This window comes from Citrobacter sp. Cpo061, from assembly GCF_030332845.1.
GTDB classification, from domain to species: domain Bacteria; phylum Pseudomonadota; class Gammaproteobacteria; order Enterobacterales; family Enterobacteriaceae; genus Citrobacter; species Citrobacter portucalensis.
Genome location: NZ_JAOWHB010000043.1, coordinates 115,344 through 170,622, shown reverse-complemented (window position 1 = coordinate 170,622; position 55,279 = coordinate 115,344). Strand labels below are relative to the sequence as shown.

At 53.7% G+C, this 55,279-nt stretch carries 60 protein-coding genes and 1 pseudogene (2 of these 61 only partly in view); 25 read left to right on the top strand and 36 right to left on the bottom strand.

Annotated elements, in window-relative coordinates:
• The 4 genes from OGX97_RS13480 to OGX97_RS13465 all read left to right on the top strand — a co-directional run.
• Positions 1-235, top strand: the end of a protein-coding gene (locus OGX97_RS13480) for an NAD(P)/FAD-dependent oxidoreductase (protein ID WP_235126232.1). 959 nt of this gene lie to the left of the window's left edge; only the last 235 of its 1,194 coding nucleotides appear in the window; its start codon lies beyond the left edge, outside the window; its stop codon occupies positions 233-235.
• A 403-nt stretch (positions 236-638) separates the two neighbouring features.
• On the top strand, positions 639-1,706 hold the full coding sequence (locus OGX97_RS13475; protein WP_003827499.1) for an HlyD family secretion protein: 1,068 nt from the start codon (positions 639-641) through the stop codon (positions 1,704-1,706).
• The gene (gene rbbA, locus OGX97_RS13470) at positions 1,703-4,450 is read left to right on the top strand and encodes a ribosome-associated ATPase/putative transporter RbbA (RefSeq protein WP_279850869.1); all 2,748 of its coding nucleotides are present in this window, start codon (positions 1,703-1,705) and stop codon (positions 4,448-4,450) included. The genes OGX97_RS13475 and rbbA overlap by 4 nt, the downstream gene beginning before the upstream one ends.
• A complete protein-coding gene (locus OGX97_RS13465) occupies positions 4,450-5,574 on the top strand; it encodes an ABC transporter permease (protein WP_020996068.1) in 1,125 nt (374 codons plus the stop codon). Before rbbA ends, OGX97_RS13465 begins: the two co-directional genes overlap by 1 nt.
• 104 nt (positions 5,575-5,678) lie before the next feature.
• On the opposite strand, the gene nikR is transcribed toward OGX97_RS13465, so the two are convergent.
• Both nikR and OGX97_RS13450 read right to left on the bottom strand, forming a co-directional pair.
• Positions 5,679-6,080 carry a nickel-responsive transcriptional regulator NikR gene (gene nikR, locus OGX97_RS13460; RefSeq protein WP_003827507.1) on the bottom strand — a complete coding sequence of 134 codons (402 nt, stop codon included), beginning with the start codon at positions 6,078-6,080 and terminating at the stop codon, positions 5,679-5,681.
• 91 nt (positions 6,081-6,171) lie between these two features.
• On the bottom strand, positions 6,172-7,032 hold the full coding sequence (locus OGX97_RS13450) for a LysR family transcriptional regulator (RefSeq protein ID WP_235126237.1): 861 nt from the start codon (positions 7,030-7,032) through the stop codon (positions 6,172-6,174).
• Between the two features lie 99 nt (positions 7,033-7,131).
• On the opposite strand from OGX97_RS13450, the gene OGX97_RS13445 reads away from it, so the two are divergent.
• On the top strand, positions 7,132-7,638 hold the full coding sequence (locus OGX97_RS13445; protein ID WP_235126239.1) for a phenolic acid decarboxylase: 507 nt from the start codon (positions 7,132-7,134) through the stop codon (positions 7,636-7,638).
• Here the strand turns inward: OGX97_RS13445 and acpT are convergent.
• The 20 genes from acpT to OGX97_RS13345 form a co-directional block, all read right to left on the bottom strand.
• Entirely contained in the window at positions 7,630-8,220 is a 591-nt protein-coding gene (acpT, locus tag OGX97_RS13440; RefSeq protein WP_235126248.1) for a 4'-phosphopantetheinyl transferase AcpT, read from the bottom strand. The two genes, OGX97_RS13445 and acpT, sit on opposite strands and share 9 nt — an antisense overlap.
• Before the next feature lies 1 nt (position 8,221).
• The gene (locus tag OGX97_RS13435) at positions 8,222-9,451 is read right to left on the bottom strand and encodes a beta-ketoacyl-ACP synthase (protein ID WP_003827516.1); all 1,230 of its coding nucleotides are present in this window, start codon (positions 9,449-9,451) and stop codon (positions 8,222-8,224) included.
• Positions 9,448-10,179 carry a 3-ketoacyl-ACP reductase FabG2 gene (locus OGX97_RS13430; protein ID WP_191215333.1) on the bottom strand — a complete coding sequence of 244 codons (732 nt, stop codon included), beginning with the start codon at positions 10,177-10,179 and terminating at the stop codon, positions 9,448-9,450. The genes OGX97_RS13435 and OGX97_RS13430 overlap by 4 nt, the downstream gene beginning before the upstream one ends.
• Entirely contained in the window at positions 10,176-10,652 is a 477-nt protein-coding gene (locus tag OGX97_RS13425) for an ApeP family dehydratase (protein ID WP_235126250.1), read from the bottom strand. Before OGX97_RS13425 ends, OGX97_RS13430 begins: the two co-directional genes overlap by 4 nt.
• The gene (locus OGX97_RS13420) at positions 10,649-11,818 is read right to left on the bottom strand and encodes a beta-ketoacyl-[acyl-carrier-protein] synthase family protein (RefSeq protein ID WP_235126252.1); all 1,170 of its coding nucleotides are present in this window, start codon (positions 11,816-11,818) and stop codon (positions 10,649-10,651) included. Before OGX97_RS13420 ends, OGX97_RS13425 begins: the two co-directional genes overlap by 4 nt.
• A 1-nt stretch (position 11,819) precedes the next feature.
• The gene (locus tag OGX97_RS13415; protein ID WP_191215335.1) at positions 11,820-12,404 is read right to left on the bottom strand and encodes a DUF3261 domain-containing protein; all 585 of its coding nucleotides are present in this window, start codon (positions 12,402-12,404) and stop codon (positions 11,820-11,822) included.
• Positions 12,401-14,719, bottom strand: a complete 2,319-nt coding sequence (locus tag OGX97_RS13410; RefSeq protein ID WP_235126261.1) for an MMPL family transporter — start codon at positions 14,717-14,719, stop codon at positions 12,401-12,403. Before OGX97_RS13410 ends, OGX97_RS13415 begins: the two co-directional genes overlap by 4 nt.
• Positions 14,688-15,293 (bottom strand): LolA family protein, encoded by a 606-nt coding sequence (locus tag OGX97_RS13405; protein ID WP_235126263.1) that lies wholly within the window; start codon positions 15,291-15,293, stop codon positions 14,688-14,690. Before OGX97_RS13405 ends, OGX97_RS13410 begins: the two co-directional genes overlap by 32 nt.
• Positions 15,290-15,712 carry an acyl-CoA thioesterase gene (locus OGX97_RS13400; protein ID WP_008786381.1) on the bottom strand — a complete coding sequence of 141 codons (423 nt, stop codon included), beginning with the start codon at positions 15,710-15,712 and terminating at the stop codon, positions 15,290-15,292. Before OGX97_RS13400 ends, OGX97_RS13405 begins: the two co-directional genes overlap by 4 nt.
• A gap of 3 nt (positions 15,713-15,715) precedes the next feature.
• Positions 15,716-17,407 (bottom strand): glycosyltransferase family 2 protein, encoded by a 1,692-nt coding sequence (locus tag OGX97_RS13395; RefSeq protein ID WP_032945278.1) that lies wholly within the window; start codon positions 17,405-17,407, stop codon positions 15,716-15,718.
• Positions 17,398-17,751, bottom strand: a complete 354-nt coding sequence (locus OGX97_RS13390) for an ApeI family dehydratase (protein ID WP_235126265.1) — start codon at positions 17,749-17,751, stop codon at positions 17,398-17,400. The genes OGX97_RS13395 and OGX97_RS13390 overlap by 10 nt, the downstream gene beginning before the upstream one ends.
• Positions 17,738-19,099: an AMP-binding protein gene (locus OGX97_RS13385; RefSeq protein WP_235126267.1), complete on the bottom strand. Its 1,362-nt coding sequence runs from the start codon at positions 19,097-19,099 to the stop codon at positions 17,738-17,740. Before OGX97_RS13385 ends, OGX97_RS13390 begins: the two co-directional genes overlap by 14 nt.
• On the bottom strand, positions 19,096-19,677 hold the full coding sequence (locus OGX97_RS13380) for a hypothetical protein (protein ID WP_003827535.1): 582 nt from the start codon (positions 19,675-19,677) through the stop codon (positions 19,096-19,098). Before OGX97_RS13380 ends, OGX97_RS13385 begins: the two co-directional genes overlap by 4 nt.
• Positions 19,678-19,683: 6 nt before the next feature.
• Complete coding sequence (locus OGX97_RS13375; protein WP_003827536.1) at positions 19,684-19,935, bottom strand: acyl carrier protein; 252 nt, start codon at positions 19,933-19,935, stop codon at positions 19,684-19,686.
• A gap of 12 nt (positions 19,936-19,947) precedes the next feature.
• Positions 19,948-20,205 (bottom strand): phosphopantetheine-binding protein, encoded by a 258-nt coding sequence (locus OGX97_RS13370; protein WP_003827537.1) that lies wholly within the window; start codon positions 20,203-20,205, stop codon positions 19,948-19,950.
• Positions 20,186-21,001, bottom strand: coding sequence for a lysophospholipid acyltransferase family protein (locus tag OGX97_RS13365; protein ID WP_020996071.1), 816 nt, complete (start codon positions 20,999-21,001; stop codon positions 20,186-20,188). Before OGX97_RS13365 ends, OGX97_RS13370 begins: the two co-directional genes overlap by 20 nt.
• The gene (locus OGX97_RS13360) at positions 21,001-21,720 is read right to left on the bottom strand and encodes a beta-ketoacyl synthase chain length factor (RefSeq protein ID WP_020996072.1); all 720 of its coding nucleotides are present in this window, start codon (positions 21,718-21,720) and stop codon (positions 21,001-21,003) included. The genes OGX97_RS13365 and OGX97_RS13360 overlap by 1 nt, the downstream gene beginning before the upstream one ends.
• Positions 21,721-21,760: 40 nt before the next feature.
• Positions 21,761-22,822, bottom strand: coding sequence for a class I SAM-dependent methyltransferase (locus OGX97_RS13355; protein WP_003827540.1), 1,062 nt, complete (start codon positions 22,820-22,822; stop codon positions 21,761-21,763).
• A 68-nt stretch (positions 22,823-22,890) separates the two neighbouring features.
• The gene (locus tag OGX97_RS13350) at positions 22,891-23,268 is read right to left on the bottom strand and encodes a hypothetical protein (protein WP_122973818.1); all 378 of its coding nucleotides are present in this window, start codon (positions 23,266-23,268) and stop codon (positions 22,891-22,893) included.
• Between the two features lie 471 nt (positions 23,269-23,739).
• Positions 23,740-24,786, bottom strand: coding sequence for an AI-2E family transporter (locus tag OGX97_RS13345; RefSeq protein WP_128316716.1), 1,047 nt, complete (start codon positions 24,784-24,786; stop codon positions 23,740-23,742).
• A 133-nt stretch (positions 24,787-24,919) separates the two neighbouring features.
• Here OGX97_RS13345 and OGX97_RS13340 point away from each other — a divergent pair, with 133 nt between their 5' ends.
• Complete coding sequence (locus OGX97_RS13340) at positions 24,920-26,137, top strand: MFS transporter (RefSeq protein WP_057067177.1); 1,218 nt, start codon at positions 24,920-24,922, stop codon at positions 26,135-26,137.
• A gap of 3 nt (positions 26,138-26,140) precedes the next feature.
• Here the strand turns inward: OGX97_RS13340 and OGX97_RS13335 are convergent, their stop codons facing one another.
• Together OGX97_RS13335 and OGX97_RS13330 are read right to left on the bottom strand one after the other, a co-directional pair.
• Positions 26,141-26,698: a DcrB family lipoprotein gene (locus OGX97_RS13335; protein WP_003827547.1), complete on the bottom strand. Its 558-nt coding sequence runs from the start codon at positions 26,696-26,698 to the stop codon at positions 26,141-26,143.
• Between the two features lie 72 nt (positions 26,699-26,770).
• A complete protein-coding gene (locus OGX97_RS13330; protein WP_003827549.1) occupies positions 26,771-27,436 on the bottom strand; it encodes a 7-cyano-7-deazaguanine/7-aminomethyl-7-deazaguanine transporter in 666 nt (221 codons plus the stop codon).
• Between the two features lie 168 nt (positions 27,437-27,604).
• Between OGX97_RS13330 and tusA the strand changes: the two genes are divergently transcribed.
• On the top strand, positions 27,605-27,850 hold the full coding sequence (gene tusA, locus OGX97_RS13325) for a sulfurtransferase TusA (protein ID WP_003827551.1): 246 nt from the start codon (positions 27,605-27,607) through the stop codon (positions 27,848-27,850).
• 98 nt (positions 27,851-27,948) lie between these two features.
• Here the strand turns inward: tusA and zntA are convergent, their stop codons facing one another.
• A complete protein-coding gene (gene zntA / locus OGX97_RS13320; protein WP_235126275.1) occupies positions 27,949-30,147 on the bottom strand; it encodes a Zn(II)/Cd(II)/Pb(II) translocating P-type ATPase ZntA in 2,199 nt (732 codons plus the stop codon).
• A gap of 74 nt (positions 30,148-30,221) precedes the next feature.
• A complete protein-coding gene (locus tag OGX97_RS13315) occupies positions 30,222-30,848 on the bottom strand; it encodes a lysoplasmalogenase (RefSeq protein WP_003827558.1) in 627 nt (208 codons plus the stop codon).
• Positions 30,849-30,989: 141 nt separating this feature from the next.
• On the opposite strand from OGX97_RS13315, the gene OGX97_RS13310 reads away from it, so the two are divergent.
• Positions 30,990-31,349: a DUF2500 domain-containing protein gene (locus tag OGX97_RS13310; RefSeq protein WP_048236961.1), complete on the top strand. Its 360-nt coding sequence runs from the start codon at positions 30,990-30,992 to the stop codon at positions 31,347-31,349.
• 99 nt (positions 31,350-31,448) lie between these two features.
• Here OGX97_RS13310 and OGX97_RS13305 read toward each other — a convergent pair whose 3' ends face one another.
• Positions 31,449-31,724, bottom strand: a complete 276-nt coding sequence (locus OGX97_RS13305; protein WP_003023415.1) for a DUF1145 family protein — start codon at positions 31,722-31,724, stop codon at positions 31,449-31,451.
• Complete coding sequence (gene rsmD / locus OGX97_RS13300; protein WP_003827565.1) at positions 31,714-32,310, bottom strand: 16S rRNA (guanine(966)-N(2))-methyltransferase; 597 nt, start codon at positions 32,308-32,310, stop codon at positions 31,714-31,716. Before rsmD ends, OGX97_RS13305 begins: the two co-directional genes overlap by 11 nt.
• A gap of 151 nt (positions 32,311-32,461) precedes the next feature.
• Here rsmD and ftsY point away from each other — a divergent pair, with 151 nt between their 5' ends.
• The 5 genes from ftsY to livJ all read left to right on the top strand — a co-directional run bounded on the left by ftsY (position 32,462) and on the right by livJ (position 38,259).
• A complete protein-coding gene (ftsY, locus tag OGX97_RS13295) occupies positions 32,462-33,988 on the top strand; it encodes a signal recognition particle-docking protein FtsY (RefSeq protein ID WP_008786366.1) in 1,527 nt (508 codons plus the stop codon).
• Positions 33,989-33,990: 2 nt separating this feature from the next.
• The gene (gene ftsE, locus OGX97_RS13290) at positions 33,991-34,659 is read left to right on the top strand and encodes a cell division ATP-binding protein FtsE (protein ID WP_003023420.1); all 669 of its coding nucleotides are present in this window, start codon (positions 33,991-33,993) and stop codon (positions 34,657-34,659) included.
• A complete protein-coding gene (gene ftsX / locus OGX97_RS13285; RefSeq protein WP_003837835.1) occupies positions 34,652-35,710 on the top strand; it encodes a permease-like cell division protein FtsX in 1,059 nt (352 codons plus the stop codon). The genes ftsE and ftsX overlap by 8 nt, the downstream gene beginning before the upstream one ends.
• Before the next feature lie 270 nt (positions 35,711-35,980).
• Positions 35,981-36,835, top strand: a complete 855-nt coding sequence (gene rpoH, locus OGX97_RS13280) for an RNA polymerase sigma factor RpoH (protein ID WP_003023425.1) — start codon at positions 35,981-35,983, stop codon at positions 36,833-36,835.
• A 320-nt stretch (positions 36,836-37,155) separates the two neighbouring features.
• Positions 37,156-38,259, top strand: coding sequence for a branched chain amino acid ABC transporter substrate-binding protein LivJ (gene livJ / locus OGX97_RS13275; RefSeq protein ID WP_139153507.1), 1,104 nt, complete (start codon positions 37,156-37,158; stop codon positions 38,257-38,259).
• An 83-nt stretch (positions 38,260-38,342) separates the two neighbouring features.
• Here the strand turns inward: livJ and OGX97_RS23295 are convergent.
• Positions 38,343-38,470: pseudogene (locus OGX97_RS23295) on the bottom strand (hypothetical protein).
• Positions 38,455-38,838 (bottom strand): aspartate 1-decarboxylase autocleavage activator PanM, encoded by a 384-nt coding sequence (gene panM / locus OGX97_RS13270; RefSeq protein ID WP_003827573.1) that lies wholly within the window; start codon positions 38,836-38,838, stop codon positions 38,455-38,457. Before panM ends, OGX97_RS23295 begins: the two are co-directional and overlap by 16 nt.
• Positions 38,839-39,261: 423 nt before the next feature.
• Here panM and livK point away from each other — a divergent pair, with 423 nt between their 5' ends.
• The 11 genes from livK (at position 39,262) to ugpQ (ending at position 49,728) form a co-directional block, all read left to right on the top strand.
• Positions 39,262-40,371 (top strand): high-affinity branched-chain amino acid ABC transporter substrate-binding protein LivK, encoded by a 1,110-nt coding sequence (livK, locus tag OGX97_RS13265; protein ID WP_003023433.1) that lies wholly within the window; start codon positions 39,262-39,264, stop codon positions 40,369-40,371.
• A 61-nt stretch (positions 40,372-40,432) separates the two neighbouring features.
• Positions 40,433-41,359: a high-affinity branched-chain amino acid ABC transporter permease LivH gene (livH, locus tag OGX97_RS13260; RefSeq protein WP_003827575.1), complete on the top strand. Its 927-nt coding sequence runs from the start codon at positions 40,433-40,435 to the stop codon at positions 41,357-41,359.
• A complete protein-coding gene (gene livM / locus OGX97_RS13255; RefSeq protein WP_048215381.1) occupies positions 41,356-42,633 on the top strand; it encodes a branched chain amino acid ABC transporter permease LivM in 1,278 nt (425 codons plus the stop codon). The genes livH and livM overlap by 4 nt, the downstream gene beginning before the upstream one ends.
• Positions 42,630-43,397: a high-affinity branched-chain amino acid ABC transporter ATP-binding protein LivG gene (gene livG / locus OGX97_RS13250; RefSeq protein ID WP_235126294.1), complete on the top strand. Its 768-nt coding sequence runs from the start codon at positions 42,630-42,632 to the stop codon at positions 43,395-43,397. The genes livM and livG overlap by 4 nt, the downstream gene beginning before the upstream one ends.
• Before the next feature lie 17 nt (positions 43,398-43,414).
• Positions 43,415-44,128 (top strand): high-affinity branched-chain amino acid ABC transporter ATP-binding protein LivF, encoded by a 714-nt coding sequence (gene livF / locus OGX97_RS13245; protein ID WP_003827581.1) that lies wholly within the window; start codon positions 43,415-43,417, stop codon positions 44,126-44,128.
• A gap of 101 nt (positions 44,129-44,229) precedes the next feature.
• The gene (locus tag OGX97_RS13240; protein ID WP_048215382.1) at positions 44,230-44,511 is read left to right on the top strand and encodes a hypothetical protein; all 282 of its coding nucleotides are present in this window, start codon (positions 44,230-44,232) and stop codon (positions 44,509-44,511) included.
• A 247-nt stretch (positions 44,512-44,758) separates the two neighbouring features.
• Positions 44,759-46,075, top strand: a complete 1,317-nt coding sequence (gene ugpB / locus OGX97_RS13235; RefSeq protein WP_003827583.1) for a sn-glycerol-3-phosphate ABC transporter substrate-binding protein UgpB — start codon at positions 44,759-44,761, stop codon at positions 46,073-46,075.
• A 110-nt stretch (positions 46,076-46,185) separates the two neighbouring features.
• On the top strand, positions 46,186-47,073 hold the full coding sequence (gene ugpA, locus OGX97_RS13230) for a sn-glycerol-3-phosphate ABC transporter permease UgpA (RefSeq protein WP_048215384.1): 888 nt from the start codon (positions 46,186-46,188) through the stop codon (positions 47,071-47,073).
• Positions 47,070-47,915 (top strand): sn-glycerol-3-phosphate ABC transporter permease UgpE, encoded by an 846-nt coding sequence (ugpE, locus tag OGX97_RS13225; RefSeq protein WP_003023450.1) that lies wholly within the window; start codon positions 47,070-47,072, stop codon positions 47,913-47,915. Before ugpA ends, ugpE begins: the two co-directional genes overlap by 4 nt.
• Before the next feature lie 2 nt (positions 47,916-47,917).
• Positions 47,918-48,988 (top strand): sn-glycerol-3-phosphate import ATP-binding protein UgpC, encoded by a 1,071-nt coding sequence (locus tag OGX97_RS13220; protein ID WP_008786359.1) that lies wholly within the window; start codon positions 47,918-47,920, stop codon positions 48,986-48,988.
• Positions 48,985-49,728: a glycerophosphodiester phosphodiesterase gene (gene ugpQ, locus OGX97_RS13215; protein ID WP_057067171.1), complete on the top strand. Its 744-nt coding sequence runs from the start codon at positions 48,985-48,987 to the stop codon at positions 49,726-49,728. Before OGX97_RS13220 ends, ugpQ begins: the two co-directional genes overlap by 4 nt.
• Here ugpQ and OGX97_RS13210 read toward each other — a convergent pair.
• Positions 49,725-50,165 carry a DUF2756 family protein gene (locus OGX97_RS13210; RefSeq protein WP_057067170.1) on the bottom strand — a complete coding sequence of 147 codons (441 nt, stop codon included), beginning with the start codon at positions 50,163-50,165 and terminating at the stop codon, positions 49,725-49,727. The two genes, ugpQ and OGX97_RS13210, sit on opposite strands and share 4 nt — an antisense overlap.
• Before the next feature lie 118 nt (positions 50,166-50,283).
• Between OGX97_RS13210 and ggt the strand changes: the two genes are divergently transcribed.
• Entirely contained in the window at positions 50,284-52,029 is a 1,746-nt protein-coding gene (gene ggt / locus OGX97_RS13205; RefSeq protein WP_235126303.1) for a gamma-glutamyltransferase, read from the top strand.
• Positions 52,030-52,101: 72 nt separating this feature from the next.
• On the opposite strand, the gene OGX97_RS13200 is transcribed toward ggt, so the two are convergent.
• The 5 genes from OGX97_RS13200 to yhhY all read right to left on the bottom strand — a co-directional run.
• The gene (locus tag OGX97_RS13200; RefSeq protein ID WP_234691894.1) at positions 52,102-52,353 is read right to left on the bottom strand and encodes a MarR family transcriptional regulator; all 252 of its coding nucleotides are present in this window, start codon (positions 52,351-52,353) and stop codon (positions 52,102-52,104) included.
• A gap of 22 nt (positions 52,354-52,375) precedes the next feature.
• Positions 52,376-52,654, bottom strand: a complete 279-nt coding sequence (locus OGX97_RS13195; protein WP_057067167.1) for a YrhB domain-containing protein — start codon at positions 52,652-52,654, stop codon at positions 52,376-52,378.
• Complete coding sequence (gene tssD, locus OGX97_RS13190) at positions 52,654-53,814, bottom strand: type VI secretion system tube protein TssD (RefSeq protein ID WP_235126310.1); 1,161 nt, start codon at positions 53,812-53,814, stop codon at positions 52,654-52,656. The genes OGX97_RS13195 and tssD overlap by 1 nt, the downstream gene beginning before the upstream one ends.
• Before the next feature lie 268 nt (positions 53,815-54,082).
• On the bottom strand, positions 54,083-54,967 hold the full coding sequence (locus OGX97_RS13185; RefSeq protein WP_048236954.1) for a hypothetical protein: 885 nt from the start codon (positions 54,965-54,967) through the stop codon (positions 54,083-54,085).
• Between the two features lie 46 nt (positions 54,968-55,013).
• Positions 55,014-55,279, bottom strand: partial view of an N-acetyltransferase gene (gene yhhY, locus OGX97_RS13180; protein WP_008786353.1) — the 3' portion only. 223 nt of this gene lie beyond the right edge of the window; 266 of the gene's 489 nt are visible here — the last part of the coding sequence; the start codon falls outside the window, past its right edge; it ends in the stop codon at positions 55,014-55,016.

Genomic DNA, 55,279 nt, shown 5'->3' with positions numbered 1-55,279 from the left:
GCTGACCGAGTGGCGGGTGCAGCCGAACGGTACGGAAGGGTATCGTACCGCTGAAGTCACGTTGGGCGGCGTCGATACCAACGAGCTGTCATCGCGCACGATGGAAGCCCGCAAAGTGCCAGGGCTCTACTTTATCGGCGAAGTGATGGACGTCACCGGCTGGTTGGGAGGCTATAACTTCCAGTGGGCATGGTCGAGTGCCTGGGCATGTGCGCAGGATTTGGTATCTGAATAAGCGAAGACGATACGTTGAGCGTGGACCCGCTGCGTTTTACATAAAGCTCACTTGTGAAATTTGCCCGGTAAATGGATTGCCGGGCACGGTTTTTTGCCTGCAACATACCTGCTACAACCGAATAGACATATTGAATCCAGGTGTTAGTATTCAATAGACAGCAGTAATGAGTATGCGTGTTTCATTTCCGGCCAGGAACGCTGATGATGACAACATTACTACCCGATATCACAGCATTTTCATCATTCACTTCCTTCGCGGCGCAGGTTGCTTACATGCCTGTCTGCTCTCTGGCCATTGTTTCTCATTCCTTCTTATCCCGGATGGAATCCCCCGCTGAATAGCTGTTCAGTGGGCTTTGTGACACGCATCGTTTGATAACAGGGATTACGGCGGGTCGAATATGGATAAGTTTAAACGTCATATGATGTGGTGGGTGGCGGGCATCCTGGTCGTGGTGGCCGCGATAGCATGGTGGATGCTTCGTCCTGCGGGAATACCGGAGGGGTTTGCAGCCAGCAACGGCAGAATTGAAGCCACTGAAGTGGATATTGCCACCAAAATTGCCGGGCGAATTGACACGATCCTCGTGTCGGAAGGGCAGTTTGTTCGTCAGGGCGAAGTGCTGGCGAAAATGGATACCCGCGTGCTGCAGGAGCAGCGGCTGGAAGCGGTAGCCCAAATCAAAGAGGCCGAAAGTGCGGTGGCGGCGGCGCGGGCGCTGTTAGAGCAGCGGCAAAGTGAAATGCGCGCCGCGCAGTCGGTGGTAAAACAGCGTGAGGCGGAACTGCAGTCGGTCTCTAAACGCCACGTCCGCTCCCGTTCGCTATCTCAGCGTGGGGCTGTGTCTGAGCAACAGCTGGATGACGACAGGGCTGCGGCAGAAAGCGCACGCGCTGCACTGGAATCCGCAAAGGCGCAGGTCTCTGCGGCAAAAGCCGCAATTGAAGCCGCCCGCACCAGTATCATTCAGGCGCAAACCCGCGTAGAAGCCGCGCAGGCTACCGAACGTCGTATTGCGGCTGATATTGATGACAGCGAGCTGAAAGCCCCGCGGGATGGTCGCGTACAGTACCGCGTAGCTGAACCTGGCGAGGTGCTTTCCGCGGGCGGTCGCGTGCTGAATATGGTCGATCTCAGCGATGTCTACATGACGTTCTTCTTGCCAACCGAACAGGCTGGTTTACTGAAGATTGGCGGAGAAGCGCGTCTGGTGCTGGATGCTGCGCCGGATCTGCGTATTCCGGCGACCATCAGCTTTGTGGCTAGCGTCGCGCAGTTCACGCCGAAAACGGTCGAAACCAGCGATGAACGGCTGAAACTGATGTTTCGCGTCAAAGCGCGTATCCCGCCAGAGCTGTTGCAGCAGCATCTGGAGTACGTGAAAACCGGTCTGCCGGGCATGGCGTGGGTGCGTGTTGATGAAAGTCGCGCCTGGCCTGACGACCTGGTGGTGAGGTTGCCGCAATGACGCATCTGGCGCTGGTTCCCGTTCCTCCCGTGGCGCACCTTGACGGCGTGAGTCAGCATTACGGGAAAACGGTAGCGCTGAACAATATCACGCTGGATATCCCTGCCCGCTGTATGGTGGGGTTGATTGGCCCGGATGGTGTCGGAAAATCGAGCCTGCTGTCGCTCATCTCCGGCGCTCGGGTCATTGAACACGGCAACGTGATGGTGCTGGGCGGCGATATGCGCGACCCAAAACATCGCCGGGATGTCTGCCCGCGCATTGCCTGGATGCCGCAGGGGCTGGGGAAAAACCTGTATCACACGCTGTCGGTATATGAGAACGTCGATTTCTTTGCCCGCCTGTTTGGGCATGACAAAGCGGAGCGTGAGGCGCGGATTACCGAGCTGCTGAATAGCACCGGACTGGCACCGTTTCGCGACCGTCCTGCCGGGAAACTCTCGGGCGGGATGAAGCAAAAGCTGGGGCTGTGCTGCGCGTTAATCCACGACCCGGAACTGTTAATTCTCGATGAACCCACCACCGGGGTCGACCCGCTGTCCCGCGCCCAGTTCTGGGATCTGATTAACAGCATTCGCCAGCGGCAGACCAACATGAGCGTGCTGGTTGCGACCGCTTATATGGAAGAAGCCGAGCGCTTTGACTGGCTGGTGGCGATGAACGCCGGGGAGGTGTTAGCTACCGGGAGCGCGCAGCAGCTACGTGAGCAAACCAACAGCAACACGCTGGAGCAGGCGTTTATCGCGCTGTTACCTGAAGCCCAGCGCCAGGCGCATAAACCGGTAGTGATCCCGCCGTATCACGCTGAGCAGGAAGAGATTGCCATCGAGGCGAAAAACCTGACCATGCGCTTCGGTAAATTTGTGGCGGTGGACCACGTTAACTTCCGCATTCCGCGCGGGGAAATCTTCGGTTTTCTCGGCTCCAACGGCTGCGGTAAATCCACCACCATGAAAATGCTCACCGGACTGCTGCCCGCAAGCGAAGGCGAGGCGTGGCTGTTTGGGCAAGCGGTTGACCCGAAAAATATCGATACCCGCCGCCGGGTAGGCTATATGTCGCAGGCATTTTCGCTCTACAACGAGCTGACCGTCCGGCAAAACCTCGAACTACATGCGCGGCTGTTCCATATCCCCGAAGCAGAAATCCCTGGGCGGGTGCAGGAGATGAGTGAGCGCTTTTCGCTGACCGATGTCGAAGATGCGCTGCCCGGTGCGCTGCCGTTGGGGATCCGTCAACGCCTGTCGCTGGCGGTGGCGGTGATCCATCGCCCGGAGATGCTCATTCTTGATGAACCGACCTCCGGGGTCGATCCGGTAGCGAGGGATATGTTCTGGCAACTGATGGTTGATCTGTCGCGCCAGGACAAAGTGACCATTTTTATCTCCACCCACTTTATGAACGAAGCGGAGCGCTGCGACCGCATGTCGCTGATGCACGCCGGAAAAGTACTGGCCAGCGGTACGCCGCAGGAGCTGGTGAAACAGCGTGGAGCTGCCAGTCTGGAAGAGGCGTTTATCTCCTGGTTGCAGGAAGCGGCAGGCCCGGCGCCGGAAGCTCAGTTAGCGCCAGCCAATGTCCAGACAGTGCATGAAAACAGTAAGCCGCCGCGGCAAGGCTTTAGCCTGCGGCGCTTGTTCAGCTACAGCCGTCGTGAAGCGCTGGAGCTGCGACGTGACCCGGTACGTTCAACGCTGGCGCTGATGGGCACAGTGATCCTGATGCTTATCATGGGCTACGGCATCAGCATGGATGTGGAAAACCTGCGTTTTTCGGTGCTCGATCGCGACCAGACCGTCAGCAGCCAGGCGTGGACGCTGAATCTGGCGGGATCGCGCTATTTTATCGAGCAACCGCCGCTCACCAGTTATGACGAGCTGGACAAACGGATGCGTTCAGGTGAAGTTGCGGTAGCAATTGAAATTCCGCCAAATTTTGGCCGCGATATCGCGCGTGGAACGCCGGTGAAGATTGGCGTCTGGGTCGATGGCGCAATGCCAAGCCGCGCTGAAACGGTCAGGGGTTACGTGCAGGCGATGCACCAGACCTGGCTGCAGGATGTGATGGCGCGCCAGCCAAATGCCAGCGGGCAAAACGGGCTGATGACCATTGAAACTCGCTATCGTTACAACCCGGATGTGAAGAGTCTACCGGCGATTGTTCCGGCAGTGATCCCACTGCTGTTGATGATGATCCCTTCCATGCTCAGCGCCCTCAGCGTGGTGCGTGAGAAAGAGCTGGGGTCGATTATCAATCTGTACGTTACGCCCACGACCCGCAGCGAGTTTTTACTCGGCAAACAGTTGCCGTACATCGTGCTGGGCATGCTGAACTTCCTGCTGTTGTGCGCGCTGTCGGTGTTTGTATTCGGCGTTCCGCATAAGGGGAGCTTTGTGACCCTGACGCTGGCTGTGCTGCTGTACGTCACCATTGCCACCGGGCTGGGGCTGTTAATCTCCACGTTTATGAAAAGCCAGATCGCGGCCATTTTTGGTACGGCGATTATTACGCTGATCCCGGCGACGCAGTTTTCCGGAATGATCGACCCAGTTGCCTCGCTGGAAGGGCCGGGTCGGTGGATTGGTGAAATTTATCCGACCAGCCATTTTCTGACCATCACGCGCGGAACGTTCTCTAAAGCGTTGGATCTGACCGATCTCTGGCAGCTGTTTATTCCGCTGGCGGTAGCCATTCCGGTGGTGATTGGTCTGAGCGTATTACTGCTGAAAAAACAGGAGGGGTGATGCGCCGATTACGCAATATTTATAACCTCGGCATCAAAGAGTTGCGCAGCCTGTTGGGTGACAAAGCGATGCTGACGCTGATCGTCTTCGCCTTCACGATTTCGGTTTATTCTTCCGCGACCGTCCTGCCGGGTTCGCTGCATCTGGCACCGATTGCTATTGCCGATATGGACCAGTCGCAGTTGTCGAATCGGATTGTGAACAGCTTTTATCGCCCGTGGTTTTTACCGCCGGAGATGATCACTGCCGATGAAATGGATGCCGGGCTGGACGCCGGGCGCTATACCTTCGCCGTAAACATTCCGCCTGATTTTCAGCGTGATGTGCTGGCCGGACGACAACCGGATATACAGGTTAACGTCGATGCCACGCGGATGAGCCAGGCGTTTACCGGCAACAGCTATATCCAGAATATCATCAGCGGCGAGGTGAACAGCTTTGTGGCGCGTTACCGCGATAACAATGAGCCGCCGGTGGCGCTGGAAATGCGCATGCGCTTTAACCCTAATCTGGAACCCGCCCGCTTTGGTGCGGTGATGGCGATTATCAACAACATCACCATGTTGGCGATTGTGCTGACCGGTTCGGCGCTGATCCGCGAACGCGAGCACGGGACCATTGAACATCTGCTGGTGATGCCGGTGACGCCGTTTGAGATCATGATGGCAAAAATCTGGTCGATGGGGCTGGTGGTGCTGGTGGTTTCCGGTCTGTCGCTGATGCTGATGGTAAAAGGCGTGCTCGGGGTGCCGATTGAAGGTTCGATACCGTTGTTTATGCTGGGCGTGGCGCTGAGCCTGTTCGCCACCACCTCGATCGGCATTTTTATGGGCACGCTGGCGCGCTCCATGCCGCAGTTGGGGCTGCTGATGATTCTGGTGCTGCTGCCGTTACAGATGCTCTCAGGTGGCTCCACACCGCGTGAAAGCATGCCGCAGGCGGTGCAGGACATTATGCTGACCATGCCGACTACCCATTTCGTCAGTCTCGCGCAGGCGATACTTTATCGCGGCGCCGGGTTTAGCATTGTCTGGCCGCAGTTTCTGACGCTGCTGGCGATTGGCAGCGCGTTCTTCCTGATAGCACTGCTGCGTTTCAGAAAGACGATTGGTACGATGGCGTAATCATTATTGCCGGGGGCGCTTCGCTTGCCTGGCCTACAAACGGTAACGGACGTAGGCCGGATAAGGCGTAGCCGCCATCCGGCATCCCGCAACGAAACAGGCAATTACTCTTCTTTCGGCAGGCACTGTAAATGGCCGTGGCGCACGCCGCGCTGGGAAATCACGTCATCGGCAAAATGCTGCACATCGCCCATGTCGCCTTTTAGCACGGCGATTTCCAGACAGTCGTCGTGGTTGATGTGCACGTGCAGCGTGGCGACCGATAAATCGTGGTGGTGGTGTTGGGTAGAAACAATACGGCTGGCCAGATCACGCTTCTCATGCTCATAAACATACGAGAGCACCGCGAAGCCCTGAGTGCCGTGTTCAAGGGTAGTTTCCTGCGCCAGCGCGCCACGCAGAATATCGCGGATCGCTTCGGAACGGTTGTTGTAGCCACGGCGCTGACTCAGGCCGTCGAGCGTTTCCAGTAAATCGTCATCGAGGGTAATGGTGACTCGTTGCATCTGCAGTTAACCTTTCATGTGGCGCGTTGGCGCACAGGGAGTAAGGGGAATAGCGTATTTTGTAACACACGTCCGGCATCCGGGGAAAAGGTTAATGCTCTCGCAATAAACGCAGCAGAGTACTGACCTGTTCATCCAGCGGGGCAAGCGTATCTTTAACGATCAGATGCAAAGGCGTGGCGCGGCGAGCACCATGGCTTAACGGCAGTGGGCGTAAAAGCCCCTGATCAAGCTGCGTCTGAATACGTTCCTCAGGCAGCCAGCCGTAACCGACCTGATACATCACCGCATCAATCGCGGCATCAATGGTCGAGAAGGTCCAGGCATCGCGCACCGGTTGTTGTGGGTTGTCGCGATCGGCAATGCGAATCAGCGGCCAGGCGCGTAATGCGTCTTCATTCAGCGGCGCATCCAGCATGCAGAGTGGGTGATCGCGGTGGGCCACGGCCACGAAGTCAATATTCATCAGCCATTCGCCGCGTCCGGTGACATCCTGACGCCGGGTCAGGACCATTACGTCCGCATCGGCATGTGCTGCCAGTCGAGCATCGCCATTCTCCAGGACTTCGGTCAGACGCACCTGCGTTTGCGGCCAGGCCTGCTGAAACTGTTTGAGAATGGCAAACAGGCGTTTGCGTGGGAAGATGCTATCTACCATCAAATCCAGCCGCGTTCGCGTACCGTTTTGTAACGTTGCGGCCCGGGTTTCCACCCATAAAAAGGCCTTCAGTAGCGGTTTGACCTGATTGAGCAATAGCCCTCCGGCCGGGGTCAGGACAGCCCTGCGCCCTTCCGGGGTCAGCAGCGTTACGCCAAGTCGCTCCTGTAACAGTGCCAGATTGTAGCTTACCGAAGACTGGCTACGGTTGGTCTCTTCCGCCGCTTTAGCGAAGCTTCCCAGCTCCACCACTTTCTCCAATAGGGCCCACTGCTCGAGGGTTGTTTTGTGCATAACTCATCTAATAATTGAATGAATTTGATGCAAACATAGCGTTATTCATCCAATTTTTGAAGCGTTAAGATCCTCGCATCAAGTAAGAGGAGAACGAATATGAGTGCGTTTGATAAACATGATTTAAGCGGATTTGTCGGCAAACATCTGGTCTATACCTACGATAATGGCTGGAATTACGAGATCTACGTGAAAAACGACACTACGCTGGATTACCGCATTCACAGCGGTATTGTGGGGAATCGTTGGGTGAAAGATCAGCGGGCCTATATTGTGCGGGTGGGGGAGAGCGTTTATAAAATTTCGTGGACCGAACCGACCGGGACCGACGTCAGCCTGATCGTAAATCTGGGTGACAAACTCTTTCACGGCACCATCTTTTTCCCTCGCTGGGTGATCAATAATCCGGAAAAAACGGTCTGCTTCCAGAATGACCATATTCCGCTGATGGTGTCGTACCGCGATGCCGGCCCGGCGTATCCCACCGAGGTGATTGATGAGTTCGCGACCATCACTTTCGTACGTGACTGCGGCGCGAACAATGATGACGTTATTGCCTGTGCGGCGAGCGAGCTGCCGAAAAACTTCCCGGAAAATTTACGCTAAGGCTTCCAGTCGCTGCACGGCGTCTGCTGTCAGGGTAAACGGCGTGGGGGTGCACACCGCCAGGCTCAGGGTATCGAGCTGGCACTGGCTGACTGAGAGTGAGGAAGTTAGCGCGGTACTGTCGACGCTGACGATTTGCCAGGCACTGCCGCCGCGCTGCTTCACGATAGCTTCTTTACGCGTCCAGATGCGCCAGAACGCCGCCAACTGTTGTTCCGGGCGTTCGGCCTCGACTTCGGCATGTTCACCAAGACTGAATACCGTATTTGCCAGCGTTTGCCAGTTATCGCGCGGGCGAACGACTTCTATATCGCAGCCGACTTCCCCTTCGTCGCTGAGCAGCAGGGCGATATCATCACCGCTGTGGCTGAGATTGAACCACAGCGGCGTGTCAGCAGAAAAGGTCGGTTTTCCTTGCTCGCCATAGATGATGTCCGGCAATGGCGAAAGGGTATGGGAAAGCAGCACGCGACCGGCCAGCCAGCGCGCACGGCGAGCACCTTGCGGCGCTTGCTCACTCAGTGCGGCAGGCAATGCACCTGCGCTTAAAACAGAAACTTTCCCAAGAACGATCCGGTACATATCACGGCCAACGTTTAATGATGATAGAAGTATTTATGCCGCCAAACGCAAAGTTGTTGCTCTGCAAAAACTCGCAATCAATCTTGCGGGCTTCACCCATAATGTAATCCAGCGCGCCACAATTGGCATCTGGCTGGCTCAAATTTAGCGTAGGCGCAAACCAGCCTTCACGCATCATTTGCAGACTCATCCAGGCCTCTAGTGCGCCACAAGCGCCAAGGGTATGTCCAAAATAGCTTTTAAGCGAGGATAGCGGAACATTATCACCATAAATTGCAGAGGTTGCCTGACTTTCTGCAACATCACCACGATCGGTTGCGGTTCCGTGCGCTGAAATATAGCCGATATCCCGGGCACTAATACCTGCCATATTCAGTGATTTTTCCATGCAAATCTGCATTGTTTCGCGCTGCGGCTGGGTGATATGGGCTGCATCGCAGTTAGTGGCAAAGCCAACGATTTCACCATAAATCGTTGCTCCGCGCGCTTTAGCGTGTTCCAGCTCTTCCAGCACTAGCGTACCTGCACCTTCTCCGATGACCAGACCATCGCGTTTTTCATCGAACGGGGATGGGGTGGTTTTCGGCTCGTCGTTGCGCTGGCTGGTTGCGAATAACGTATCAAACACGGCGGCTTCGGAAGGACACAGTTCTTCTGCGCCGCCGGCGACCATCACCGTTTGATAGCCGTGTCGAATGGCTTCCCATGCGTAACCAATTGCCTGGCTACCGGATGTGCAGGCGCTGGATGTCGGGATGACTCGCCCACGCAGACCGAAAAACAATCCGGTGTTAACGGCAGTGGTATGCGGCATCATTTGCACGTAGGTCGTGCCGGTGATGTTATTGGTGTGTTTCTCGGTCAGCATGGTCGCGAACTCGCTCACTGGACCGGTACTACCGGTTGATGAACCATAAGCGATCCCGGTTTCACCGTTAGTCAGTACCCGATCGCCAATCAGCCCGGCCTGCTCAAGCGCCAGCTCTGTTGCGCGGGTGGACATCAGCGATACGCGCCCCATGGCGCGAATTCGCTTGCGGGTATAGTGTTCCGGCAGAGTGAAGTCGTCGATCGGCGCTCCCAGCAGTGTGTGCAGTCCGTCATAAACCTGCCACTCCGGCATTTTGCGTACCGCATTTTCATATGCCAATAACCTGGCGGAGACAGCCTGCCAGTTTTCCCCAAAGGCGGTGACGCCGCCCATGCCTGTAATCACGACACGACGTGTCATAACATCCCTCCATTGATGGAAATCACCTGGCGAGTTACATAGCCCGCCACATCCGACATTAAATAACTGGCAAGCCCGGCCACTTCTTCAGCCTGACCTATTCGTTTCATGGGAATCATCGACATCGCCTCTTTCAATGCGGCTTCTTCCATCTCGATCATCCCGGTATCAATGAGTCCCGGTGCAATGCAGTTTACGGTAATTTTGCGTTTTGCCAGTTCGATAGCCAGCGCTTTGGTGGCACCAATAATTCCGGCTTTTGACGCACTGTAATTGACCTGACCGCGGTTGCCCATCACGCCCGAAACCGAAGACAATGTGATGATACGGCCCCCCTGGCGTGCGCTGATCATCGGCATAATGCACGGATGAATGACGTTGTAAAAGCTGTCGAGGTTGGTATGGATCACCGAATCCCAGTCGTTATCACTGAGCGCAGGGAAAGCGGCATCCCGAGTGACTCCAGCGTTGCTGACAATACCGTACCATGCGCCGTTTGCCTCAATATCTTGCGACAGTATTTCACGGCACTGCTCGCGATTGGCAACGTCAAATGTCAACAGGCGCCCTGCGCCGCCAGCGGCGAGGATAGCATCCAGCGTTTCTTGTGCTCCTTGCACATCGCGATGATAGTGTACGCCGACCACAAAACCGTCCGCGGCCAGTTGTCTGGCGATGGCGCGACCGATACCTTTGCTGGCACCCGTAACTAAAACTGAACGGCTCATGTGGACGCTCCTTGTTGAAATAGCGTGTTAATTTCTTCTGATGTCGGCTGGAAGGTGTTGACTCGACCGGTTGCCAGCGTCTCGTTGTCTGCCTGGATGGCACATTCAAAGCTACCGAATCGTGCATCCTGCATCAGCAATTTGACATGGATGCTCAGCGTCTTCCCGGCAGGCAGAACACCTGTAGCACAGACTAACTCACGTGCGCCCAGTACCATACCTAACGTAGTACTCGCCTGACCTTGTTGCTGGCGGTGCCAGCCAGACCAGACGCCAATGGTCTGCGCCATCAGTTCCAGTGCGAACCAACCAGGCAGATTGCCATCAAGGTCGAGAAAAGGGGCCAGTACGCTGTTTGCTGATACCATCACGTGGCAGGTGGCGGTTTCGTCCGCCACACTGACGACCTCTTCAAGAAGCAGCATCGGCGCATCATGCGGTAAATAATCACCCGGTGGTAAAAAGTGGCTCATGAGGTTCTCCCGAGCAGGATGCTGGCATTATTGCCACCGAAGGCAAACGAATTAGACAAGATAACCGGGCGAGTTAGCGGCTGCGGCTGTTCAATGATGCCGCAGGGTGGCAATGTTTCATCGCGTGGCGACTGGCTAAAATCCTGCGGCGGCAGCGGCAGCTCGCGTTGCAGAATCAGCATACTGATCGCTGCTTCGGTGATCCCCGCAGCGCCCAGCGTGTGCCCGGTCAGGTGTTTGGTTGAACTGCACGGGACCGTTTCGCCAAATAGCGCGCTCACGACGTTGGACTCAATCTGATCGTTTAACGGTGTGGCGGTACCGTGCAGATTGATATAGCCCACATGTTCCGGCGTCATTCCTGCGTCGTTAAGCGCCTGGCCGATGGCGCGAATGGCACCTTCCCCCTGTGGATGGGGAGCCGAAATATGGTACGCGTCGCTGGATTCGCCGACGCCAAGGAGCGCGATAGGCTGTGGCTCGCGGGTTAATACCATCAATGCGGCGCCTTCGCCAATGGTGATCCCACAACGGTTGCGGCCAAACGGCTGACACAGCGTTGGGGAGAGTGATTCCAGACTGTGGAATCCGTTGATTGGCATTCGGCTTAGCGTATCCGCACCGCCGACGATGGCGATATCGACCAGACCAGATTCGATCAAACGACGTCCGCTCATGATAGCTCTTGCACTGGACGAGCAGGCGGTTGAGAGCGTAAAGGCCGGGCCATCCAGCGCCAGCCAGTGGCTAAGAAAACGCGACGGATCGCCCAGTTCCTGTTGCGGATAGCGCCAGTCAGTGCTCTCTTTGCCGTTGAGTATCAAATCTACGTGAACGTCACCCTCATCCAGGCCGGAGGTGCTGGTGCCGAGAACAACAGCAATACGATCGCGACCAAATCGGGCGATAGCGTCGTCCACCTGCGGCTGGATTTGCATCAGGGCTGCCAGCAATAGCTGGTTGTTGCGCGAACGATGAGCGCTAAAGTGCTGAGGAATAGCGGGCAGCTCACCGTCAACGCCTGCTAACACGGCGGATGGGTGTCCTTGCAGCCAGCCCGTGCGCGGGCGCATTCCCGGCGCTATGCCACGAGTGAGATTGGCTGCGATTTCATCAGTGTTATTGCCCAACGCATTAATCATGCCAACGGCAGAAATGTAGATCATCTCAGTCACCCAGGTATTGAATGGTGATGTGGTATTTAAAAACGTGCTGTTCAATGCTGATCGGTTCGCGTTTTCCTTTTCGATTCAGATACGTGATTTCCGTGACCACTTTGCCGCGGGCATTGCGCAGCTCACGCGTGTCACCCGTATCGACGAGCGTCCAGCCTGTGGGTAATTGCGGTTGCCAGGCGCTAATCGGCCAATGACTTAGCATCACGTCAGCCAGCACCTGGCTGGCTGGCGGCAATTGTGGAACGATGATCGATTGCTCGGTGTGCAGTCCTTTTTCATCGTAAGTCACGAGGAACAGGCGAATGCCGACTGATGACAGCCCGGCAAGTGTGATTTTCTTGTCATCAGCATTGAGCATGACCAACAGTGACTGAGTTTTGCCGTTAAAACTTCCGGTTAGTAGCTGTTGTGAATTCACCGCGGGAGAAATCCCCGGGGCAGGTAGCGTTACACGAGTCCCCGGCTCTAACCAGGCTTGCGGGCGGCCTTTCTGTTCCGGCTGCGAGTGGCTGCAACTGGCCAGCAGCAACGTGGCGACGAGCGCAGCGGTGCGCCAAAATGTCTGTTTAATCATCTTCTTTTTTTCTCTTTTTTTCCTGGCATCGCCAGCGGTGACAGCAGGAAGGCGGTGAAAATACCGCTCACTAGCACAATGCCAAAACTGCTGATTGCCTGAGTGGCGCTAAAGACCAGCATGCCGAGCGTCAGGAGCGTGGTCATCATTGCCAGCGTGATAGCCAGCAGCGATGTCAGTGGCGTACCGCGTGGATTACTGAAAAACAGCGTGTAGTTAATGCCAATTCCCAGTACCAGCACCAGTGCCAGCAGCGAGAACAGGTTGAGCGCATGACCGCTCAGGGCCAGTACCGCCAGACCGCAACCTAAAGACAGCACTGAGGGGACCAGGCTAATTAAGCCCTTACGCCAGCCAAGCCGAATGACGGCGCCACAGGCAATCACCGCCAGCGCAATGCACAGCAGACCGGTCAGAATATGGCGATAAAGGGCAAACAGGTTGTCAAAGCTGCTCTTACGATCCACCCACGCCACGCCGGAATATTTCGCGCTGAGCGTATTTAATGCATCACTTTGTTTCACCCCTTCAACGGGAACCAGTACGCTGCTTTCGCCATCAGCCAGAGACAACCATAGCAAGCGCCAGCCTTCACTGGCCGGGCTGGCAAGCCAGGCATCGACGGTTACGGGCATGGCGCTAAGATCGGGGTTCACCGTTGCCAGACCGGCGTTGTTTAAGGCTTTCGTGATGGCGGGCGCGGCATCTTTTAGCAGAGACAGATCCTGCTGTTGCCGGGCGAGTGAATTGAGCGGAATGGTGCGATATCCGCTGAGTAAACCATCTTTTTTTGCCTGTTCCAGCGCGGGGATAAAGGTCTCCAGCCGCTCCAGCGTTTGCTGAGCGGATTTGCCGTACACCACAAACCACTTCTGGTCGACGCTTTGCCCGGTCAGGGCGGTAATCGCTTTTTCCTGAGCAAGAATACCCTGCGGCAGCGCCTGTAACTGGGAGATATCATCATCTACGCGTAGCGTCGCCATACCTGCCAACGAGAACAACGCCAGCGCCACCGGCAGGCCAACGGATAATTTCTTATTCCGCCGCCATGCAGCAAGCCAGCGTAGCATGAGTACCATTGCCGGCACCGGGCGTACCGGCAACCGACGACACAGCCACGGGTGCCAGAAAATGACCGTCAGGCAGGAGGCGCTCAGACCTACCGCCGCGAATACCGCCATCTGGCGAATACCGGGGAAGGGGGCCAGCATCATAATCAGATAAGCCGCTACGGTGGTGAGTAGAGCCAGGAGCAGGGCATTGCGCACTTTGGCAAGGCTTTGCCATGGCGATGTTTCCGCACCGTGCACCATCCGTTCGGTCAAATAGTAGAGCGTATAGTCGGCGGAAATACCGATGATGCTCATGCTCATCACCAGCGTCATCAGATGGAGCTCGCCAAAAATCAGCAGCGTGACGACGGTCCCCGCCAGCGCACCAATGCCAATCGAAATCAGGCACAGCAGCAGCGGACGCAGCGAACGAAATACAGCCACGATGAGCAGGATCACCCCGAGCACAGTGGCTATGCCGAGGGTAGAGATATCTTGTTTCGCCTGCTGGCTGGCGTAATCGCTATAGAACAGCGTCCCGCGAGACAGCAGTTGAGCCTGTGGATAGTGGGCTTTGAGCTCACCCTCCAGCGTATTCAGCGTGGTGACCAATTGATGCGTCTGTTGCATATCAAACGATGAGCCGGTCAACTCGCCATGTAACAGATACCAATAGTTGCCTTGCTCATCCTGGGTGACAAGCCAGCCGTCCATCAGGCGCAGACGCTGCCCGGTTTTGGCCATGGCCAGCTGCGAGCCTCGCATCAGCATGAAGGGATCGTTTTGTAGCTCTTTGCCACTGACGCCGGAGAATGCGGAGTAAAGTTGGGACAGGATCCACTGGCCCTGCGCTTCGCCGCCGTTTTGCAGCCGGGCGCGGGTCTCGTTATCTATCAGGCCGTTACGATGTTGCCAGAAGAATGCCCCCCAGGCTTGCTGGCTGTCGGCATCCATTGGACCTTTTACCTGGGCTAGCGCGTGCGATTTTTGCAGTAAAGCCAGCCAGTCCCGGGCTATAGCTGGGTCCGGTTGCTTACCGGGGCTCACTAGCCAGACCACCTGACGGTCAAGGCGCTGCATAAATCCCTCGTTAAGACCCGGAGGTAAAGCGCCCAGCGTCTGCTTTGGCAACATGGCCAGCACGCTGCTGTTAAGGCGGGCCTGAGGTAGCAGCGTCAGAAAGATGCCCAGCAGAAGCAGGCAGACGACTCCCCATAACAGCGCGGGGCGTTTACTGGGCGGCAAAGCGTTGGCGTTCGTCATCGGTCAGTTGCGCTGGCGTTAGTTGGTGTTGGGAAAGCGCGATATCGGTGCGATCACCCTGCTTATCATTGAGCTGAATGCTCTCCAGGTAGGTCTTTCCTGCTAAATCAATCGTCGCAAAAATCTTATCCAGTGGTGTGGTGATTGGCGTCAGGCGTAGCGTCCAGCGACCTTCTCCTAAGTCTGCAAACTCCACGCGGAAGTTTTGTTCCAGCACTTTACGATCCGCCTGGAATAACGCCCGTAGCAGATGATTAAACTGGAACATTTGCGGGTTATTCTCAGCGGTAATGGTCTGCGGTGGTTGACCGTTAATTGCCTGAACCATCCGTTTGTCGTCCAGCAGCAGTTGCATGGGGAACGGGGACGTTTGATCCCACAGCAACCCCTGGTCGCGGGCGATCAACATATTGCCCTGAGATCGCAGCGGCTGCGGCAGATCCTTTATCGTCCGGGTTTGATCGAAGTGGGCGCGAACCACCGGTTGTTCGGTAAAACGCTGTTGTAGGGAGTCGAGCGTCAGGGCACTGACGAAAGGGCTGACGAGCAGCACGAGCAATGGCCATAATTTCATGGTGTCACTCCCATCCGTTCAAACAGAATATCCGGGCTGACAAAGCACAGTTCACGGCTTTTTTCGTCGACGGCGACCTGGATGGTGTAGCCTGTTGTGGCGCGTTTACCTGTTTCGGCATCAAAAATTTCGTAGCCGATATGCAGGCGATTTTCGTACTCTTTAATTTGGGCGCGTACACGGATACGCTGCTCGAAAGTCAGCGCATTGCGATACTTCACCCGAGTGTCGACCACGGGCCACAGATAGCCGGATTCTTTCATCTGCCGATAGCCATAATCGAATTGGTTCAGCAGTGCCTCACGGGCAATCTCGAAGTAACGGAAGTAGTTACCATGCCACGCTACGCCCATCATATCGACGTCGTGAAACGGAATAGTTAGCTCGACTTCAGCCGTAAAGCGGGGATCGTTAAGCACCCTTTACTCCTTGTCATTGGTATCCGGCAGTTGCCAGAAATCGAAAAAGTTAAACCAGTCTAGGGGCGACTGAAGCGCATAGTGCTCAAGGCGTTCGGCGTAGCGATCGACAGTATTCTGTAATGCCTGTTGTCGTGTGGCACGCGGTAAGAGCAGCGGGTCGGCAAACGGTTCGCAGTAGATGTGGAGTTTCTCCTGCTGGCGCAGGGCAAAAATCAGATCTACAGGGCAGCGTAAAATAGACGCGAGAATAAACGGGCCCTGAGGGAATGGCGCGTTTTGCCCCATAAAGCGGCTCCAGCACACGCGCCACTCGCCGCCGCGTTGGGGATTGACTGCGATGCGATCGCCTACGATGGCTACCCATTCACCGCGCTCCAATTTCTCTTTGAGCAGAATGGCAGTATCTGGACCAATACTGTTCACCGGGAGCAGATTTAATCCAGCCTGCGGGGCCATCTCTTGCATGATTTGTTTAAAGCGTTGGGCGTTATCGCTAAATACCAGCGCATTGATTGTTTTACTGCCCTGTAGCTGGGCCAGTGCCCGACAGGCTTCGACATCGCCAAGATGTGAAGCCAGTAGTAGTTTTCCCCGAGGATCGCTGATATTCAGCGTCGTTTCTGCACCTGGTGCAAAAATCACATCGCGACCGAAGTGCAGCTCACCACGCCAGCTGGCGATCTTATCCAGCATCGCGCCGCCAAAACGCAGGAAATGCTGATAACTGGTCAGGTTTGGCGGTACTGGCATCCGCCGTGTGATCAGTTGCGCCCTTACGCGGCTAATCCAGCGTTGAGAGGCTTTTCGGGCAGTTGAAGCGCTGAGCCAGTATACGCCGACGACCGGATACAGTAGCAGGGAGAAGGCTTTGTGACCCAGTACACGCCAGACCAGTAGCATCAGGCGCATTCCCCACAACCCTTTGACTTCCTGTTGCTGCGCCCAGTGTGTCGATGAACGACGACAAAGCAGGGAGGGGATGCGTGGCAACATGCCAAAGAACAGGCGAGTGTGCATCAATGAAATGTGCAAATTGTCTTTAAGCGCGTCGAAATGGGATAGCCCGTCCTGCGGATAGGTGACTCGCGTGGGGATAAAATAGCTGGTGTTGCCTTGCCAGTAGAGGCGCACCATCACTTCAGTATCAAAATCCATCCGTTTGCCGAGCGTTACGCGCTGTGCCAGTTGCAGCGTGGGGGCCACCGGATACACCCGGAAGCCGCACATACTGTCTTTGATCTGCAACGAGAGCGTTTCTATCCACACCCAGATATGGGTTACCCAACGACCGTACAGGCGCGAGCGAGGAACCGAATCATCGTAAATCGGTTGCCCGGAAATCAGTGCTGTCGGATGTTCTTTTGCCAATGCAAGCAGCCTGGGAATATCTTCAATGGCATGTTGCCCGTCGGCATCGACTTGCACGGCATGACTGAACCCGGCATCTGCCGCCGTCTGCATTCCGCGAATAACCGCCGCGCCTTTGCCTGCGTTGATGGGCAGGCGAATTAACGTCAGATTGCTGTATTCTGCCGCCAGGCGTGCCAGTTCATCTCGTGTAGTCTCGTCACTGCCATCGTCTACCACAATGCAGGGGAGATTGAACGGCTGAAGACGATCCAACACGTCCGACATCATCGCGCCGTGGTTGTAGCAGGGGATCAACACGCACGGGGAAAAGGTTAGCGGCATAACCGAATCTTCCCGCTGCTGGCGGTATGGCGCACGTCAACGTCGTGGCGCTGGTAGCTAAAAGAGAGCATCTGACGCGCTTCCTGCCAGCTCAGACTCAGGGTGACGGTGGCCTCTGGCAATAACGGCGACTGGAACTTCACGTTTTGAATACTGTGAAAACGCCAGCCAGGGGCCAGCAGCGTGGTGGCGTAATCCATCGCCCAGTTCAGCTGTGCAACGCCCGGCAGCAGTGGCTGCACGCTAAAATGCCCGCTGAACCAAAACAGAGAAGGGTCTAGTTGTAAAACAATCTCAGCCTGGTGAGGCAGTGCCTGATGGCGCTCGATTTCATGGGGTTTCATGAAATAACTCCTGTAATTGCGCATAGACACGCTTGTTCATACTGTTGACCGGAATCTCATCAATCACCCGCCAGTAGCGGGGAACCGCGACAGGCTCCAGCCAGGGCAGCAGCGAACGTCGCCAGGTCAGTTCTTGCGGTTTACCACCGCACTCAAGCCAGCGTTGCCGGGCTTCGTCATCCAGTACCAGCAGGACGCCAACGCCCTGACGTCCTCCACGTGAGACCGGCAATGCCGCGACTTCACAGATACCATCCAGTGCCAGTAAACGTTGTTCCACTTCGCTGAGTGAAATACGTTTCTCTTCAATTTTGACCACCCGCCCGCGTCTGCCCATCAGGCGGAACTGTCCATTTTCGATAAACTGCAGAACGTCATCGAGTAACAGGCCATCATCAGCGTTAATTAGCGGTGAAAACACACGAAATGCGTCGTCTTCTGACTGGAATCTGACGCCGGGAAAGGGCAGCCATGCCACATCATCCTGATGGCGATAGCGCCACGCAAGGATCCCGGTCTCAGTGCTGCCGTAGATCTCATCGGGCCAGACATTTAGCCAGTCAGCAGCCTGCGCGACGTCCTGCCAGGGCAGCATGCCGCCCGCAGACAAAATCAGTTCGACCGGCGGCGGTGTCAGGTTGTGGTCGAGGCGTTTCAGAAACGCCGGGCTGCTGATAAACGCATACCGATGCTCAGCGCTCAGCGCCGCTAGTTGTTCGGCATACCAAAGCATCGCCGCGTGCAGCGGCAGACCTAAGGCCATCGGCAAAAAGATACGGAACGTCAGGCCATACAGATGTTGCGGTACCACTGACGCGACCACCCGGCAACCTGCCAGACGATCGGCAAAGCGTGTAGCGAGCAATGCCGCTTCGCTATCCAGACGAGCGATCGGTTTGATCACGCGTTTCGGCTGGCCGGTCGAACCGGAAGTGAATAGCTCCACAAAGGCGTCACTGCGTATTGCTGGGAACGTGATGTCGTGAGCCACGGATGTCATGGCGGAGCTGACCACCCGCAGCGTTCCCTGCCAGTCCATCGCTTTATCGCTCAGTACGCCGTCAAACAGCAAGTGCTGCTCGTTTAACAACGAAACGCGACAATGTCCTGGGATCACCGGTGTTTTGCCGGCATGGAGCGTTGCCAGCAGCGCGACGATGAATAAATAGCTGTTCTCGAAGCACAATGCCCAGCGTTCACCTTCCTGCTGTCGCAGATATGTTATCAACTGGGCCACATCATGGCGCAGATGGCCAAGCGTCCAGGTATGCTCTTCCTGCCACGCAACAGGAACGTCGTCCGGACGTGGGGCACAGAGCCATTGAGCGAGTGTGAGGGGCTGCTTCATTGGGTATCTCGTTTTATCACCAGTTGGCGAATTAACCACTCGCCTACCATCAATGTTCCCATTAGCAGATAGGAAACCATGCCGTTCCAGGTGGTCCACAGGGTCATATCGCCATTCAGTGCGGTAAAGAGCGCAACGCTGCCATTGATGATGAAAAAGGCGCACCAGATTTGTGTCACACGGCGCGTATAGCGCACGCCCGCATCGGGCAGATTTGGGTCGCGCAGTCGTGCCAGACGTTCAACAATGGGCATTGCTGACCATAACGATCCACCAAAAACCGACAGCATAACGGCGTTTACCACTACCGGATAAAACAGCAGCAGCTGGTGCGTTTTGAGCAGATAACTGGCAATGCACAAGGTGATACCCGCGACCGCCACTACCTGTGTCACGACGCGCAGCGGCCCCGCCTGTCGCCGGGTCTGGCGAAAGCGTAAAAAAAGGAGTAGCGCCATCAACGGTAGCAACCAGTGCAGACTGTTATGCGCCAGGCCAAACCAGATCAAAAACGGCCAGGCCAGCAACAGTAGACCTGTCAGCAGTTGTACGACTGGCAACGAGCGTGTGCCCGACACGGAGAATTACGCTTCTTTGAGAAGGCGTTCTACCGCATCGACGACATCTTGTACGGTGCGTACTGCTTTGAACTCTTCCGGCTTGATTTTCTTACCGGTTTTCTTTTGCAGATGCACGATCATGTCGACGGCATCGATGCTATCGAGTTCCAAATCTTCGTACAGGCGCGCCTCAGGCTTGATATCTTGCGGGTCAACTTCAAACAGCTTGACCAGCAGCGAGGAGACTTCTGCGTAAATGGCTTTTTGTTCGGTCATAACGGACTATCCTCAGGCACGTTGCGCGTGAATGAAAGATGCCAGCGTGGCGACGGAGAAGAAGTGCTGACGCATTTCTTCGCTCTCTGCTGAGAGGATCACGCCATACTCGTTTTTCACCGCCAGACCCAGCTCCAGGGCATCGATTGAGTCCAGACCTAAGCCATCGCCAAAGAGTGCCGCTTCGGTTTCAATATCATCAGCTGTCAGTTCGTCGAGATTCAATGTCGTTATAATGAGATTTTTGATTTCAAGATAAAGCGCTTGCATCATTAATTCCTGAAAGAGGTAAAGTACCTGGTTGTAATTGAAGCAAAAGATGCCGGTTCAACTGCCTTGCGGCCAGCGCCGGTTCTTGTGAGTTTGCGTCGTAAAATTGGTCGATCTTAACCCGTTCGTGTACTGAAATGGTAAACATCGGTTTTACAGATGGGACGTTGTACCATTGGCTTTCTTTATCCAGCATTTGTTCGCTGCAGTTAATAGTCACTATGCGTAAATCACTGCTGCAGCGCACGGCGATATTCGCCGCACCACGCTGTAACGTCATTGCTTCTCCGGGGCGTGTACGGGTTCCCTCGGGGAAAATTAAAATGGTATCGCCTTGCTCCAGACGTTGCTGGCAAGCGGGCAATAGCGCATCAGCCTGGCTGTTAATCAGATAATCTGCGGCCCGGACTACGCCGCCGAGAAAAGGATTTTTTAGTAGTGCACTTTTCACCAGACAGTCGGTTTCTGGCATGACCGAGGCCAGTAGGACATAGTCGATCAGCGTCGGGTGGTTGGCGACGACAAGACACCCTTGTTCGTTGCGTAAAATGTCTCGCCCTTCAATCTGGTAATCCAGCACGCCAAGCCGCTTCGCCACGGTTAAGAAGAGGCGAAAACTGGCGGCGATACTGCGTCTGGCGATACGCCGACGTCGGGCTTTATCCCATACCGCGATCAGCAGGACGTTAAACCAAATCGTAGATAGGAGGAGCCCGCCGAGGCCAAACAGGGCAAAGCAAAAACCGGTCATCACCAGTCGCCATACCCGGTTAAGCCGCAGGATCATCGTGTTCATCACTGACTCCACTGCCACTGTACGCGTTCGCCAGGCAGGGTAAACGCCCTGGCATCTTGTAAGTAATGTTGTAAAAACAACAGGCTTTGCGGCAACGTTGTCTCGTCCTGTGCGCTGTGTGGACGGGTTTCACATTGCCAGCTATCACCGGATTCAATAACCAGCGCGACGGCAAACGGCCACGTTGGCATGTCTGGTGGTAACTGTGGGTGATAAAACTCGGGCAGAAAACCGTCGAAATCGACCATCAATACGCGCTGATATCCCGCCTGCAACAGCCCGATGACTTCGCATAACCCCTGCTGGAATGTATCCCTGCCAGCAGAAAGCGAGGAGGAGACAATCGGTTTTTTTGCGGCGATGGTCAAGTTACCCACAGCAGAGTTATGGACAGAAAGGGCAAAATCGGTCGGTGAGAGCGCTTGCTCAGTCGCAAGAGCGTGTAGGATCCTGTAGTTACGCTCCAGTTCACCATGGCGGCTGGTATACAAAACGGCATTGATATCATGACGGCGAAGCATCGCCAGACCGCAATCGACGGCCAGTTTGCTGCCGGAACTGAGGCGGCGAGCTGTCATCATCGGTAACTCATGGAGCTTAGCCAACGGCGCGGTGGGATCGATGGCGTGCGAAAGCCGTGACCATTCATGCCACTGTTCTGTTTCGCTTAACCCTGGTGCCTTGGCCTGCCAGTCAATAATGTTGAAAGCAAATTTCATCAACGCGTATCCGCGGTAAATCGGTTGTTCCGATTGTTTCTTATTTTTTCTTCTGACATATCAATAAAGTATGCCCAACACCTAAGTTGTCGTGGCGTTCATCTACCTGAAAACCTGCCTGATTCAGATAGTGATAAAACTTCTCTACGCTGTAGAAACGGCTGTTGCCATTCGCCATACAGGTAAAATAAAGCGAAGACGCATTCAGGCTAAATGAGGCCGCCTCAAATTTTTGGGCATCCCAAAACAGCTCCATAATGCACAGCTTCGCGCCCGGTTTCATCACCCGAGCAACGTTGCTTAGCATAGCGATAATTTGTTCCGGGGAAAAACAGTCCAGGAATTGGCTCATCCACCAGATATCAGCGCCGTCAGGTAAAGGCGAGTCGCTAAGCATATCCACAGCATGGAAATTTATGCGATGAGATAATCCTGCATTTTCTATATTTTCGCGGGCAAGTGCAATTTGTTGCGGCAAATCTAAGAGGGTGACTGTAATATTGTCATCATGCTGACAACAACGTAATGCCCATTTTCCGGTATTTCCACCGACATCGTACAGGGTTGCAGGGGCGCTGGCGAATACATATGGCAATGCGGCATCAAATGCGCCATCTGAATAGTAATGATCAAAAGCAAACCAACTTTCACGCGCAGCCAGCGGTAATTGTGATAGCGCAGGATAGATTGTTGGCCAGTCGCCAAAAATTTTTAGTCCCGCGGGTTTTCCATCTTTCAACGCATTTTCAAGATAGAACAATCCTTGGTAGCAAACATCCTGAGTGAAGTCCATATTCACGCGCGTCATGGTGTCATGTAAAAGAAAATGACCGACTTTAGCGAGGTAATAATATCCTTCTTTGTGGGTAATGATTCGCCCACTTAACCCCATATCCAACAGGATGCTGGCGGCATATTCGTTGATGGTGCTGTTTTCGGTAATTTCGTCGAGCGTGGCGCCGCGTTTACCTTGCTTGTCTAGCCAGGTGAGTACTCCCGCATTTCGCAGACACAACGCGGTTTGAAAAAGCATAGGGGCAAAGGCGATACGTTGTGCTTCAGTAATGGCATCCAGTGCGCTAAGCGAATCCTGTTCGTACATGTGGGGACAACCTGTTAAATGGCAGATAATAAGAGTATCGGGCCTTTTTGGCCCGACTTTAGGCATAATTACAGATTGGCGCCGGCTGACAGATTAAGCTGGATGTCTTTATCCAGATTGCGTACCCAGCGGTTATAGTTTTTGTGAATTTTTCCACCAGATGCCTGCAGGTTAAGGCTGCTGTCGTATTTGATGTCATAGCTGGTGGCGGTATAAGTGATACGGACTTCAGCTACATGATCGCGGGTTTGTTGGCGAGCTTTAATAACACCTGGTCCGACTTCAGACATGACCCATTGGCGTTGAATACCGGCTTTCAGGATTGCGGTTTTAACCTGGTCCTGAGTATGCCCCGCGCTCACACTGGTGTGAACTTGATCAATCGGCGCAGTACGTGCACAACCCGCCAGAGCACCGACAACGGCAATGGCCGCAAACCACTTAATATACTGTTTCATTAAAGCTCCCTATCAAAGTACCGTTTATACGTGTTAAATAATAAACTCCGAAATCATGGGCACCTTGTATTGCCTATGATTATATTTAAGCTAAATTAGCATTTTATTTCATATAGTTGGTAGCAAGGTAATGAGATGACCGGATAGTAATATCCCAAGACTTTCTTCAACGGAAATTTTTCAGCATCATCATTGGCGAGAAGTATAGATTTTTAGAGAAAATGTATCAAATAAAATAACCTTTAAAGCTAAGTAGATAGCTTAAGTTAAATGCTTTGGGGGGTATTCATTATTTTTATGCGTTTTGGTAAAGAAACCATCATCTTGACTTATGTATTTTCTTTATAAAAAATGAAATCCCTTTCACTCTTTATTTAAGATAAGCTTCTATATATAACTGCGTTAGCGTCATTTTAACGGTCATATAAAAATATAAAAACTACCTCGGTTGGTAGTTTTTCAGGGAAGCCGGCTTTTGGGCCTGCCGGGCCCCAGCAAAATCGCCAGTTTGCTGCCGCCTGTGGTGGTTTCCATCCAGATTTTACATACGCTGGTTAACGGCACGGAGAGCAACATGCCGACCGGACCGAGCAGCCATCCCCATACCAACAGAGAGAGGAAGACGATTAGCGTCGATAATCCCAGCCGATGCCCCATCATTCGGGGTTCGAGAATATTGCCAATCACCATATGCACCACCAGAAACAGTGCGCCAACCAACAGACATTCGTAAATGCCATTAAATAGCAGTGCCTGGATCATTGGCGGGACGGCGGAAATGACCGAGCCAATGTTGGGCACGTAGTTTAACAGGAATGCCAGTACGCCCCACATCAGAGCAAACTGAATCCCCATCAGCGCCAGTCCCAGCCAGATTATGGCACCGGTCCATAAGCTGAGCAGCGTTTTCAGCGCCAGATAATGTGACACACCCTTCAGCGCTCGATGTAGCCCCGCAATGTGGATTTGCGGATTATTCAACGCAAAACGCATCTTATAGGGGACATGACGCACCTCAAACAGCATAAAAACTACCGTCATCACCAGCAGAAAGACGCTGGCCATGGCACCAGAAAGACTCGTCATCAACGTGGTTGTGAAGGTCATCAGCTTGTCAGAGTCCATGCGTTGCAGCATGCGCTCCGGGGACATATGCAGATTCAGAAAAGGCACCATCTCTTGCAAATACAGAACCTTGCGCGTTAGCTCCTTATTGTATTTTGGCAGCAGGTCCATGAATTCAGTGATTGACGACGCCAGCACGCCAACCAACGCCGTAAGAACGATCAGCATCACCACCACGACTAAGGTAATAGCGATTGGGCGACCGACTCCCCGGCGGATAAACCAGGTGACAAGTGGATTCAATACAATGGCAAAAAAGAGGGCCAGCAGCAGCTGCACAATGATATCCGCCGCAGCATGGATACCTGCGAGGATCACCACCAGAGCGGCCAGTTTGAGCAAAATGTGCAAACCCGTTTTATCGGGCTGGGTGGTTATCATGTCTTCTTCCTGTTTGCGTTTTTGCATTAAGTGTAGCGGCTGGCTTGCGACTGATATTCCTAAACTGGCTACTGATTTCTGCTCTGCAACATGGTAGAAATGAAACACTGTTGTGAAAACGTGGTGACCCTCCATGCCCGAACCCGTCGCTGAACCGACGCTTAGCGGTTTACGCCTGAACCTGCGTATTGTTTCTGTGGTGATGTTTAACTTCGCCAGCTACCTGACCATCGGCCTGCCGCTCGCGGTGTTGCCTGGCTACGTCCATGATGTAATGGGATTTAGCGCTTTCTGGGCTGGGCTGGTCATCAGCCTGCAATATTTCGCTACGCTGCTGAGCCGTCCGCATGCCGGTCGTTATGCCGATCTGCTGGGGCCAAAGAAGATTGTGGTATTTGGGCTGTGCGGCTGCTTTTTAAGTGGCCTGGGCTATTTACTGGCGGGATCAACGAACGGCTGGCCGTTGGCCAGTCTGCTGCTGCTTTGTCTGGGGCGCGTGATTCTAGGGATCGGGCAAAGCTTTGCCGGGACCGGCTCTACGCTGTGGGGCGTGGGGGTGGTTGGCTCAATGCACATCGGACGGGTGATTTCCTGGAATGGTATCGTGACCTATGGCGCGATGGCGATAGGCGCGCCGCTGGGTGTTCTGTTTTATGCCTGGGGTGGCTTACAGGGGCTGGCGCTGACCGTGATGGGCGTGGCACTGTTGGCAATCCTGCTGGCGCTCCCTCGTCCGGCGGTGAAGGCCAGCAAAGGCAAACCGTTGCCATTTCGCGCGGTGCTTGGGCGCGTCTGGTTGTATGGCATGGCGCTGGCCCTGGCCTCCGCTGGATTTGGGGTAATCGCTACCTTCATTACCTTGTTCTATGATGCCAAAGGCTGGGATGGCGCCGCATTCGCGCTGACGCTTTTTAGCTGCACGTTTGTCGGTACTCGTTTGTTGTTCCCAAATGGTATCAACCGTTTAGGCGGGCTGAATGTGGCGATGATCTGCTTTAGCGTCGAGATTGTCGGGCTGTTACTGGTCGGGATGGCTTCGATGCCGTGGATGGCGAAAATCGGCGTTCTGCTGGCCGGGGCTGGGTTCTCACTGGTTTTCCCGGCGCTGGGCGTGGTGGCGGTAAAAGCCGTTCCTCAGCAAAATCAGGGTGCTGCGCTGGCGACCTACACGGTGTTTATGGATTTATCGCTGGGGGTTACCGGGCCGCTGGCCGGGCTGGTCATGACGTGGGCGGGTGTGCCGGTTATCTATCTGGCAGCGTCAGGGCTGGTAGCGGTGGCGTTATTGCTGACCTGGCGGTTAAAAAAACGGCCTCAGGTGGTGTCACCGGAGGCCGCGTCATCGTCTTAACCGTTACTGGATAACCAGCGTGTTAATGATGTTTTCTGCGGTAGTCTGCGCTTTTTGCTGATCGTCAGCAGGCAGCGTGATTTGCAGCGTCAGCAGTTGGTTGTCCACTTTACCCAACACCACGGAAGAGTATGCGGTCTGGCCTTTGGCCGAGATGATGCTGTCTAACTGCTGCAGCGTGTGGCCTTTCAGCTCAATAGATTTATTGGTGACGACCTGCAGCTGCGGGTCACGGCTACGCTGCTGATCTTCCAGACGTTTTGCCAGCACGGCCAGATCTTCGTTGGTGTTGTCGCCAACAATCACAATCACCGCTTTCTGGCCGGTTGCGTCAGAATATACGTGCATATTGTTCGCCTGGGTGCCCAGCTTGCCGCTCTGATCGGTCATATCCGCTGGCAGGGAAAAACTGAGTTTGCCGTCCAGCAGGCTGACCGGTTGTCCGGTGGCGTTACTTTCTGCGGCAGCACCCTCGGCTGGCGCTTTTGTATCGCTATTATCACAGGCCGCAAGCCCCATAACCAGCAGGCCAATACCGACATATTTAACCAGATTGCGCATTGACTTCTTCCTTTCGATAAACGGCCATAACGGCTCATTCGTCCATCTTATCACAACTCGGAAAATGAACCTTTAACTCGTCTGCAATGCAGAGATTTCAGATTTATCTGCCAGCCTTTTCAGTAACATATTCAGCAACACGCCATACATTGGCAGGAAGAAAATAATGCTGATCAGCACTTTGAAGCAGTAATCGACCAATGCGATTTCCATCCAGTGCTCGGCCATAAAGGCATCCGGGCTACGCCAGAAAGCGATAAAGAAGAAGGCCAACGTATCGCTGATATTGCCAAACAGCGTGGACGCCGTCGGTGCCAGCCACCAGCGACGATTCTGACGCAGGCGGTTAAAGACATGCACATCCAGAATTTGTCCCAGCGCGTAGGCCATAAAGCTGGCGGCGGCGATACGGGCGACAAACAGATTAAAGTGCAGCAGCGCGCCGAATCCTTGCCACGATCCCATATAGAACAGTGATGAAACGACGTAGGAGATCAGCAGCGCGGGGATCATAACCGCAAAGATGATACGTCGAGCCAGCGGCGCGCCAAAAATACGCACGGTCAGGTCGGTCGCGAGGAAAATAAACGGAAAGCTAAACGCGCCCCATGTGGTATGGAAACCAAAAATGGAGATTGGAAGCTGCACCAGATAGTTGCTGGAGGTGATCACCAGCAGATGAAATAGCGATAGCCAGAACAACGCTTTTACGCGCTGAGTTTGTGTAAACGGAGTCATATTGTGACCTTTTTGTTGGATGGGGTGAGGGAACCCAATAAAAAACCGTCGCATGATACTGCTTTAAGAGCACATTGCAATGGTTGTTTTTCACGCAATCGTTAACCTGATTGGCTTACGCCACAACAGAGCGTAAAATAACGCCGTTTTTGTATGAATGAGACGACGATGAGCGACCTGTTTACTTCCCCCGACCATACTCTTGATGCCCAGGGGCTGCGCTGCCCGGAACCGGTAATGATGGTGCGTAAAACCGTACGCGGCATGCAGGCCGGTGAAACGCTGCTGATTGTCGCCGACGATCCGGCAACAACCCGCGATATTCCTGGCTTCTGTACCTTTATGGAACATGAGCTGGTGGCCAAAGAGACCGACTCGCTGCCGTACCGCTATCTGGTGCGCAAAGGCCAGTAATCTTGTTATGCCGGATGGCGCTAACGCTTATCCGGCCTATAAAGACTGAGTAACCTGTAGGCCTGATAAGCGAAGCGCCATCAGGCGAGAAACAGGCATTACCCTTTACGCAACAACCGCAGCGCGTTCGCGGTCACCAGTACCGTTGCCCCCGTATCCGCCAGCACTGCCAGCCACAATCCGGTTATCCCGAGCAGCGTGGTGACGAGGAAAATCCCCTTCAGGCCCAGCGCAATCGCAATGTTCTGGCGAATATTGGCGTGGGTGGCCCGCGCCAGCTGAATCATTTGCACCAGACCACGCAGACGGTTGTGGGTCAGAGCGGCATCGGCGGTCTCCAGCGCGACGTCGGTCCCGCTTCCCATCGCAATACCAATTGTGGCCGCTTTCATTGCCGGAGCGTCGTTGATGCCGTCGCCGACCATCGCCAGCGGCGACTGTTGGTTAAGATGGGTAACGGCCTGCACCTTATCTTCCGGCAAGAGTCCCGCTTTGAATTCGAGACCCAGTTCACCGGCAATGGCGGCGGCCGCTCGCGGGTTATCACCGGTCAGGATCACGCCTTTCACACCTATCTGATTAAGCTCGCTGATGGCGCTGCGAGCGTCATCGCGCAGCGTGTCCTGTAGGGCCAGTACGCCGAGAACGGTATCGTTACGCAGCACCAACACCACCGTTTGGCCCGCGCTTTCCAGCTCGCTAATCTGCCCGGCAAAGGCGTCGGCAGGCTGCTTACCAGCGGCGCAAATCAGTACGCGTTCGCCGTTGACCAGCGCTTCAATTCCAGAGCCAACCAGCGCCCGTTGCTCTTTTGCGACAGGAATAGTCAGCTCGCGCGTTTGTGCTTCCCGAACAATTGCTTGTGCCAGCGGGTGTGTCGCGCCTTGCTCTACCGCTGCCGCCAGTGCCAGCAGTTCAGCCTCACCAATACCGCTTGCCGGATGAATCGCCGTGACGCGTGGTTTACCGACGGTCAGGGTGCCGGTTTTATCAAACGCCACCTGCGTGACTCTACCCAACTGTTCCAGCGCGGCCCCGCCTTTGATTAACGCGCCACGACGTGCCGCGGCGGCCAGACCAGAGGTAATGGCTGCGGGCGTTGAAATCACCAATGCACAAGGGCAGCCAATCAGCAGCAGCGTCAGCCCTTTATAAATCCACTCCTGCCAGGATGCGGCAAACAGCAGTGGTGGTACGAGGGTGACCAGCAGCGCAACCGCCATAATAGCTGGGGTATAAATTCGGCTGAAACGGTCAATAAAGCGCTCAATGGGAGCGCGGCGTTCTTCCGCTTCTTCAATCAGCTTCAGAATACGGTCAATCGCGCTGGCACCCGGTTCTGAGAGCACTTCCAGCGTAACCAGACGATCCACGCTGGTGGCACCCGCCGGGACTTTCTCGCCGGTGGCGCGTTCAACCGGGATCGATTCGCCGGTCAGGGCGCTCTCATCAAAGCTGGCAAAGCCGGAGACCAGTTTGCCGTCGGCAGCTAAACGCCCACCCGCGGCAACCTCAATAACATCGCCAGGCCGGAGGGTATTGATAGCCACCTCTTCGCGCTCGCCGTTACGCAGGCGTGTGGCGGTTTCCGGTTTGAGCGCCATCAGAGCGCTGACCCCTTTACGGGCGCGGCTGGCGGCCCATCCTTCCAGGCGTTCGCCAATTAAAAACAGCAGCAGCACCATGGCGGCTTCCGCCGTCGCGCCGATAAACAGTGCGCCAATAGCGGCGACGCTCATCAACGTTTCAATGGCAAAGTAGCTGCCGGTTTTCATCAGACGCAGGGCCTGACGGGCAATGGGATACAGTCCGACCAGCGTGGTGGCGATAAACGCTATCTGACCGAAAGGATGATTGAACTGCTCCAGCCCCCAGCTAATCGCCATCATAATAATCAGCGAAATCAGCGGCAGGTTTTCTTTAAAACGTGACTCGGGGGCGGCGTCCGTCGCGTGCTCATCGCGCAGGGTATAGCCTGCTTTTTGCACCGCGTTTTCAACTTGCTGGCGGATATCGGAACCGGCATCGACCACCAGTTTTTCAGTGGCGAACAGAACCTGGACCTGGTTGACGCCGCTGACCTGGCGGACCGCATTCTCTACTTTGCGGGCGCAAGCTGCGCAGTCCATGCCTGCCACTTTCCAGGAATAGCGGGTACCTATTACGGTATCGGATACGGTTGGTGTAGTGGAGCAGCTTCCTTCGCAGCAGCAGTCATCCGCCTTTTGTGGTGCAGGCGCTGGCTTGAAAGAAGAGAATTGTGGGACTTTTTTGCCACGGGTATCGGGTGTCGACATGGCATCCTCCGGTTGATAATCATTTCGTATTAACCGGAGGATACACTCTGGAGTCGACTCCAGAGTCAAGCGTTTTAAAGATACAACGAACGAACAATCAGGAAATGTCCGGCGAAGTAGCAGGCGGCGGCAATGGCGTTATCAGCGCGGAAGCGGCGACGGTAATGGCTACCCAGCCAGACAATGTTGCCGATGAACAGGAGGGATGCGCCCATAAATGCCGACAGCGCCGGGGCGGTCGGTCGAAAGAACCACAGTTCACCGGCCATCCAGACCATCATCAGCGTGATGCCGATAAAGGTGCAGATAGCGACACGCAGCTCTTCCAGACGCGTCCAGATCACGGCGATCAGCAACGCCCCCAGCACTACCAGCACCAACGGCAAAGGCCAGAAGAACGACAGCGTCATTTGGCTGGCGAAGTAAATGGTATACAGCAGATGCGACAGGAAGAATGCCCCCACGGCGTACAGCAGGCGTTGGCGCGGTAACAGCGTCAGCGCATCGCCCAGCAGCGAGGCAAGCAGGCCAGCCAGCACCAGATAGCTGATAGCGTTAAACATTGGCGCCTGCCAGGCCAGCAGTGCCAGCAGGAGTAACGTCAGGGGCTTAAAGACCCAGCGTTGCCAGGCAGGTCCACGATAGGAAGCATCCACGAACAACCATGCGGAAAGACAGACAGCGATAAACGACCAAAGCATCTTAGTTCCTTGAATTCGTTATTTTTTCGTAAGCGGGGTGCTCACGGCTCTACTGTCCAGTGTAGAGGTCGACACAGCCAGATGACAACACCATAACAGGCGATGTATGCTTATTTCCGCATTTTCTGATGGGTTAATAATATGAGCAAACCACCACTTTTTTTCATTGTTATCATTGTCTTAATCGTTGTCGCTGCGTCGTTTCGCTTTGTTCAGCAGCGGCGAGAAAAAGCCGATAATGATGCGGCGCCGCTGGTGCAAAAGCAGGTGGTGGTAAGTAACAAACGGGAAAAACCGCTAAACGATCGGCGATCCCGTCAGCAGGAAGTGAGCCCGGCAGGAACCAGCATGCGCTATGAAGCCAGCTTTAAGCCACAAAACGGGGGGATGGAGCAGACGTTTCGTCTGGATGCGCAGCAGTACCACGCATTAACGGTCGGGGATAAAGGCACGCTGAGTTACAAAGGTTCGCGATTTGTTGATTTTACGCTTGAACGCTAAGGTGTCATCTGACTGATGCCGGATGGCGGCTTACGCCTTATCCGGCCTACAGATTTTTCGCCCCGGCCCGCAACGTGCCGCCGGGCGAAAAGATCACAGCTACTTCTTCAACTGATCTTTAATCTTCTTCTGCCACACCAGTAGCTCAAAGACGCCGAACAGAAAAATACGGATTTTCTCTCCGTTGGTCATCTGCGGGCCATCTTTAGGCATGGTGCTTTTTAGCAGCGCCAGCTGCATGCCATGCATCAGCACCATAAATATCAGTGCGACGTTAACGAAGATGTTAAGCGGGCGTGGAAAGGGTTGGAAAATATTCAGTAGTAAAAATGCCCAGACGCACAGCATCAGCAGGCGTCCCAGGTTAATCAGCATCGTGTTCTCCTCGTGCTTCACGTTGGTACAGGCGATAGGCGACCTGTCCGGCGACTTTCTCACGGTATAGCGACCAGTTCACCGGAACCGGCGGTAAGCCGTTTTCTACTTCGCTTTCAACGTAAATATACGCTTCATTTGCCAGCCAGCCATGAGTTTCCAGAAGAGTTAATGTTTCTTCCAGTAATCCTTTGCGAAACGGCGGGTCAACAAATACCACGTTATGCGGCGTACCTGCCTGAGCCAAAAATGTCAGCGTATTGGTATTGACGACGCGGGCATGGGAGGCTTTTAGCGTGGCGAGATTCTTTTGTAGCTGCTGAGATACCGCGCGATCCATCTCCAGAAGCGTCGCATTTGCCGCATAGCGAGAGAGGGCTTCCAGCCCCAGCGCGCCGCTGCCGGCGAAGCAGTCCAGACAGTGAGCATCGACCATTACCGGGGCCAGCCAGTTAAACAACGTTTCGCGCACACGGTCGGTGGTCGGACGTAAGCCGGGGCTGTCCGGAACCGGGAGTTTACGGCCACGCCATTGCCCGCCAATAATGCGGATCTGGCCGCTACCAGAGTGATTCGGTTTTTTCATTTCTATTATTGCTCAATCCGCCTATAGCATGTCATTCCAGGCGGTGATGTGAGTTAAGTTAAGTGATAGACTATTTCATCATTTTTTTAGCTGCTATGTACATAGCGTTGACGCTGTGCCATGAAGCAACAGCGGGGGAGTGTAGTCGCAAATGGCGAAAGAGAAAAAACGTGGCTTTTTTTCCTGGCTGGGCTTTGGTCAAAAAGAGCAGGCACCGGAAAACGAGACAGAAGTAAAAAATGAAGAACAACAACCGGTTGCTGAAGAAACTACCGTCGTTGACGAACAGCCGCACGTCGAGGAAACCCGTAGCGAGGCTGAAACGCAAGCCTTTGCAGCTGAAGTCGTTGAAGTAACTGAACAGGTTGCGGAAATCGAAAAACTGCAGCCGGAAGAAGAACCTGTCGCCGAACAAGCGCAGCCGGAGATTGAGCCGGTTGCTGAACCCGTTGCTGAAACTGTAGTGGAAACGCCAGCAGCGGTGGTTATCGAACGCGAAGAATTGCCGCTGCCGGAAGAGGTGAAAACTGAAGAAGTTTCTGCCGAAGAATGGCAGGCCGAAGCGGAAACCGTGGAAATCGTTGAGGCGGCTGAAGAAGAAGCTGAAAACGAACCGCAACTGACCGACGAAGAGCTGGAAGCACAGGCGCTGGCCGCTGAGGCTGCTGAAGAAGCGGTTATGGTGGTGCCGGTAGAAGAACCTGCTGTAGAAGAACCGGTAGAAGAAGAGGTGGTCCAGGAGCAGGAAAAACCAACCAAAGAAGGTTTCTTTGCGCGTCTGAAACGCAGCCTGCTGAAAACAAAAGAAAACCTCGGTTCCGGATTTATCAGTCTGTTCCGTGGTAAAAAAATCGACGATGATCTGTTTGAAGAGCTGGAAGAGCAGCTGCTGATCGCTGATGTGGGTGTAGAAACGACCCGCAAGATCATTGCGAATCTGACGGAAGGCGCCAGCCGTAAGCAGCTTAAAGATGCGGAAGCGCTGTACGGTCTGTTGAAAGAAGAGATGGGCGAGATTCTGGCGAAGGTTGACGAACCGCTGAACGTTGATGGCAAAACACCATTTGTTATCTTAATGGTTGGCGTCAACGGCGTGGGCAAAACCACCACTATTGGTAAGCTGGCGCGTCAGTTTGAGCAGCAGGGTAAATCGGTAATGCTGGCGGCAGGTGATACTTTCCGTGCGGCGGCGGTAGAACAGCTGCAGGTTTGGGGTCAGCGTAACAACATCCCGGTGATTGCTCAGCATACTGGCGCGGATTCCGCGTCCGTTATCTTTGATGCCATCCAGGCGGCGAAGGCGCGTAACGTAGACGTGCTGATCGCTGATACCGCAGGGCGTTTGCAGAATAAATCGCACCTGATGGAAGAATTGAAAAAAATCGTTCGCGTCATGAAGAAGCTGGACGAAGATGCGCCGCATGAAGTTATGCTGACTATCGACGCCAGCACCGGGCAGAATGCGATAAGCCAGGCCAAACTGTTCCATGAAGCGGTGGGCTTAACCGGTATCACCCTGACCAAGCTGGACGGTACGGCGAAGGGCGGGGTTATCTTCTCGGTAGCCGATCAGTTTGGCATCCCTATCCGCTATATCGGTGTGGGCGAACGTATCGAGGATTTACGTCCGTTTAAAGCGGACGATTTTATAGAGGCACTTTTTGCCCGAGAGGATTAACAATGATTCGCTTTGAACATGTCAGCAAGGCCTATCTCGGTGGGAGGCAAGCGCTGCAGGGAGTGACTTTCCATATGCAGCCTGGCGAGATGGCGTTTCTGACCGGCCACTCCGGCGCGGGGAAAAGTACCCTGCTGAAGCTGATTTGTGGAATTGAACGGCCCAGCGCCGGGAAAATCTACTTTAGCGGGCATGACATCAGCCGTTTGAAAAACCGTGAAGTGCCGTTTCTGCGTCGCCAGATTGGCATGATTTTTCAGGATCACCACCTGTTGATGGACAGAACCGTGTTTGACAATGTGGCAATCCCGCTGATCATCGCGGGCGCCAGCGGGGACGATATTCGTCGTCGCGTGTCAGCGGCGCTGGATAAGGTCGGGCTGTTGGACAAAGCGAAAAACTTCCCGATTCAGCTCTCCGGCGGTGAACAACAACGCGTCGGCATCGCCCGCGCGGTGGTGAACAAACCTGCGGTGCTGCTGGCGGATGAACCAACGGGGAACCTGGATGACGCGCTGTCAGAAGGGATCCTTCGCCTGTTCGAAGAGTTTAACCGCGTCGGGGTCACGGTATTAATGGCCACGCACGATATTGGCCTGATCTCCCGTCGCTCCTATCGCCAAATGGTTCTGAGCGATGGACATCTGCATGGAGGCCTGGCGCATGAATAGACGTGACGCTATTAACCAAATCAAACAGTTCGGTGGCCGACTGGATCGCTTTCGTAAATCGGGCGGTGCGCCGGGTGACGGCGGTCGCAACGCGCCAAAGCGTGCGAAAGCCGCGCCAAAGCCGAACTCGCGTAAAACTAATGTCTTTAACGAGCAGGTACGTTATGCGTTTCAGGGCGCGTTACAGGACCTGAAAAGCAAGCCGCTGGCGACGTTTCTGACGGTGATGGTCATTGCCATCTCCCTGACGCTGCCAAGCGTGTGCTACATGGTTTATAAGAACGTAAACCATGCGGCAAGCCAGTATTATCCGTCTCCGCAGATCACCGTTTACCTGCAAAAAACGCTGGATGATGATGCGGCGGCGCGGGTGGTTGGTCAGTTGCAGGCCGAGCAGGGCGTGGAGAAAGTGAATTATCTTTCCCGTGACGACGCGCTGGGTGAATTCCGCAACTGGTCTGGCTTTGGCGGCGCGCTGGATATGCTGGAAGAGAACCCGCTTCCGGCCGTGGCAGTTGTTATCCCGAAACTGGACTTCCAGGGGACGGAGTCGCTGAACACGCTGCGTGACCGCATCGCACAAATCAACGGTATTGATGAAGTGCGAATGGATGACAGCTGGTTCGCTCGCCTGGCGGCGCTGACGGGCCTTGTCGGGCGCGTTTCCGCGATGATCGGCGTGCTGATGGTGGCGGCGGTCTTCCTCGTCATCGGTAACAGCGTGCGGCTGAGTATTTTTGCGCGTCGCGATACCATTAACGTGCAAAAACTGATTGGCGCGACGGATGGATTTATCCTGCGTCCGTTCCTCTACGGCGGTGCACTGCTCGGTTTTTCCGGTGCATTTCTTTCACTGATTTTGTCAGAAATTTTGGTGATGCGTTTGTCGTCAGCGGTGACTGAGGTGGCACAGGTATTTGGAACCAAGTTTGATATCAATGGCTTATCATTCGATGAGTGCCTGTTATTGCTGCTGGTGTGCTCAATGATTGGCTGGGTGGCAGCCTGGCTTGCCACGGTTCAACATTTACGCCACTTTACCCCCGATTAAAAAATCTCTGGTATAATCTTTCCCTGCACTGAGTAGTTCGCTCTGCAGGGAAAGAGTCCCTGTGATCTCTTCCCGGCGTATTCATTGTGATGTCACATTTTGTGCGTAATCTATACACATTACGACATGGAACTTGTGGATAAAATCACTGTCTGATAAAAGATTGAATGATATTCTCGTTGCTCATAAGCTCTGGCATGGTTGTTGCTACTGGTTTTTGTTAATTAGTTTTTAGCCAATGCGCCAGATGAAAAGATTGAGAGGATTTGAATGACCAAAGAAATGCAAAATTTAGCTTTAGCCCCTGTTGGTAACCTGGAATCTTACATCCGGGCTGCGAACGCGTGGCCGATGTTGTCGGCTGACGAGGAGCGGGCACTGGCTGAAAAGCTGCATTACCAGGGCGATCTGGAAGCAGCTAAAACGCTGATCCTGTCTCACCTGCGCTTTGTTGTTCATGTTGCTCGTAATTATGCGGGCTATGGCCTGCCGCAGGCGGATCTGATTCAGGAAGGTAATATCGGCCTGATGAAAGCTGTGCGCCGTTTCAACCCGGAAGTGGGTGTGCGCCTGGTTTCCTTCGCCGTGCATTGGATCAAAGCTGAGATCCACGAATACGTTCTGCGTAACTGGCGTATCGTTAAAGTCGCGACCACCAAAGCACAGCGTAAGCTGTTCTTTAACCTGCGTAAAACCAAACAGCGTCTGGGCTGGTTTAACCAGGACGAAGTTGAAATGGTTGCTCGCGAGCTGGGTGTTTCCAGCAAAGACGTGCGCGAAATGGAATCCCGTATGGCGGCGCAGGACATGACGTTTGACATGTCTTCAGACGACGAGTCTGACAGCCAGCCGATGGCCCCGGTGCTGTATCTGCAGGATAAATCTTCTAACTTTGCCGACGGCATTGAAGAAGATAACTGGGAAGATCAGGCCGCGAACAAACTGACTCACGCAATGGAAGGTCTGGACGAGCGTAGCCAGGACATCATTCGTGCCCGTTGGCTGGACGAAGACAACAAGTCGACGTTGCAGGAACTGGCCGATCGCTACGGCGTTTCCGCTGAACGTGTTCGTCAGCTTGAAAAGAACGCCATGAAAAAACTGCGCGCGGCGATCGAAGCGTAATCTTCGCGCATTGCCAATGAACCCTCGAATGTGAATTCGGGGGTTTTGTTTTTTGTAGGCCGGATAAGGCGTTTACGCTGCCATCCGGCAACACCTTTGCCCGATGGCGCTTTGCTTATCGGGCCTACGACCTTTCCTCCCCTCCCCAGATACGAATTTGTTATCTGGATGTAAATTTAGCTATTCCAAAATAATAAAAATCGGGTATGTTTTAGCAGAGTATGCTGCTAAAGCACGGGTGGCTATCCAATAATCGAAATAAAGTGCTGAACAACAACATCACAACACACGTAATAACCACAATAATGGGGATTGTCAGGATGAATATGAAGGGTAAAGCGTTATTGGCAGGATGTATCGCCCTGTCTTTGAGCAATATGGCGTTTGCTAAGGATATTAAAGTTGCCGTCGTCGGCGCGATGTCCGGTCCGGTAGCGCAGTATGGCGATCAGGAATTTACTGGCGCAGAGCAGGCGATTGCAGATATCAACGCCAAAGGCGGCGTGAAAGGCGACAAACTGGTCATGGTGAAATATGACGATGCCTGTGACCCGAAACAAGCGGTAGCGGTAGCTAACAAAGTGGTCAACGACGGGATTAAATATGTTATCGGCCACCTGTGCTCGTCTTCCACTCAGCCTGCGTCAGATATCTATGAAGACGAAGGCATTCTGATGATCACCCCAGCGGCAACGGCGCCTGAGCTGACCGCGCGCGGTTATAACCTGGTGATGCGTACCACCGGTCTGGATTCCGATCAGGGACCAACCGCTGCCAAATATATCGTTGAAAAAGTGAAGCCGAAGCGCATTGCGATCGTTCACGACAAACAACAGTACGGCGAAGGCCTGGCGCGTTCCGTGCAGGACAACCTCAAGAAAGCCAACGCTGACGTGGTGTTCTTCGACGGGATCACCGCTGGCGAGAAAGATTTCTCTACGCTGGTGGCGCGTCTGAAGAAAGAGAATATCGATTTCGTTTACTACGGTGGTTACCACCCGGAAATGGGACAGATTCTGCGCCAGGCACGCGCTGCGGGTCTGAAAACCCAGTTTATGGGACCAGAAGGGGTAGCGAACGTGTCGTTGTCTAACATCGCGGGTGAGTCTGCAGAAGGCTTACTGGTAACGAAACCGAAGAACTACGATCAGGTTCCGGCGAACAAACCGATCGTGGACGCGATCAAAGCCAAGAAACAGGATCCGAGCGGCGCATTCGTATGGACCACCTACGCCGCGCTGCAATCCTTGCAGGCAGGTCTGAACCAGTCTGACGACCCGGCTGAAATTGCCAAATACCTGAAAGCAAACTCAGTGGAAACCGTAATGGGGCCGCTGTCATGGGATGCGAAGGGCGATCTGAAAGGCTTCGAATTCGGCGTGTTTGACTGGCATGCAAACGGGACGGCGACCGACGCCAAATAATTTTCCTGGCGCCTTTCGCGCTGCAGATGCGTTGGCTACGTTATTCAACCCCGGTCACTTACTTATGTAAGCTCCCGGGGACTTCATAACTTGCCGCCTTCCTGCAACGTGAAATTCTTGGAAAATTGCGAGATGGTTTTTTATTTTTTGCTCCCAGCATGTAGGCCGGATAAGCGTTAGCGCCATCCGGCTTTTTTATCTTTTTTCCCAGCCATTCTCCTGGGCTGTAAATCCTAACGCCTGCATAAACGCGGCCATCACGCTGCGGTCTTCAACGCCGACGTCGGCCATCCACCATGAACTCACGTCAGGGTTTTCCCGGATGACTTCTTCGATCAAATACTGCCCGACGCCGCGACGGCGGGTGATATCGCGTACGCGCAATGAATCTAATGCACCTTGCGTGCCGCTCAGGGTTACGCGAACTGCGCCTAACAGACGCTCGTTAAAGCGTGCGGCGTAGATCCGGTGCGTTTCATCTACGCTTAACGATGAGGCGGAATATTCCGGCCAGATTTTGCCCAGATCAATCTGGTCCTGGTCGCTAAAGTTATCTAAACGAACGATGGTCAGCTTCATTAACAGCATGTCCAAATCACAAAAGATGGAATGAGTGTACCGAAATAATTCGCCCGGATGCTTTCTCTTTTTTATGTGAATAACCAGATTAATAATTTTGTAACAACGGTAATGACAGTTTGAAACCGTAGAGATTGAAAAACAGGCAGAATAATACCCTGGAATGCAGCATTTTATTCGGCTCTTTGTGCCGTTATTTTATGCTGACAAACGTGCTTTTTTTTGTTTATCTATAGTGAAAAGCAGAATATTATCTTTTCTTAATCGACTGAAAAATAGAGATTTTAGCCTGATTTTGCTTAAAAAACTGCGCTAAACCATTAATGAGACTGGTAAAAATAGTGCAGTTCAATAAAAGCACAGACTGCTTTTTAACCACATAAATACAAAATATTAATTACGTCACGAATGGGGATTCAGGTAATGAAACGGAATGCGAAAACAATCATCGCAGGGGTGATAGCACTGGCAATGTCACACGCGGTCATGGCGGAAGATATCAAGGTCGCTGTTGTCGGCGCGATGTCAGGTCCGGTCGCGCAGTGGGGCGATATGGAATTTAATGGCGCACGTCAAGCCATTAAAGATATCAATGCCAAAGGCGGGGTCAAAGGCGACAAACTGGTTGCTGTGGAATATGACGACGCCTGCGATCCGAAACAGGCCGTTGCGGTAGCGAACAAAATCGTCAATGACGGCATTCAGTACGTTATTGGACATCTGTGCTCATCCTCCACGCAACCCGCATCAGATATCTATGAAGATGAAGGCATTCTGATGATTTCTCCGGGTGCCACAAACCCGGAACTGACCCAGCGCGGTTACGCTCACATTATGCGTACAGCGGGCCTGGACTCCTCTCAGGGGCCGACCGCCGCGAAATACATTCTGGAGAAGGTGAAGCCACAGCGTATCGCCATCATTCACGATAAACAGCAATACGGTGAAGGCCTAGCGCGTTCGGTGCAGGACAGCCTGAAAGCGGGCAAAGCCAATATCGTTTTCTTTGACGGTATCACCGCCGGGGAAAAAGATTTTTCTGCGCTGATCGCTCGCCTGAAAAAAGAAAATATCGACTTTGTTTATTACGGCGGCTACTACCCGGAAATGGGGCAAATGCTGCGCCAGGCGCGTTCCGTCGGGCTGAAAACCCAGTTTATGGGACCTGAGGGCGTCGGCAATGCGTCGCTGTCTAACATCGCCGGTGATGCTGCTGAAGGCATGCTGGTAACCATGCCAAAACGCTATGACCAGGATCCGGCGAATAAGGCTATCGTCGATGCGCTCAAAGCTGACAAGAAAGATCCAACCGGACCATACGTGTGGATCACTTATGCAGCCGTCCAGTCATTGGCGACAGCAATGGATCGCAGCGGTAGTAAAGAGCCGCTGGACCTGGTGAAAGATCTGAAAGCACACGGGGCTGATACCGTGATTGGGCCGCTGAAATGGGACGAAAAAGGCGATTTGAAGGGATTTGAGTTTGGTGTCTTCCAGTGGCATGCAGACGGTTCTTCGACCGTCGCGAAGTAATACCTGAAGACGAGTTATCCCACCGCCCGTGCAAAACAGGCGGGTTTAAAAAGGTTACCTTATGTCCGAGCAGTTCCTCTATTTCTTGCAGCAGATGTTTAACGGCGTCACGCTGGGAAGCACCTACGCGCTGATCGCCATCGGTTACACGATGGTGTACGGCATTATCGGCATGATCAACTTCGCCCACGGCGAGGTATATATGATCGGCAGCTATGTCTCCTTTATGATCATCGCAGCGCTAATGATGATGGGCATCGATTCCAGCTGGCTACTGGTCGCGGCGGGCTTCGTCGGCGCGATTGTGATTGCCAGCGCCTATGGCTGGAGCATTGAACGCGTGGCGTATCGGCCCGTGCGCAGCTCCAAGCGCCTGATCGCGCTGATTTCCGCTATCGGGATGTCCATCTTCCTGCAAAACTACGTCAGCCTGACGGAAGGTTCGCGCGACGTGGCGCTGCCCAGCCTGTTTAATGGCCAGTGGACTGTCGGCAGTAGCGATAACTTCTCTGCTTCCATCACCACCATGCAGTTGGTTATCTGGATCGTAACCTTCCTGGCGATGCTGGCGCTGACGCTGTTTATCCGTTACTCCCGTATGGGCCGCGCCTGCCGTGCCTGTGCAGAAGACCTGAAGATGGCCAGCCTGCTCGGCATTAACACCGATCGCGTGATTGCGCTGACCTTTGTGATTGGCGCGGCAATGGCGGCGGTTGCGGGCGTGCTGCTCGGTCAGTTCTATGGCGTAATTAACCCTTACATCGGCTTTATGGCCGGGATGAAAGCCTTTACCGCGGCGGTACTGGGCGGTATTGGCAGTATTCCTGGCGCGATGATCGGCGGCCTGATTCTGGGCGTTGCGGAAGCGCTCTCCTCTGCTTATCTGAGTACTGAATACAAAGACGTTGTTTCATTCGCGCTGCTGATTCTGGTGCTGCTGGTGATGCCGACCGGTATTCTGGGTCGCCCGGAGGTAGAGAAAGTATGAAACCGATGCATTTTGCAATGGCGCTGCTCTCTGCCGCTATGTTCTTCGTCCTGGCGGGCGTTTTTATGGGCGTTCAGTTAGAGCTGGACGGTACCAAGCTGGTGGTCGATACCGCTGCGGATATCCGCTGGCAGTGGGTGTTTATCGGCACTGGCGTGGTCTTTCTCTTCCAACTGCTGCGTCCAGCCTTCCAGAAAGGCCTGAAGAGCGTCTCCGGACCGAAATTTATTCTGCCGGCGATTGACGGCTCCACCGTTAAACAGAAACTGTTCCTGGTGGCGCTGCTGGTGATTGCCGTGGCGTGGCCGTTTATGGTCTCGCGCGGTACGGTGGATATCGCCACGCTGACGATGATTTATATCATCCTCGGCCTCGGCTTAAACGTGGTGGTGGGGCTTTCCGGCCTGCTGGTGCTGGGCTACGGCGGCTTCTATGCCATCGGCGCTTACACCTTCGCGCTGCTGAACCACTATTACGGACTCGGCTTCTGGACCTGTCTGCCGCTGGCGGGACTGGTTTCCGCTGCTGCGGGCTTCCTGCTCGGCTTCCCGGTACTGCGCCTGCGCGGTGATTATCTGGCGATTGTGACCTTAGGCTTCGGCGAAATCGTCCGCATCCTGCTGCTCAACAACACCGAAGTAACCGGCGGTCCAAACGGTATTAGCCAGATCCCGAAACCGACCTTTTTCGGTCTGGAGTTCAGCCGTACCGCCCGTGAAGGCGGCTGGGATACCTTCAGCAACTTCTTTAACGTCAAGTACGATCCGTCTGACCGCGTCATTTTCCTCTATCTGGTGGCGCTGCTGCTGGTGGTCTTCTCGCTGTTTGTTATTAACCGTTTGCTGCGTATGCCGCTGGGTCGTGCGTGGGAAGCGCTGCGTGAAGATGAAATTGCCTGTCGCTCGCTGGGCTTAAACCCTACGCGCATTAAGCTGACAGCCTTTACCATCAGCGCCGCGTTTGCCGGTTTTGCCGGTACGCTGTTTGCCGCGCGCCAGGGCTTCGTCAGCCCGGAATCCTTCACCTTTGCCGAGTCGGCCTTTGTGCTGGCGATTGTGGTACTGGGCGGAATGGGCTCGCAGTTTGCGGTCATCCTCGCAGCTATCCTGCTGGTGGTGTCACGCGAGCTGATGCGTGATTTCAACGAATACAGCATGTTAATGCTGGGTGGTTTAATGGTACTGATGATGATCTGGCGTCCGCAGGGCTTGTTGCCGATGACCCGTCCACAGTTGAAGCTGAAAAACGGGGAAGCAAAAGGAGAGCAGGCATGAGTCAGCCATTATTATCCGTTAACGGCCTGATGATGCGCTTCGGCGGTCTGCTGGCGGTAAACAACGTTGAACTGGAACTGCGACCGCAGGAGATTGTCTCGTTAATCGGCCCGAACGGTGCGGGGAAAACCACGGTCTTTAACTGTCTGACCGGTTTTTATAAGCCGACCGGCGGGACGATTATGCTGCGCGACCAGCACCTGGAAGGGTTGCCGGGTCAGCAAATCGCGCGTATGGGCGTGGTACGTACTTTCCAGCACGTGCGTCTGTTTCGCGAAATGACGGTGATTGAAAACCTGCTGGTGGCGCAACATCAGCAACTGAAAACCGGCGTCTTCTCCGGCCTGTTGAAAACCCCGTCGTTCCGTCGCGCGCAGAGTGAAGCGTTGGATCGCGCTGCCACCTGGCTTGCGCGTATTGGCTTGCTGGAGCATGCCAACCGTCAGGCCAGTAACCTGGCCTACGGCGACCAGCGCCGTCTGGAAATAGCCCGCTGCATGGTGACCCAGCCGGAAATCCTGATGCTCGACGAACCCGCTGCTGGACTCAACCCGAAAGAGACCAAGGAGCTGGACGAGCTGATTGCTGAACTGCGTAACCATCACAACACCACCATTTTGTTGATTGAGCACGACATGAAGCTGGTGATGGGGATTTCTGACCGTATTTACGTGGTGAACCAGGGCACGCCGCTGGCGAATGGGACGCCGGAACAGATTCGTAATAACCCGGATGTTATCCGCGCCTATTTAGGTGAAGCATAATGGGGGCGAGGATTAATATGGATAAGGCGATGTTATCGTTCGACAAAGTCAACGCCCACTACGGCAAGATACAGGCCCTGCACGACGTCAGCTTGTATATCAACCAGGGTGAAATCGTTACTCTGATTGGTGCTAACGGCGCGGGAAAAACCACGCTGCTCGGCACATTGTGTGGCGACCCGCGAGCGACCAGTGGGCGAATCGTCTTTGATGGTAAAGACATTACCGACTGGCAGACGGCGAAAATCATGCGCGAAGCGGTAGCGATTGTGCCGGAAGGGCGTCGCGTGTTTTCCCGCATGACGGTGGAAGAGAACCTGGCGATGGGCGGCTTCTTTGCCGAAAAGGACCAGTTTCAGGAACGCATCAAATGGGTGTATGACCTGTTTCCCCGTCTGCATGAGCGTCGTATTCAGCGTGCGGGAACGATGTCCGGCGGTGAACAGCAGATGCTGGCGATAGGCCGCGCGCTGATGAGCCAGCCGAGGCTGCTGCTGCTTGATGAACCGTCGCTGGGTCTGGCGCCGATTATCATCCAGCAGATTTTTAATACTATCGAACAACTGCGCGAGCAGGGGATGACCATCTTCCTCGTCGAACAGAACGCCAACCAGGCGCTGAAGCTCGCCGATCGCGGCTACGTGCTGGAAAACGGTCATGTGGTGCTGGAAGACACCGGTGATGCGTTACTGGCTAACGAAGCGGTGCGTAGCGCGTATCTGGGCGGTTAATCATTCTCTGAATAGACAAGGGGCCCGCTGTGGCCCCTTTTTATTGCTCTATGTTATTATTGAGAATAGTTATCAATAATAAAAATGAACATGGAGAAAGGATGATTCGTTCAGGTACCTGCATGATGATTGGCAGTTTGTTTTTGACGCTTTCATTAACTACCCTGGCCTCAACACCGCCAGCGTTTGACCCGCGCGATCCCGCTATCTGGGAAGAGAAACCGGACAACCCGTTAGCGCAATCCGACTCGCCCTGCGAAGTATTTACCAGCTCGGTATGCCCTGGCTGGGATGATGATAAATCGGATATCCAACGTGAACGTGAGCGGCGAGAGCAGCAGCGTTTACAGAATGAATATGAGCGACGCTGGCGTCGGGATTAATCTTCCTTGCTGGAGCAGCAGATAACGCCATCCAGGCCGGAGAAGGTATAGCGATATCCGGCTTTGTTGTGCACCACCCCGCATTTTCCTGTCACTACGCTTTCACCGCCTTGCCATCTGTTTGTCGCCTTACTATCTTTTTTTTGTAATAAAAAAGTTATTTTTCTGTCATTCGAGCATGTCATGTTACCCCCGCGAGCATAAAACGCGTGATATCGCGCATCCGGCACAACAAGAGAGATAACCGATGATATCGTTACGACATACAGCTTTAGGACTGGCACTTAGCCTGGCATTTGCAGGTCAGGCACTGGCGGTCACCACTATCCCGTTCTGGCACTCAATGGAAGGCGAACTGGGTAAAGAAGTTGATTCACTGGCGCAACGTTTTAATGCAGCCAATCCCGACTACAAAATTGTTCCGCAGTACAAAGGCAACTACGAGCAGAGCCTGAGTGCAGGAATTGCTGCTTTCCGTACCGGAAACGCGCCTGCGCTGCTGCAGGTTTATGAAGTGGGTACGGCAACCATGATGGCCTCAAAAGCCATTAAACCGGTCTATGAAGTATTCAAAGAGGCTGGCATTAACTTCGATGAGTCTCAGTTCGTACCGACCGTTTCCGGTTACTACACCGACTCTAAAAGCGGACACTTGCTCTCCCAGCCGTTTAACAGCTCCACTCCGGTGCTGTACTACAACAAAGATGCCTTCAAAAAAGCCGGTTTAGACCCGGAGCAGCCGCCGAAAACCTGGCAGGATCTGGCGGAGTACACCGCGAAGCTGAAAGCCGCAGGCATGAAGTGCGGTTACGCCAGCGGCTGGCAGGGATGGATTCAGATTGAAAACTTCAGCGCCTGGAACGGTCTGCCGGTAGCAACCAAAAACAATGGCTTTGACGGTACCGACGCGGTGCTGGAGTTCAATAAACCGGAACAGGTGAAACACATCGCTCTGCTGGAAGAGTTGAACAAAAAAGGTGATTTCAGCTACTTCGGGCGTAAGGACGAATCCACTGAGAAGTTCTACAACGGGGATTGTGCCATTACCACCGCCTCTTCCGGTTCGCTGGCCGACATCCGCCACTACGCTAAATTCAATTATGGCGTCGGGATGATGCCGTACGATGCCGACGTGAAGGGCGCGCCGCAGAATGCGATTATCGGTGGGGCCAGCCTGTGGGTGATGCAGGGTAAAGACAAAGCAACCTACGAAGGCGTGGCGCAGTTCCTCAACTTCCTGGCGAAGCCTGAAATTGCTGCTGAATGGCACCAGAAGACCGGCTATCTACCGATCACCACCGCTGCCTACGACCTGACCCGTGAACAGGGCTTCTATGAGAAGAACCCTGGGGCTGATATCGCCACCCGCCAGATGCTGAACAAGCCGCCGTTGCCGTTCACCAAAGGGCTGCGTTTGGGCAATATGCCGCAGATCCGCACTATTGTGGATGAAGAGCTGGAAAGCGTCTGGACTGGGAAGAAAACCCCGCAGCAGGCACTGGATGCCGCCGTTGAGCGTGGCAATCAGTTACTGCGCCGCTTTGAGCAATCGACCAAGTCTTAAGTGTATAAGTGCCTGATGGCGCTGTGCTTATCAGGCCTACAAGTTTGTAGTTTGTAGGCCGGATAAGGTGCTTGCACCGCCATCCGGCACCTTCCAGGAAAAGAACCTACATGTCTTCATCCCGTCCGGTATTCCGCTCGCGTTGGCTTCCCTATTTATTGGTGGCTCCGCAGCTGGTTATCACCGTTATTTTCTTTATCTGGCCCGCCGGTGAAGCGTTGTGGTACTCGCTACAATCCGTTGATCCGTTTGGTCTTTCCAGCCAGTTTGTCGGACTGGAAAACTTTGTCGCGCTGTTTCATGACCCGTACTACCTCGACTCATTCTGGACCACCATTAAGTTCAGTACGTTAGTCACGGTAAGTGGTCTGCTGGTGTCGTTATTTTTTGCGGCGCTGGTGAATTACGTGGTGCGCGGCAGCCGTTTTTACCAGACGCTGATGCTGTTGCCATACGCCGTCGCGCCTGCCGTCGCCGCCGTATTGTGGATCTTCCTGTTTAACCCAGGACGTGGGCTGATTACCCATTTTCTCGGTGAGTTTGGCTATGACTGGAACCATGCGCAAAACAGCGGTCAGGCGATGTTCCTGGTGGTGTTTGCATCGGTCTGGAAGCAGATTAGTTACAACTTCCTGTTCTTCTTTGCCGCACTGCAGTCTATCCCGCGATCGCTGATCGAAGCTGCTGCGATTGATGGCGCAGGGCCGGTTCGCCGCTTCTTTAAGCTGGCGCTGCCGTTGATAGCCCCGGTCAGCTTCTTTCTGCTGGTGGTGAATCTGGTTTATGCCTTCTTTGATACCTTCCCGGTTATCGATGCCGCCACGGCGGGTGGACCGGTACAGGCGACCACGACGTTGATTTATAAGATCTATCGCGAAGGCTTTGTCGGGCTGGATCTCTCCGCCTCGGCCGCGCAATCGGTGGTGCTGATGTTCCTGGTCATTATTTTGACGGTGGTGCAGTTCCGCTATGTGGAAAGTAAGGTGCGTTACCAATGATTGAGAACCGTCGTGGGCTGACAATATTCAGCCATGCCATGTTGATTATGGGGATCATGGTGATCCTGTTTCCGCTGTACGTCGCGTTTGTCGCGGCGACGCTGGACAACAAAGCGGTGTTTGAAACGCCGATGACGCTGGTTCCCGGCACGCAGTTGCTGGAGAACATGAAATACATCTGGGTCAACGGTGTGGGCGTCAACAGCGCGCCGTTCTGGTTGATGATGCTTAACAGCTTCATCATGGCGTTCAGTATTACGGTAGGGAAAATCACCGTCTCCATGCTCTCCGCATTCGCCATCGTCTGGTTCCGTTTTCCGCTGCGCAACCTGTTCTTCTGGATGATTTTTATCACCCTGATGCTGCCGGTTGAGGTACGAATCTTCCCCACCGTGGAGGTTATCGCCAACCTGAAAATGCTCGACAGCTATGCGGGTCTGACGCTGCCGTTGATGGCATCGGCTACTGCGACCTTCCTGTTCCGACAGTTCTTTATGACCCTGCCGGATGAGCTGGTTGAGGCCGCGCGAATTGACGGTGCGTCACCGATGCGTTTTTTCCGCGATATCGTACTACCACTGTCAAAAACCAATCTGGCGGCGCTGTTCGTTATCACCTTTATCTACGGTTGGAACCAGTATTTGTGGCCGTTGTTAATTATTACCGACGTCAATTTGGGCACTGCGGTGGCGGGTATCAAAGGCATGATCGCCACCGGTGAAGGCACCACGCAGTGGAACCAGGTAATGGCTGCCATGCTGCTGACGCTTATCCCTCCGGTAATCATCGTGTTAGCCATGCAGCGTGCCTTCGTACGCGGTCTGGTCGATAGTGAGAAATAAAAATGGCTGGTTTAAAACTACAGGCAGTAACCAAAAGCTGGGACGGCAAAACCCAGGTGATTAAACCGCTGACGCTGGACGTCGCGGACGGGGAATTTATCGTGATGGTTGGCCCATCCGGCTGCGGAAAGTCTACGCTGCTGCGGATGGTGGCTGGGCTGGAGCGGGTGAGCGGTGGCGATATCTGGATTGATAATAAACGCGTCACCGAGATGGAGCCGAAGGATCGCGGCATTGCGATGGTCTTTCAAAACTACGCGCTCTACCCGCATATGAGCGTGGAAGAAAACATGGCCTGGGGGCTGAAAATCCGCGGGATGGGCAAGGAGCACATTGCTGAACGGGTAAATGAGGCGGCGCGTATTCTCGAGCTGGGTGAGCTGCTCAAACGTCGTCCGCGCGAACTTTCTGGCGGTCAGCGCCAGCGCGTAGCGATGGGGCGAGCGATTGTGCGTGACCCAGCGGTATTCCTGTTCGATGAGCCGCTTTCTAACCTCGATGCCAAGCTGCGCGTGCAGATGCGTCTGGAGTTACAACATCTGCATCGCCGCCTGAAAACCACTTCGCTATACGTGACGCACGACCAGGTTGAAGCGATGACCCTCGCCCAACGGGTGATGGTGATGAACAAAGGCATTGCCGAGCAGATAGGTACACCGGTTGAGGTGTATGAAAAGCCTGCCAGCCGCTTTGTGGCGAGTTTTATCGGCAGCCCGGCGATGAACCTGCTGGACGGGTGCATCAGTACCTCGGGCACCCATTTTGAACTGGAGGGCGGCATGACGCTACCCATCGGCAGAAGCGCGAGAGAGTCTATTGGGCGTAAAATGACGTTGGGTATCCGCCCAGAGCATATTGCGCTAAGCTCGCAGGCCGAAGGCGGCGTGCCGTTGGTTGTTGATACACTGGAAATGCTGGGCGCAGATAACCTGGCACACGGACGCTGGGGCGAGCAAAAGCTGGTGGTGCGACTGGCGCATCAGCATCGCCCAACGGCAGGCAGCACGCTGTGGCTGCATCTGCCGGAAAATCATCTGCATCTTTTTGATGGCGAAACAGGACAACGCGTATGAGTAACTGGCCTTACCCCCATATTGTCGCCCATCGTGGCGGCGGTAAGCTGGCCCCGGAAAACACCCTGGCGGCGATCGACGTGGGGGCGCGATACGGGCATACCATGATCGAGTTTGACGCTAAATTGTCGAAAGACGGTGAGATCTTCTTACTGCATGATGACAACCTGGAGCGAACCAGCAACGGCTGGGGCGTGGCAGGCGAGCTGAACTGGCAGGATTTATTGCGCGTGGACGCCGGCGGCTGGTTTAGCGGTGAGTTTAAAGGTGAACCGCTGCCGCTGCTCTCGCAAGTGGCCGAGCGCTGCCGTCAGCACGGTATGATGGCGAATATTGAAATTAAACCCACAACCGGCACCGGAACGTTAACTGGCAAAGTCGTGGCGCTGGCCGCGCGGGAGCTGTGGGCGGGAATGACGCCGCCACTATTGTCATCCTTTGAAATTGATGCACTTGAAGCGGCGCAGCTGGCGGTACCTGAACTGCCGAGAGGCTTGCTGCTTGATGAATGGCGCGAGGACTGGCGCGAGCTGACCACGCGGCTTGGCTGCGTCTCTATTCATCTTAATCACAAACTGCTGGATGAAGCGCGTGTGGATGCGCTGCGCGATGCGGGGCTACGTATTCTGGTATATACCGTCAACCGACCCCAGCGCGCGGCGGAACTGCTGCGCTGGGGCGTGGACTGCATCTGTACCGATGCCATTGATACGATTGGTCCGGATTTCCAACCTTTTTAAGGCCCAATCGTTTTTAACGGAACGTTAGGCTGCGGCGTGCTGGAGGGCTTCAGCATGTCGCCGTTCTTTTTCTCTGACAGCATATGTTGCTTATTCAGAGAGCTGTCCGGGTTACGGGTTCCACTCAACATCCCACCGTTGCTGTTGGGCAGCATTTGCTGCTGGCTGGGATTCAACTCGCCTGGCTGAGACTGAAGGACCCGCTGGGAGTTGGTGTTAATTTGGTTTTCCAGATGCTGTTGCTGCATACGCGTCTGCGTTTGCAACTGTTGGTTGAGCATCCCTTTCTGCTGAATTTGCTGCGTTTGCATTTGGGTTTGCATACGCTGCTGACTCGGGATCTGATAACCGGGTTGGTTCGGGTTATTCATGGTGTTGATGGGCTGTGTAAAGCCTGCAAACGGCAACAGCATGGCTAAAAGTAAGAGTCGTTTCATCGCTTTTCTCCTCTCGGGGATCTCTTAAGTTTACTCCTTTCTCGCCGTTACGATGATTATTTCAGAGTTATGCACCAGGCTTAGTGGGGGCAGACCCCCATACATCTGGAGAATAACGATGATAAAACCGACGTTTTTACGCCGGGTAGCCATTGCTGCTCTGCTCTCAGGAAGTTGTTTTAGCGTTGCTGCCGCGCCGGCTGCGCCACCGCCGGTATCTTACGGAGTCGAGGAAGATGTGTTCCATCCCGTACGTGCTAAGCAAGGGATGGTGGCCTCTGTGGATGCTTTAGCTACCCAGGTTGGTGTGGACATTCTTAAACAGGGCGGGAATGCTGTTGATGCCGCCGTGGCCGTTGGCTATGCGCTGGCGGTGACGCATCCCCAGGCGGGCAATCTGGGCGGCGGTGGTTTTATGCTGCTGCGTACCAAAGACGGTAACACCACCGCGATCGATTTTCGTGAAATGGCGCCTGCTGGCGCGACCCGTGACATGTTCCTCGATGAGCAGGGCAACGCCGATGCGAAAAAGTCGCTGACGTCGCATCTGGCATCCGGTACGCCGGGTACAGTGGCGGGTTTCTCGCTGGCGCTGGAGAAATACGGCACGATGCCGCTGAACAAAGTGGTGCGCCCGGCGATGAAGCTGGCGGAAGAGGGCTTTGTGGTTAATGACGCGCTGGCCGACGATCTGAAAACCTATGGCAGCGAAGTGCTCCCTCATCACGAGAACAGCAAAGCCATTTTCTGGAAGGACGGCGAGCCGCTGAAAAAGGGCGACAAGCTGGTGCAAAAGAATCTGGCGAAAAGCCTGGAAATGATTGCCGAGAATGGCCCGGATGCGTTTTATAAAGGGGCTATTGCCGATCAGATAGCCGGGGAAATGCAGAAGAACGGCGGGCTGATGACCAAAGAGGATTTAGCCAGCTATAAAGCCGTGGAGCGCACGCCGATCGGCGGTGACTATCGCGGGTATCAGGTCTTCTCCATGCCGCCGCCGTCCTCTGGCGGTATTCACATCGTGCAGATCCTCAATATTCTCGAAAACTTCGATATGAAGAAGTACGGATTTGGCAGCGCAGACGCCATGCAGGTTATGGCTGAAGCGGAGAAATATGCTTACGCCGACCGTTCAGAATATCTGGGCGACCCGGATTTTGTGAAAGTGCCGTGGCAAGCGCTGACCAACAAAGCCTATGCTAAAACGCTTGCCGATCAGATTGATATCAACAAGGCTAAGCCTTCCAGCCAGATCAAACCTGGCAAGCTCGCCCCGTATGAAAGCAACCAGACTACGCACTTCTCGGTAGTGGATAAAGACGGCAATGCCGTGGCGGTAACGTATACCCTGAATACCACCTTCGGGACCGGCATCGTGGCGGGTAACACCGGTATTCTGCTGAATAACGAAATGGATGATTTCTCCGCTAAGCCAGGCGTGCCGAACGTTTATGGACTGGTGGGCGGTGATGCTAACGCGGTTGGGCCGAAGAAGCGTCCGCTGTCATCGATGTCGCCGACTATCGTGGTAAAAGACGGGAAAACCTGGCTGGTTACCGGCAGCCCAGGTGGAAGCCGAATCATCACTACCGTACTGCAAATGGTGGTCAACAGCATTGATTTCGGGATGAACGTCGCCGAAGCGACCAACGCGCCGCGTTTCCATCATCAGTGGTTACCGGATGAACTGCGCATCGAGAAGGGCTTCAGCCCGGATACCATCAAGCTGCTGGAGCAAAAAGGACAGAAAGTCGCGCTGAAAGAGGCGATGGGTAGCACGCAGAGTATTATGGTTGGACCGGATGGCGCACTGTATGGTGCTTCTGACCCGCGTTCCGTGGATGACTTAACGGCGGGGTACTAAGGATGACGGCCCTCTTCGATGGGAGAGGGCTTACTTGGAAGGCTCAATTTTTAACGAGCATAATATTTTAAACTAAAAAAGATGCTGTTGCTCTTTGATCAAGTTAAAGCCATTTTGGGCTACTTTGTAGCGTGGTCTTGATTTATCTTCGCCATATACGACATCAACCAATCCGCTATTGACAAGGCTCGTTACGATATTCGCAACATTACCAAATCCAGAAACGCCTCTCGTATAAAGAGCACGATCCAAAGCTATCCAGTTCCAGTCAATATCTTTTTCAGCCATAACTTTCAGTACGTTAAGCTCTGTTTCAGTTATCATAGTTAATCGCATCCGAGTAAGCTTAGCTTCGTGTTTTTTTGCTTTCTTCGTAGTCTTTTAAATATTTCTCCAGCGGCCAGGCAGTGCCTAAATCAAAGATTTCACCACTATCTTTATCGATGATGAATGGAGCGTTTCCTGCCAGACGGGCAACGTTGTCTCCGGTTTCAAGGTATTCCCTAGACTCGAAGCAAAAAAACCAACCTTCTGCAAACCTTCCATGGAGTGTGATAACGACAGGAGCATCCTCATCGTAAAGATATTTATTGGCTTTGTTTATAGCTTCTTCATAAGTGATCACTAGTTTGTCCTCAATAGTTGAAATGATTTGAATTGATTAAGATCAGCGCCATTCCCCGTTTGTCCGTCCAAAAATCTGATTGTATTATTCTGATTTGCAACATTAAAGACATGTCCTGGCTGTCCCGGTCCATACGAACCATAAACAATTCCCCTTGCACCCGAATTAGCATTACTCATTATGTGAATTATTTCATCAACAGATGACATTGGTTTGAATTTTCCACTATAAAACTTTTCTAAGACTGAGAGAGGGACACCTTTTGTTGAGTTGACTGGTAATGCTGATGCTGGATGTCCTGCCAAGGTAGCATCTGTAGCGATCGCGCAGTTAACGCAATTATGGGTATGCCCTGTTTTGGGATATCCGGGATTAACATTTCGGATGGTTCCAGCTGATTTATCGTTAAATTTTCTTGTTACACCCCTGAATCTATTAAAATTTTGAATCTTAGAAGCATTCCTTGAAAAAAGGAGGGATGCAGCAATAATACCTAATCCAATTGTTTTTTCGTTAAGTACCTGCTCGTAGCCTGCAGGAGCATCGCCCCCCAATTTTTCCGCCGTTTCCCTGAAGCCGTCGATATTCCCGTTGTAGATCCCTCCAGCGGCAAGCAGTCTGCCAACCCCTTTGCTGTTTAACGTTTTGAGGCCGTTGTCTGCGGGGGTTTTTGGTCGGGGGATAAACAGGCGGTTGTAGTTTTCGGGCAACGCCAGGTAGCTGAACTCAGTGTTGGCAATAAGATGTTTGCAGAGGATATATTCATAGTTGATGGTTATTGTTTCTGTGTCTAAATTATTCTCGATGAATTGGTGTTGAATGGCTGATAGAAATGCTCCCCGCAGTTGAATATAATAATATTTCTCCCATCTACCGAACCTATTGATGCGGTAGAAATAAAATTCCATATACAACTGCTCGTTGTTGTTAATAGCATTTACAAACAATGGGGTGCTTTTATCTATCAGTTTGCAAAATTGCAGTCCGTGAAAATGTGAACCTCTGCCAGTACTGGTTATACTATTAGAGAGCGAAAAAGTAAAAATTTCGTCTTCGTGCCCTATTTGCCAGCGGTTACCCACGGATGCAATGGTTCCACATCCGTCAGAAATAGCACCCTGCTGCTGCCCTGAAACCATCAGATAGACGATATCACTCATGACATCCTTATCCTTTTATTGCGTGCTGTCATAAAAACGGTAAATTGATTTTTGTTTTTATTACGCTTTCTGATGGCGTTCGTATATAGCAGAAATAAAACGTTTCACTTTAAATGAATTTTCTTGAGGGGAATCTGAATATAAATAGCTAAGGGCGTAATTTTTATTTATTTTATAATGGAGGATTATTGATGGGATTTTTATTGATGTTTATTAATCCATATCAACGGCCTACAGCGTTCTGAACGATGTAGGCCTGACCGGTAGGTTATGGCGCATATCGCTGCAGTGATTCGGACCAGCGGAATATTTGGCTGCTTTTATCCTGTAGGCTAACGCGCTCTAAGTCATAAAATCCGTGCGTCTTTGCCGAGCGCATTTTGAGAATGTACTTACTTTCGCTGATGTCGTGCTGCCTTGTGCCGTCTTTATTCCAGTCTCCAGCAATGTCCGAATAGTAATAAACAAGGTCAGAAAACACGTTGATTATCTTGCTGTCTTTGATGGTGTAGAGTTCCAGCACTTCATAAAATGCGCCGCCGCCGGAATACGCATCAGAGTATCCACCCCGCACCCCGAATGCCAGGGTATCGGGTGCTATCCGATACGGTGCCAGATCCAGCTTTGTATAATAAGCCAGCGGTCTGACGGACTCATCATCGCTCTCTTTTTCAGCGGCTTTATTCCACTCTGAGAGCTGGTTTAACGGTTTTTCCGAGCGTGCAATCGGCGTTAGCTGTGGATTCTGCCAGGAAAAAACGCCGAGATATAATTTATTAGCGCGCCCGTTGCTGTAGTTTTCCGGGCAGGTGTTATCCGCGTATTTTTTTGCTTGCTCGGCGTCAGCCTTATTATCGGCAAAACAAGCAATGCCAATATATTTACCGTCTTTTCCCCAAGATTTAGCACCGGTCAGGATCAGGTTGTCAGGATCTTCATTCGGTGCAACCCAGGCAATCCACTGCTTTTCAGATAAGCCCTGAGGAAGCTCACCAAATCCTTTCGCAGGGGTTGCTCCTGCCATTTGCTCAGCAAAAATCTGTTTACCTTCAGGATGTTGGATGGCACTGGCTACGGAATCGAGATTTTGTACGGTAGTGGCAAAAGCAGGGGAGAGCGAGGCCAGCAAAACCAGGGGAAGAAACTTTTTCACTATTGCGTCCTTTCAATAAGCAGGGCGATAAGGCTCGCCCTTAAATTTATTTCACGCGCGCCATAAAGTAGGCATCAACATACTCACCGTTGCGCAGGCCGTATTTCTTACCGGTGCCTTCGATTTCAAAGCCGTACTTCTTATAGACTGCTACAGCAGGCTCATTATCAACAAATACTGTCAGCTCAATGCGCTCGACGCGCAGCCAGTTGTCGCACATGTCGATCATCGTACGAATCAGCGCGCTGGCAACGCCACGATTGTGCCACCTGCCATCCACGCAGATACCAAAATCGGCCACGTGGCTGCGGC

What these genes read in the sequence shown, in the direction of transcription:
- OGX97_RS13475 (WP_003827499.1), top strand. Translation starts at nt 639, where the DNA reads ATGGATAAGTTTAAACGTCATATGATGTGGTGGGTGGCGGGCATCCTG.
- rbbA (WP_279850869.1), top strand. Translation starts at nt 1,703, where the DNA reads ATGACGCATCTGGCGCTGGTTCCCGTTCCTCCCGTGGCGCACCTTGAC.
- OGX97_RS13465 (WP_020996068.1), top strand. Translation starts at nt 4,450, where the DNA reads ATGCGCCGATTACGCAATATTTATAACCTCGGCATCAAAGAGTTGCGC.
- nikR (WP_003827507.1), bottom strand. Translation starts at nt 6,080, where the DNA reads ATGCAACGAGTCACCATTACCCTCGATGACGATTTACTGGAAACGCTC.
- OGX97_RS13450 (WP_235126237.1), bottom strand. Translation starts at nt 7,032, where the DNA reads ATGCACAAAACAACCCTCGAGCAGTGGGCCCTATTGGAGAAAGTGGTG.
- OGX97_RS13445 (WP_235126239.1), top strand. Translation starts at nt 7,132, where the DNA reads ATGAGTGCGTTTGATAAACATGATTTAAGCGGATTTGTCGGCAAACAT.
- acpT (WP_235126248.1), bottom strand. Translation starts at nt 8,220, where the DNA reads ATGTACCGGATCGTTCTTGGGAAAGTTTCTGTTTTAAGCGCAGGTGCA.
- OGX97_RS13435 (WP_003827516.1), bottom strand. Translation starts at nt 9,451, where the DNA reads ATGACACGTCGTGTCGTGATTACAGGCATGGGCGGCGTCACCGCCTTT.
- OGX97_RS13430 (WP_191215333.1), bottom strand. Translation starts at nt 10,179, where the DNA reads ATGAGCCGTTCAGTTTTAGTTACGGGTGCCAGCAAAGGTATCGGTCGC.
- OGX97_RS13425 (WP_235126250.1), bottom strand. Translation starts at nt 10,652, where the DNA reads ATGAGCCACTTTTTACCACCGGGTGATTATTTACCGCATGATGCGCCG.
- OGX97_RS13420 (WP_235126252.1), bottom strand. Translation starts at nt 11,818, where the DNA reads ATGATCTACATTTCTGCCGTTGGCATGATTAATGCGTTGGGCAATAAC.
- OGX97_RS13415 (WP_191215335.1), bottom strand. Translation starts at nt 12,404, where the DNA reads ATGATTAAACAGACATTTTGGCGCACCGCTGCGCTCGTCGCCACGTTG.
- OGX97_RS13410 (WP_235126261.1), bottom strand. Translation starts at nt 14,719, where the DNA reads ATGACGAACGCCAACGCTTTGCCGCCCAGTAAACGCCCCGCGCTGTTA.
- OGX97_RS13405 (WP_235126263.1), bottom strand. Translation starts at nt 15,293, where the DNA reads ATGAAATTATGGCCATTGCTCGTGCTGCTCGTCAGCCCTTTCGTCAGT.
- OGX97_RS13395 (WP_032945278.1), bottom strand. Translation starts at nt 17,407, where the DNA reads ATGCCGCTAACCTTTTCCCCGTGCGTGTTGATCCCCTGCTACAACCAC.
- OGX97_RS13390 (WP_235126265.1), bottom strand. Translation starts at nt 17,751, where the DNA reads ATGAAACCCCATGAAATCGAGCGCCATCAGGCACTGCCTCACCAGGCT.
- OGX97_RS13385 (WP_235126267.1), bottom strand. Translation starts at nt 19,099, where the DNA reads ATGAAGCAGCCCCTCACACTCGCTCAATGGCTCTGTGCCCCACGTCCG.
- OGX97_RS13375 (WP_003827536.1), bottom strand. Translation starts at nt 19,935, where the DNA reads ATGACCGAACAAAAAGCCATTTACGCAGAAGTCTCCTCGCTGCTGGTC.
- OGX97_RS13370 (WP_003827537.1), bottom strand. Translation starts at nt 20,205, where the DNA reads ATGCAAGCGCTTTATCTTGAAATCAAAAATCTCATTATAACGACATTG.
- OGX97_RS13365 (WP_020996071.1), bottom strand. Translation starts at nt 21,001, where the DNA reads ATGAACACGATGATCCTGCGGCTTAACCGGGTATGGCGACTGGTGATG.
- OGX97_RS13360 (WP_020996072.1), bottom strand. Translation starts at nt 21,720, where the DNA reads ATGAAATTTGCTTTCAACATTATTGACTGGCAGGCCAAGGCACCAGGG.
- OGX97_RS13355 (WP_003827540.1), bottom strand. Translation starts at nt 22,822, where the DNA reads ATGTACGAACAGGATTCGCTTAGCGCACTGGATGCCATTACTGAAGCA.
- OGX97_RS13345 (WP_128316716.1), bottom strand. Translation starts at nt 24,786, where the DNA reads ATGATAACCACCCAGCCCGATAAAACGGGTTTGCACATTTTGCTCAAA.
- OGX97_RS13340 (WP_057067177.1), top strand. Translation starts at nt 24,920, where the DNA reads ATGCCCGAACCCGTCGCTGAACCGACGCTTAGCGGTTTACGCCTGAAC.
- OGX97_RS13335 (WP_003827547.1), bottom strand. Translation starts at nt 26,698, where the DNA reads ATGCGCAATCTGGTTAAATATGTCGGTATTGGCCTGCTGGTTATGGGG.
- OGX97_RS13330 (WP_003827549.1), bottom strand. Translation starts at nt 27,436, where the DNA reads ATGACTCCGTTTACACAAACTCAGCGCGTAAAAGCGTTGTTCTGGCTA.
- tusA (WP_003827551.1), top strand. Translation starts at nt 27,605, where the DNA reads ATGAGCGACCTGTTTACTTCCCCCGACCATACTCTTGATGCCCAGGGG.
- zntA (WP_235126275.1), bottom strand. Translation starts at nt 30,147, where the DNA reads ATGTCGACACCCGATACCCGTGGCAAAAAAGTCCCACAATTCTCTTCT.
- OGX97_RS13315 (WP_003827558.1), bottom strand. Translation starts at nt 30,848, where the DNA reads ATGCTTTGGTCGTTTATCGCTGTCTGTCTTTCCGCATGGTTGTTCGTG.
- OGX97_RS13310 (WP_048236961.1), top strand. Translation starts at nt 30,990, where the DNA reads ATGAGCAAACCACCACTTTTTTTCATTGTTATCATTGTCTTAATCGTT.
- OGX97_RS13305 (WP_003023415.1), bottom strand. Translation starts at nt 31,724, where the DNA reads ATGCTGATTAACCTGGGACGCCTGCTGATGCTGTGCGTCTGGGCATTT.
- rsmD (WP_003827565.1), bottom strand. Translation starts at nt 32,310, where the DNA reads ATGAAAAAACCGAATCACTCTGGTAGCGGCCAGATCCGCATTATTGGC.
- ftsY (WP_008786366.1), top strand. Translation starts at nt 32,462, where the DNA reads ATGGCGAAAGAGAAAAAACGTGGCTTTTTTTCCTGGCTGGGCTTTGGT.
- ftsE (WP_003023420.1), top strand. Translation starts at nt 33,991, where the DNA reads ATGATTCGCTTTGAACATGTCAGCAAGGCCTATCTCGGTGGGAGGCAA.
- ftsX (WP_003837835.1), top strand. Translation starts at nt 34,652, where the DNA reads ATGAATAGACGTGACGCTATTAACCAAATCAAACAGTTCGGTGGCCGA.
- rpoH (WP_003023425.1), top strand. Translation starts at nt 35,981, where the DNA reads ATGACCAAAGAAATGCAAAATTTAGCTTTAGCCCCTGTTGGTAACCTG.
- livJ (WP_139153507.1), top strand. Translation starts at nt 37,156, where the DNA reads ATGAATATGAAGGGTAAAGCGTTATTGGCAGGATGTATCGCCCTGTCT.
- panM (WP_003827573.1), bottom strand. Translation starts at nt 38,838, where the DNA reads ATGAAGCTGACCATCGTTCGTTTAGATAACTTTAGCGACCAGGACCAG.
- livK (WP_003023433.1), top strand. Translation starts at nt 39,262, where the DNA reads ATGAAACGGAATGCGAAAACAATCATCGCAGGGGTGATAGCACTGGCA.
- livH (WP_003827575.1), top strand. Translation starts at nt 40,433, where the DNA reads ATGTCCGAGCAGTTCCTCTATTTCTTGCAGCAGATGTTTAACGGCGTC.
- livM (WP_048215381.1), top strand. Translation starts at nt 41,356, where the DNA reads ATGAAACCGATGCATTTTGCAATGGCGCTGCTCTCTGCCGCTATGTTC.
- livG (WP_235126294.1), top strand. Translation starts at nt 42,630, where the DNA reads ATGAGTCAGCCATTATTATCCGTTAACGGCCTGATGATGCGCTTCGGC.
- livF (WP_003827581.1), top strand. Translation starts at nt 43,415, where the DNA reads ATGGATAAGGCGATGTTATCGTTCGACAAAGTCAACGCCCACTACGGC.
- OGX97_RS13240 (WP_048215382.1), top strand. Translation starts at nt 44,230, where the DNA reads ATGATTCGTTCAGGTACCTGCATGATGATTGGCAGTTTGTTTTTGACG.
- ugpB (WP_003827583.1), top strand. Translation starts at nt 44,759, where the DNA reads ATGATATCGTTACGACATACAGCTTTAGGACTGGCACTTAGCCTGGCA.
- ugpA (WP_048215384.1), top strand. Translation starts at nt 46,186, where the DNA reads ATGTCTTCATCCCGTCCGGTATTCCGCTCGCGTTGGCTTCCCTATTTA.
- ugpE (WP_003023450.1), top strand. Translation starts at nt 47,070, where the DNA reads ATGATTGAGAACCGTCGTGGGCTGACAATATTCAGCCATGCCATGTTG.
- OGX97_RS13220 (WP_008786359.1), top strand. Translation starts at nt 47,918, where the DNA reads ATGGCTGGTTTAAAACTACAGGCAGTAACCAAAAGCTGGGACGGCAAA.
- ugpQ (WP_057067171.1), top strand. Translation starts at nt 48,985, where the DNA reads ATGAGTAACTGGCCTTACCCCCATATTGTCGCCCATCGTGGCGGCGGT.
- OGX97_RS13210 (WP_057067170.1), bottom strand. Translation starts at nt 50,165, where the DNA reads ATGAAACGACTCTTACTTTTAGCCATGCTGTTGCCGTTTGCAGGCTTT.
- ggt (WP_235126303.1), top strand. Translation starts at nt 50,284, where the DNA reads ATGATAAAACCGACGTTTTTACGCCGGGTAGCCATTGCTGCTCTGCTC.
- OGX97_RS13200 (WP_234691894.1), bottom strand. Translation starts at nt 52,353, where the DNA reads ATGATAACTGAAACAGAGCTTAACGTACTGAAAGTTATGGCTGAAAAA.
- tssD (WP_235126310.1), bottom strand. Translation starts at nt 53,814, where the DNA reads ATGAGTGATATCGTCTATCTGATGGTTTCAGGGCAGCAGCAGGGTGCT.